General features: G+C 43.1%; 46 protein-coding genes and 5 pseudogenes (2 of these 51 running past the window's edge). 43 read left to right on the top strand and 8 right to left on the bottom strand.

All coding sequences use genetic code 11. From position 1 onward, the window contains the following. The 13 genes and pseudogenes from aroB to ABHN01_RS13425 all read left to right on the top strand — a co-directional run. On the top strand, window positions 1-269 hold the end of the coding sequence (gene aroB / locus ABHN01_RS13485) for a 3-dehydroquinate synthase (protein ID WP_429875965.1). It extends 835 nt beyond the left edge of the window; only the last 269 of its 1,104 coding nucleotides appear in the window; its start codon lies beyond the left edge, outside the window; the stop codon is at window positions 267-269. Then, complete coding sequence (locus ABHN01_RS13480; protein ID WP_429875964.1) at window positions 262-1,362, top strand: prephenate dehydrogenase; 1,101 nt, start codon at window positions 262-264, stop codon at window positions 1,360-1,362. The genes aroB and ABHN01_RS13480 overlap by 8 nt, the downstream gene beginning before the upstream one ends. Before the next feature lie 17 nt (window positions 1,363-1,379). Beyond that, the gene (aroA, locus tag ABHN01_RS13475) at window positions 1,380-2,678 is read left to right on the top strand and encodes a 3-phosphoshikimate 1-carboxyvinyltransferase (RefSeq protein WP_429875963.1); all 1,299 of its coding nucleotides are present in this window, start codon (window positions 1,380-1,382) and stop codon (window positions 2,676-2,678) included. Window positions 2,679-2,863: 185 nt separating this feature from the next. After that, a complete protein-coding gene (locus tag ABHN01_RS13470; protein ID WP_429875962.1) occupies window positions 2,864-4,483 on the top strand; it encodes an ABC-F family ATP-binding cassette domain-containing protein in 1,620 nt (539 codons plus the stop codon). A 215-nt stretch (window positions 4,484-4,698) separates the two neighbouring features. Then, window positions 4,699-5,418: a 5-oxoprolinase subunit PxpB gene (pxpB, locus tag ABHN01_RS13465; protein WP_429875961.1), complete on the top strand. Its 720-nt coding sequence runs from the start codon at window positions 4,699-4,701 to the stop codon at window positions 5,416-5,418. Continuing rightward, window positions 5,402-6,367 carry a biotin-dependent carboxyltransferase family protein gene (locus ABHN01_RS13460; protein WP_429875960.1) on the top strand — a complete coding sequence of 322 codons (966 nt, stop codon included), beginning with the start codon at window positions 5,402-5,404 and terminating at the stop codon, window positions 6,365-6,367. The genes pxpB and ABHN01_RS13460 overlap by 17 nt, the downstream gene beginning before the upstream one ends. 7 nt (window positions 6,368-6,374) lie before the next feature. Next, entirely contained in the window at window positions 6,375-7,133 is a 759-nt protein-coding gene (locus ABHN01_RS13455; protein ID WP_429875959.1) for a LamB/YcsF family protein, read from the top strand. 153 nt (window positions 7,134-7,286) lie between these two features. Continuing rightward, window positions 7,287-7,850: a thioredoxin family protein gene (locus ABHN01_RS13450; protein ID WP_429875958.1), complete on the top strand. Its 564-nt coding sequence runs from the start codon at window positions 7,287-7,289 to the stop codon at window positions 7,848-7,850. A 135-nt stretch (window positions 7,851-7,985) separates the two neighbouring features. After that, window positions 7,986-8,920, top strand: a pseudogene (gene rarD, locus ABHN01_RS13445) (EamA family transporter RarD). Between the two features lie 302 nt (window positions 8,921-9,222). Beyond that, window positions 9,223-12,102: a 2-oxoglutarate dehydrogenase E1 component gene (locus tag ABHN01_RS13440; protein WP_429875957.1), complete on the top strand. Its 2,880-nt coding sequence runs from the start codon at window positions 9,223-9,225 to the stop codon at window positions 12,100-12,102. Continuing rightward, the gene (odhB, locus tag ABHN01_RS13435) at window positions 12,095-13,381 is read left to right on the top strand and encodes a 2-oxoglutarate dehydrogenase complex dihydrolipoyllysine-residue succinyltransferase (RefSeq protein WP_429875956.1); all 1,287 of its coding nucleotides are present in this window, start codon (window positions 12,095-12,097) and stop codon (window positions 13,379-13,381) included. The genes ABHN01_RS13440 and odhB overlap by 8 nt, the downstream gene beginning before the upstream one ends. Window positions 13,382-13,513: 132 nt before the next feature. After that, on the top strand, window positions 13,514-13,759 hold the full coding sequence (locus tag ABHN01_RS13430) for a DUF2584 domain-containing protein (RefSeq protein WP_290399332.1): 246 nt from the start codon (window positions 13,514-13,516) through the stop codon (window positions 13,757-13,759). A 109-nt stretch (window positions 13,760-13,868) separates the two neighbouring features. Next, the gene (locus tag ABHN01_RS13425; RefSeq protein WP_429875955.1) at window positions 13,869-15,335 is read left to right on the top strand and encodes a UDP-N-acetylmuramoyl-L-alanyl-D-glutamate--2,6-diaminopimelate ligase; all 1,467 of its coding nucleotides are present in this window, start codon (window positions 13,869-13,871) and stop codon (window positions 15,333-15,335) included. Between the two features lie 47 nt (window positions 15,336-15,382). Here the strand turns inward: ABHN01_RS13425 and ABHN01_RS13420 are convergent, their stop codons facing one another. Continuing rightward, the gene (locus tag ABHN01_RS13420) at window positions 15,383-16,453 is read right to left on the bottom strand and encodes a DctP family TRAP transporter solute-binding subunit (protein WP_429875954.1); all 1,071 of its coding nucleotides are present in this window, start codon (window positions 16,451-16,453) and stop codon (window positions 15,383-15,385) included. 100 nt (window positions 16,454-16,553) lie between these two features. On the opposite strand from ABHN01_RS13420, the gene ABHN01_RS13415 reads away from it, so the two are divergent. The 5 genes from ABHN01_RS13415 to ABHN01_RS13395 all read left to right on the top strand — a co-directional run bounded on the left by ABHN01_RS13415 (window position 16,554) and on the right by ABHN01_RS13395 (window position 21,380). Next, window positions 16,554-18,152 carry an ATP-binding protein gene (locus ABHN01_RS13415; protein WP_429875953.1) on the top strand — a complete coding sequence of 533 codons (1,599 nt, stop codon included), beginning with the start codon at window positions 16,554-16,556 and terminating at the stop codon, window positions 18,150-18,152. Then, window positions 18,149-18,847, top strand: coding sequence for a response regulator (locus tag ABHN01_RS13410; protein ID WP_429875952.1), 699 nt, complete (start codon window positions 18,149-18,151; stop codon window positions 18,845-18,847). The genes ABHN01_RS13415 and ABHN01_RS13410 overlap by 4 nt, the downstream gene beginning before the upstream one ends. Window positions 18,848-18,990: 143 nt before the next feature. Continuing rightward, on the top strand, window positions 18,991-20,262 hold the full coding sequence (dctP, locus tag ABHN01_RS13405) for a C4-dicarboxylate transporter DctP (RefSeq protein WP_290399327.1): 1,272 nt from the start codon (window positions 18,991-18,993) through the stop codon (window positions 20,260-20,262). A gap of 345 nt (window positions 20,263-20,607) precedes the next feature. Next, window positions 20,608-20,817, top strand: a complete 210-nt coding sequence (locus ABHN01_RS13400) for a DUF6501 family protein (RefSeq protein WP_429875951.1) — start codon at window positions 20,608-20,610, stop codon at window positions 20,815-20,817. Window positions 20,818-20,837: 20 nt separating this feature from the next. Further along, window positions 20,838-21,380 (top strand): D-glycero-alpha-D-manno-heptose-1,7-bisphosphate 7-phosphatase, encoded by a 543-nt coding sequence (locus ABHN01_RS13395; protein ID WP_429876027.1) that lies wholly within the window; start codon window positions 20,838-20,840, stop codon window positions 21,378-21,380. Window positions 21,381-21,406: 26 nt separating this feature from the next. Here the strand turns inward: ABHN01_RS13395 and recQ are convergent, their stop codons facing one another. After that, complete coding sequence (gene recQ, locus ABHN01_RS13390; protein WP_429875950.1) at window positions 21,407-23,527, bottom strand: DNA helicase RecQ; 2,121 nt, start codon at window positions 23,525-23,527, stop codon at window positions 21,407-21,409. 278 nt (window positions 23,528-23,805) lie between these two features. Here recQ and ABHN01_RS13385 point away from each other — a divergent pair, with 278 nt between their 5' ends. Together ABHN01_RS13385 and ABHN01_RS13380 are read left to right on the top strand one after the other, a co-directional pair. Then, a complete protein-coding gene (locus ABHN01_RS13385; protein ID WP_429875949.1) occupies window positions 23,806-24,456 on the top strand; it encodes a C40 family peptidase in 651 nt (216 codons plus the stop codon). A 153-nt stretch (window positions 24,457-24,609) separates the two neighbouring features. Continuing rightward, window positions 24,610-26,133, top strand: a complete 1,524-nt coding sequence (locus tag ABHN01_RS13380; RefSeq protein WP_429875948.1) for an FAD-dependent oxidoreductase — start codon at window positions 24,610-24,612, stop codon at window positions 26,131-26,133. A gap of 28 nt (window positions 26,134-26,161) precedes the next feature. Here the strand turns inward: ABHN01_RS13380 and ABHN01_RS13375 are convergent, their stop codons facing one another. Both ABHN01_RS13375 and cbpA read right to left on the bottom strand, forming a co-directional pair. After that, window positions 26,162-26,887 (bottom strand): gamma-glutamyl-gamma-aminobutyrate hydrolase family protein, encoded by a 726-nt coding sequence (locus tag ABHN01_RS13375; protein WP_429875947.1) that lies wholly within the window; start codon window positions 26,885-26,887, stop codon window positions 26,162-26,164. Window positions 26,888-27,013: 126 nt separating this feature from the next. Next, window positions 27,014-27,667 (bottom strand): cyclic di-AMP binding protein CbpA, encoded by a 654-nt coding sequence (gene cbpA / locus ABHN01_RS13370; RefSeq protein ID WP_429875946.1) that lies wholly within the window; start codon window positions 27,665-27,667, stop codon window positions 27,014-27,016. Between the two features lie 254 nt (window positions 27,668-27,921). Here cbpA and ABHN01_RS13365 point away from each other — a divergent pair, with 254 nt between their 5' ends. The 15 genes and pseudogenes from ABHN01_RS13365 (at window position 27,922) to ABHN01_RS13295 (ending at window position 43,427) form a co-directional block, all read left to right on the top strand. Continuing rightward, entirely contained in the window at window positions 27,922-29,430 is a 1,509-nt protein-coding gene (locus ABHN01_RS13365) for a M1 family metallopeptidase (RefSeq protein WP_429875945.1), read from the top strand. 235 nt (window positions 29,431-29,665) lie between these two features. Further along, window positions 29,666-30,292 (top strand): annotated as a pseudogene (locus ABHN01_RS13360) (GerAB/ArcD/ProY family transporter). A gap of 79 nt (window positions 30,293-30,371) precedes the next feature. Next, a complete protein-coding gene (locus tag ABHN01_RS13355; protein ID WP_429875944.1) occupies window positions 30,372-31,352 on the top strand; it encodes a sugar-binding protein in 981 nt (326 codons plus the stop codon). Next, entirely contained in the window at window positions 31,349-32,782 is a 1,434-nt protein-coding gene (locus ABHN01_RS13350) for a sensor histidine kinase (protein ID WP_429875943.1), read from the top strand. The genes ABHN01_RS13355 and ABHN01_RS13350 overlap by 4 nt, the downstream gene beginning before the upstream one ends. Continuing rightward, window positions 32,760-34,178, top strand: a complete 1,419-nt coding sequence (locus ABHN01_RS13345) for a response regulator (protein ID WP_429875942.1) — start codon at window positions 32,760-32,762, stop codon at window positions 34,176-34,178. Before ABHN01_RS13350 ends, ABHN01_RS13345 begins: the two co-directional genes overlap by 23 nt. 94 nt (window positions 34,179-34,272) lie before the next feature. After that, window positions 34,273-35,568, top strand: coding sequence for an ABC transporter substrate-binding protein (locus tag ABHN01_RS13340; protein ID WP_429875941.1), 1,296 nt, complete (start codon window positions 34,273-34,275; stop codon window positions 35,566-35,568). Window positions 35,569-35,734: 166 nt separating this feature from the next. After that, on the top strand, window positions 35,735-36,619 hold the full coding sequence (locus ABHN01_RS13335) for a carbohydrate ABC transporter permease (RefSeq protein ID WP_429876026.1): 885 nt from the start codon (window positions 35,735-35,737) through the stop codon (window positions 36,617-36,619). After that, on the top strand, window positions 36,619-37,440 hold the full coding sequence (locus ABHN01_RS13330; protein ID WP_429875940.1) for a carbohydrate ABC transporter permease: 822 nt from the start codon (window positions 36,619-36,621) through the stop codon (window positions 37,438-37,440). Before ABHN01_RS13335 ends, ABHN01_RS13330 begins: the two co-directional genes overlap by 1 nt. A gap of 115 nt (window positions 37,441-37,555) precedes the next feature. After that, a complete protein-coding gene (locus ABHN01_RS13325; RefSeq protein WP_429875939.1) occupies window positions 37,556-38,032 on the top strand; it encodes a hotdog fold thioesterase in 477 nt (158 codons plus the stop codon). A 62-nt stretch (window positions 38,033-38,094) separates the two neighbouring features. Then, on the top strand, window positions 38,095-39,372 hold the full coding sequence (gene egtB / locus ABHN01_RS13320; RefSeq protein WP_429875938.1) for an ergothioneine biosynthesis protein EgtB: 1,278 nt from the start codon (window positions 38,095-38,097) through the stop codon (window positions 39,370-39,372). 168 nt (window positions 39,373-39,540) lie between these two features. Further along, complete coding sequence (locus ABHN01_RS13315) at window positions 39,541-40,455, top strand: NAD(P)/FAD-dependent oxidoreductase (protein ID WP_429875937.1); 915 nt, start codon at window positions 39,541-39,543, stop codon at window positions 40,453-40,455. A gap of 18 nt (window positions 40,456-40,473) precedes the next feature. Then, window positions 40,474-41,655, top strand: coding sequence for a MalY/PatB family protein (locus ABHN01_RS13310; RefSeq protein ID WP_429875936.1), 1,182 nt, complete (start codon window positions 40,474-40,476; stop codon window positions 41,653-41,655). 133 nt (window positions 41,656-41,788) lie between these two features. Next, on the top strand, window positions 41,789-42,289 hold the full coding sequence (locus ABHN01_RS13305) for a hypothetical protein (protein ID WP_429875935.1): 501 nt from the start codon (window positions 41,789-41,791) through the stop codon (window positions 42,287-42,289). Window positions 42,290-42,395: 106 nt separating this feature from the next. Next, window positions 42,396-42,755 (top strand): general stress protein, encoded by a 360-nt coding sequence (locus ABHN01_RS13300; protein WP_429875934.1) that lies wholly within the window; start codon window positions 42,396-42,398, stop codon window positions 42,753-42,755. A 306-nt stretch (window positions 42,756-43,061) separates the two neighbouring features. Further along, window positions 43,062-43,427, top strand: a complete 366-nt coding sequence (locus ABHN01_RS13295; protein ID WP_429875933.1) for an STAS domain-containing protein — start codon at window positions 43,062-43,064, stop codon at window positions 43,425-43,427. A gap of 432 nt (window positions 43,428-43,859) precedes the next feature. Here the strand turns inward: ABHN01_RS13295 and ABHN01_RS13290 are convergent, their stop codons facing one another. After that, the gene (locus ABHN01_RS13290; protein WP_429875932.1) at window positions 43,860-44,762 is read right to left on the bottom strand and encodes a LysR family transcriptional regulator; all 903 of its coding nucleotides are present in this window, start codon (window positions 44,760-44,762) and stop codon (window positions 43,860-43,862) included. 118 nt (window positions 44,763-44,880) lie between these two features. Here ABHN01_RS13290 and gltB point away from each other — a divergent pair, with 118 nt between their 5' ends. Further along, on the top strand, window positions 44,881-49,446 hold the full coding sequence (gene gltB / locus ABHN01_RS13285; RefSeq protein ID WP_429875931.1) for a glutamate synthase large subunit: 4,566 nt from the start codon (window positions 44,881-44,883) through the stop codon (window positions 49,444-49,446). A gap of 16 nt (window positions 49,447-49,462) precedes the next feature. Next, window positions 49,463-50,944 (top strand): glutamate synthase small subunit, encoded by a 1,482-nt coding sequence (gene gltD / locus ABHN01_RS13280; RefSeq protein WP_429875930.1) that lies wholly within the window; start codon window positions 49,463-49,465, stop codon window positions 50,942-50,944. Window positions 50,945-51,172: 228 nt separating this feature from the next. Here gltD and yhfH read toward each other — a convergent pair whose 3' ends face one another. Continuing rightward, entirely contained in the window at window positions 51,173-51,229 is a 57-nt protein-coding gene (yhfH, locus tag ABHN01_RS13275; RefSeq protein ID WP_429876025.1) for a protein YhfH, read from the bottom strand. Window positions 51,230-51,420: 191 nt separating this feature from the next. Between yhfH and ABHN01_RS13270 the strand changes: the two genes are divergently transcribed. Together ABHN01_RS13270 and ABHN01_RS13265 are read left to right on the top strand one after the other, a co-directional pair. Further along, window positions 51,421-52,356: a manganese-dependent inorganic pyrophosphatase gene (locus tag ABHN01_RS13270; RefSeq protein WP_429875929.1), complete on the top strand. Its 936-nt coding sequence runs from the start codon at window positions 51,421-51,423 to the stop codon at window positions 52,354-52,356. A 128-nt stretch (window positions 52,357-52,484) separates the two neighbouring features. Continuing rightward, window positions 52,485-53,180: a DUF2278 family protein gene (locus tag ABHN01_RS13265; protein WP_429875928.1), complete on the top strand. Its 696-nt coding sequence runs from the start codon at window positions 52,485-52,487 to the stop codon at window positions 53,178-53,180. A gap of 31 nt (window positions 53,181-53,211) precedes the next feature. Here ABHN01_RS13265 and ABHN01_RS13260 read toward each other — a convergent pair whose 3' ends face one another. Then, entirely contained in the window at window positions 53,212-53,904 is a 693-nt protein-coding gene (locus ABHN01_RS13260; RefSeq protein WP_429875927.1) for a CAP domain-containing protein, read from the bottom strand. Between the two features lie 279 nt (window positions 53,905-54,183). Here ABHN01_RS13260 and ABHN01_RS13255 point away from each other — a divergent pair. Further along, window positions 54,184-54,760 (top strand): annotated as a pseudogene (locus ABHN01_RS13255) (NADH-dependent flavin oxidoreductase); the annotation flags it as partial. A 36-nt stretch (window positions 54,761-54,796) separates the two neighbouring features. Here the strand turns inward: ABHN01_RS13255 and ABHN01_RS13250 are convergent. Continuing rightward, a pseudogene (locus ABHN01_RS13250) lies at window positions 54,797-55,800 on the bottom strand (zinc-binding dehydrogenase). A 127-nt stretch (window positions 55,801-55,927) separates the two neighbouring features. Here ABHN01_RS13250 and ABHN01_RS13245 point away from each other — a divergent pair. From ABHN01_RS13245 to glsA, 3 genes and pseudogenes are all read left to right on the top strand, one after another. Further along, window positions 55,928-56,144, top strand: a pseudogene (locus tag ABHN01_RS13245) (GNAT family N-acetyltransferase); the annotation flags it as partial. Between the two features lie 153 nt (window positions 56,145-56,297). Next, window positions 56,298-57,152: a VOC family protein gene (locus tag ABHN01_RS13240; RefSeq protein WP_429875926.1), complete on the top strand. Its 855-nt coding sequence runs from the start codon at window positions 56,298-56,300 to the stop codon at window positions 57,150-57,152. Window positions 57,153-57,247: 95 nt separating this feature from the next. Beyond that, window positions 57,248-57,671: the start of a glutaminase A gene (gene glsA, locus ABHN01_RS13235; RefSeq protein ID WP_429875925.1), read on the top strand. The gene runs 506 nt beyond the window's last position; only the first 424 of its 930 coding nucleotides appear in the window; the start codon lies at window positions 57,248-57,250; its stop codon lies off the right edge, out of view.

Here is a 57,671-nt window from a genome sequence, read left to right as displayed (position 1 = left end):
TCAGCGAATCCATCTCCGGCAAAAACCTTCATTATATTGCGATCAATAAATGGTTTCGCAAGTTTTGCTATCCTGTAATACCTCCTCAGCTTGAAGCAGAAGCGCTGCTTGAAACGATGAAAAGAGATAAAAAGTCGACAATGGGCCATGTGAAAATGGTGCTGCTCCAGGAGATCGGGCAAGCCTGTGTTCAAGAAGTGAATGACACCCTCCTATTGGACTCTCTAGAAGAATTTATCATGGCGGACAAGGAGCAAAACAGTGAATAAACGGGTACTGCTGATTGGATTGGGCCTTATTGGCGGATCTATCGCAATGGCTATTAAAAAAGAACATTCTTGCACGATCATCGGACATGATATTTCAGACGATCATGCCAATCTAGCAAAGCGGCTGCGCATCATTGACTCAATCTGTACTGATCTCCAAACGGAAGCTGAGATGGCGGATCTGATCGTATTGGCAACTCCGGTGGAGGAAACGGAAAGACTTTTGGATTGGTTTGCGTCCCTTACCCAGCCTCCAGCTGCCCTCATCACAGATGTAGGCAGCACAAAATCAAAAATTATGGAGAAAGCTTCTTATTTAAGAGAAAAAGGCATTACATTTATCGGAGGGCATCCGATGGCCGGTTCCCACAAGTCAGGACCCGGCAGTGCCAAAGCCCATTTGTTTGAAAATGCGTTCTATATGATAACACCTGGACCAGGAACCCCGGACCAAAGAATAGAAGAATTAAAAAATTGGCTGAAGGGGACACATGCAAAATTTATCGTTATGGAGGCTGAAAAACATGATCTCCTGACAGGGGTCGTCAGCCATTTTCCACACGTAGTGGCAGCGAGCCTCGTTCGCCAAGTACAGCACTATTCCAAAAACTACAATCAAGTCAACGATCTTGCTGCCGGAGGATTTAAAGATATTACAAGGATCGCATCAAGCAGTCCCGTCATGTGGAAGGATATTATCAAGCACAATCAGGAAAATATTTTAACCTTTATCGATGAATGGATCATGGAAATGGAAAGTGTAAAGGATCTTGTTAAAAGCGGAAGCGACCAAGGTCTCCTTGAGTACTTTTCCGGTGCGAAGCAATACCGGGATGCTCTGCCGATTAAAGCAAAAGGCGCCATCACATCCTTTTACGACCTGTACGTCGACATCATAGATGATGTTGGGGTGATTTCACGTGTTACCTCTATACTTGCTGAGAAACGAATCAGTATTACAAATATCCGGGTAATTGAGGCCAGAGAGGATATTTACGGCGTACTGAGAGTGAGTTTCCAATCGGAAGAAGATCGCCAGAACGCAAAAGAGAGTCTTGAAGACCTTCAATTCACCACATATATTGCCATTTAGCAAAGGGGGCAAATTTCATGTCAAAACGATTAAAGCCAGTTTCCGGTCTTCACGGGACCATTCAAATTCCCGGAGATAAATCCATCTCCCATAGGGCCGTTATGTTTGGTTCCATCGCTGACGGACGTACAACGGTAACGGGTTTTTTACCTGGAGATGACTGTTTAAGCACAATAGACTGTTTCAGAAAAATGGGAGTCAGCATCGAACAGAAAAAAGATATAGTTATAATAGAAGGAAAAGGTTTAAAGGGCCTGAAGGAACCGATGGATATACTGGATGTCGGAAACTCAGGTACAACAATCCGATTGATGCTCGGCATCCTTGCAAACACTCCGTTTCACTCCTGCATGACTGGGGATTCATCCATTGCCAAACGCCCAATGAAGAGGGTAACGAACCCGTTGCGGGAGATGGGGGCTGCCATTGAAGGCAGAGATCAAGGAAATTATGTTCCTTTAAGCATACGCGGAGGACAATGCAAAGGGATCGATTATCAATCCCCCGTCGCGAGTGCACAGGTAAAGTCAGCCATTTTGCTTGCAGGACTATCTGCAGAAGGCACAACTTCCGTTACAGAGCCTTTCAAATCCCGTGATCATACAGAACGCATGCTTGGAGCGTTTGGATGCAAAGTAGATGTGGACGGAAATACAGCAAGCATAAACGGCGGTCAAGGATTAACAGGGACCCACATTGAAGTACCTGGAGATATTTCCTCTGCTGCCTTCTTCCTTGTAGCCGGCTCCATCATTCCCAACAGCGAGATCACTTTGAAAAAAGTAGGAATGAATCCTACCCGGACGGGTATCATCGACATATTAAAAGAGATGGGCGCTGACATCACCGTTTCTCATATTGAAGGAGAAGATGCGGAGCCATACGCTGATCTTACAGTCAAGACCTCCAGACTGAATGGGATTGAGATCAGCGGCTCGATCATTCCACGATTGATCGATGAGATCCCCATTATAGCGCTGGCTGCCACGCAAGCCACAGGGACAACGGTGATTAAAGACGCGGCAGAACTAAAAGTGAAAGAAACAAACAGAATTGATACGGTCGTGCATGAACTGCAAAAGATGGGTGTGGAAATTGAAGCAACCTCTGATGGTATGATCATAAAAGGGACGTCATCTCTCAAAGGAGCAGAGGTTGACAGCCACGGAGATCATCGGATCGGAATGATGCTGGCCGTTGCGGCCTGCCTGGGTGAAGGAGAGACCACACTATTGAACAGTGATGCTGTTTCCGTTTCATACCCTGGATTTTTTGGAGAGCTAGAAAAACTTCAAAACGAAAACATCGGTGTTTAATTTGTACACACAATAAAGTAGAAAAAATTTAACATGCAGCATAAACTGCGGAGAGGCCGAACCGGCTCTCCGCTTTTTTAATAAAGAAGAACGGCTTCTCCATAATCTTGTATGCACGTTTGCACTGTTGATATGGTATGATACAATCATTGAGATTATGGAACTAGCGAAGGAGAAATAAAACTATGATTACAGTAACAAATGTTGGTCTGCGCTACGGCGATCGTAAGCTCTTTGAAGATGTGAACATAAAGTTCACTCCGGGTAACTGCTACGGCTTGATCGGCGCTAACGGGGCTGGGAAATCCACGTTTCTTAAAATTTTGTCCGGCGAAATCGAACCGCAAACCGGAGATGTTCATATAACCCCTGGCGAGCGTCTGGCCGTCTTAAAACAGAATCACTTTGAATATGAAGAAAATGAAGTATTGGAAACAGTGATTATGGGTCATGCCCGTCTATACCAGATCATGCAGGAAAAAGACGCGATCTATATGAAGCCCGATTTCACAGATGAAGACGGCATTAAAGCTGCGGAGCTTGAAGGTGAATTTGCGGAGCTGAACGGGTGGGAGGCAGAGTCCGAGGCCGCTATCCTCTTGAAAGGATTAGGAATCGGTGAGGAACTTCATTATAAAAAGATGGCTGACCTGTCAGGATCGGAAAAAGTAAAGGTTTTGCTTGCTCAGGCCCTATTTGGCAAGCCGGATATCCTCCTGCTGGATGAGCCGACGAACCACTTGGATTTGCGCGCGATCCAATGGCTTGAAGAGTTTTTAATTAATTTTGAAAACACGGTTATCGTTGTATCTCATGACCGTCATTTCTTAAATAAAGTCTGTACTCACATGGCTGACTTGGATTTTGGAAAGATCCAGCTCTATGTCGGAAACTATGATTTCTGGTATGAGTCCAGCCAGCTTGCATTGAAAATGGCACAGGAACAAAACAAGAAGAAAGAAGAAAAAATTAAGGAACTTCAAAACTTCGTAGCCCGATTCAGTGCGAACGCCTCCAAATCAAAACAGGCAACATCAAGGAAAAAGCTCCTTGAAAAGATTTCTCTCGATGATATCCGGCCTTCCACACGCCGCTATCCTTTCGTTAACTTTTCTATAGACCGTGAAATCGGCAACGACCTTCTTATGGTGAAGGACCTCAGTAAAACGATTGACGGTGAAAAAGTGTTAAACAACGTGAGCTTTACCATGAATAAAGGAGACAAGATTGCGTTTGTCGGAAAAGATGAAAACGCAGTAACGGTTCTCTTTAAAATCTTGATGGGTGAGATGGAAGCGGACAGCGGCAGCTTTAAATGGGGAGTTACGACTTCTCAGGCCTATTTCCCTAAAGATAATACTTCCTACTTTGAAAATAACGATCTGAACCTTGTTGACTGGCTGCGCCAATACTCACCGGTCGACCAATCAGAGAGCTTTTTGCGCGGCTTCTTAGGGCGCATGCTGTTTTCAGGTGAAGAAGTGCTTAAAAAATCTAAAGTGCTTTCCGGAGGAGAAAAGGTCCGCTGCATGCTCTCAAAAATGATGCTTAGCGGGAGCAATGTGCTGCTGCTTGATGACCCGACAAACCACTTGGATCTAGAATCAATTACGGCGCTAAACAATGGACTGATCAGCTATAAGGGCTCTATCCTGTTTACATCTCATGACCATCAGTTTGTTCAAACCATCGCCAACCGAATTGTTGAGATCACACCGAACGGTCTTCTTGATAAACAAATGACGTATGATGAATTCCTTGAAAACGAAGATCTTCAAAAACAAAGAGAAAAAATGTATCAATAAAAAAACGGCCGGGCAGGCCGTTTTTTTTATTGTCTCTATAAAGTGAGACTAAAACATGCCAGTTGATTGAAAGGGACATGTTCCGTTCCTTTCTCTCAGTGAATTTTAGTCTGCTGGTAAAAATAGTCCATATCCCTCTGTGGCCATCAATTTCCTTGTTTTTTCAATTGATTCTTTGTATAGTGTGAATAATATTAATGAGAAAGGAAGCTGCAATGTTCCAAGAGATTAAATACTATCGCTTCGGGGAAGCAGGGATTTTACTGGAATTTGGAGATGGGATTTCTGTCGAAATGAATCAGCAAATCCATAATATCTCCAGATGGCTTAATGAAAACCCCTTTGATGGGTTCATCGAAACGGTTCCCGCATACAACACACTTACAGTCCTTTATGATCCTATGAAATTTGCACACCCAGAAAAATCAGCTTTTGAACTCGCCAAAAATCGGGTCAAAATGCGAATGGAATCCATGCCTAAAGAAGAAGCTTCCTCTCGACATGTCATTAAAATACCTGTATGTTACGGCAGTGACTTTGGCCCTGATCTGGAAAACGTAGCAAAATTGAATAGTCTGTCCCCGGAAGAAGTAATAAAAATACATACCGAGAACACCTACTATGTTTATATGCTCGGCTTCGCTCCCGGGTTTCCGTTCTTAGGTGGAATGTCCTCTCGCATTTCCGCACCGAGGCTTTCTTCCCCGCGTCTATCCATTCCAAAGGGAAGTGTCGGAATAGCAGGCAAACAGACGGGGATCTATCCGATTGAAACGCCAGGCGGTTGGCAATTGATCGGCCGTACACCATTAGAACTGTTCAGGCCGTCCCTGAATCCCCCGACCCTGATAGAAGCTGGAGATCAAGTTAAGTTTTACGAAATCACATTAGAAGAATACCATTCTTGGGAGGCTGACCATGGCCATAATGATTAACAAACCGGGGATGCTGACCAGCCTTCAGGATCTCGGCCGCTATACCTATCAGCAGTATGGGGTGATTGTAAGTGGGGCAATGGATCCTTTTGCTCATTCTGCAGCCAATCTTTTAGTTGGAAATTCAGAAGGAGAAGCTACACTTGAAGTCACACTCACCGGTCCTAAACTAACGTTTGGGATCGATACGTTTATTGCCATCTGCGGTGCCGATCTCACACCGTCACTCAATGAAAAGCCGATTGAAAACTGGAGAACGATCTCTGTAAGAAAAGGAGATGTGCTGGAATTTGGCAATTGCAAGTGGGGATGCAGAGCATACATCGCTGTAGCCGGGGGTTATGATACGGGCCGTGTGATGGGAAGCAAAAGCACGTATTTGCGAGCTGGAATGGGCGGTTATCAAGGAAGAGCTTTGAAAGAAGGGGATACACTCCCGGTGAATTCAGACGGGAACGGCTTTCATCCAACGTCTTTCAATTGGTTTATCAGCCATGAACCGAGAGCCATGTATCTTAATATGAATACCATCCGTGCAGTTAAAGGCAGGCATTTTGACCTCTTTACGAAGGAAAGCCAAACGGCTTTCTTCAATGAAAAATTCAAAATATCTACTCAATCGGACAGAATGGGCTACCGGGCAGAGGGAACTGAACTGAAGCTGCAACAACAAAAAGAGATCCTGTCCGAACCTGTTCTGTTTGGAACCGTTCAAGTTCCGTCAGAGGGTAAACCGATCATCCTGATGGCAGACCGCCAAACGACAGGCGGATATCCGAAAATAGCACAGGTGGCTTATGTTGACTTGCCTAAGCTGGCACAAGCAAAACCCGGAGACTCGATTGTATTTCAAGAAATCACGGAAGAGGAAGCACAAATCAGCTACATCATACAAAAGATAGAGCTGGACTACCTGAAAGCCGGGATCAGACTGAAGAACAGGGAGTGATTAAACGATGAAGTATTCCGTAGACCTCAATTGTGATATGGGAGAAAGTTTTGGCAGATATAAAATTGGCTATGATGAACAGATGATGCATTATATTTCATCCGCCAATATCGCCTGTGGTTTTCACGCAGGAGATCCCTCAATAATGAAACATACGGTCAAACTTGCACTGGAAAGACAGGTCGCCATTGGTGCTCACCCAGGCCTGCCGGATCTGGCCGGGTTCGGACGCCGGATGATGAATATAACCCCTGAAGAAGCATATGATTACGTGCTTTATCAGGTCGGCGCCTTATCAGCTTTTGTACGCGCAGAAGGAGGAAGACTGCGTCATGTCAAGCCTCATGGAGCTTTATACAATATGGCGGCCATTAATAAAGACCTTTCGCGGGGCATATCTAAAGCCATATATAAACTAGACCCAGAAATCATATTGTATGGCTTGGCAGGGAGCCGGTTGATAGAAGCAGGCAGAACATCAGGCCTACAAACATGCAGTGAAGTTTTTGCAGACAGGACGTATCAGCCAGACGGCACACTGACGCCGAGAAGCCAACCCGACAGCTTGCTGACGGATGATCACCAAGCCGTCGGCCAAGTGATAAAAATGGTGAAGCACAACAAGGTCGGCACCCCAGCTGGAGAAATCGAAATTAAAGCAGAGACCATTTGTATCCACGGTGACGGGGAGCATGCTCTGTCTTTTGCACAAAAGATTAACGACGCATTCAAGAAAGAGGGTATTCAACGTCTGCAGCACGGGTAAGCGAGCCTGTCTACATAAAGAAATTAAAACGTACACTCTCACTTTTAGACCTTTATTCGTTAAGTGTGGATGCCGGTTTTTTTAACTTGCTAAGAGTCAAAGCTTTCAAAACCAGGCGCTTCGTTTTACAATAGATTGAAAGAGGTGAGCAGGATGGGAAATTTAAACGAATGGTTTCAAAAGGGGTTAACGAAAGACGAATACTTTGAAAGCATGCAAGTCAACAAGGAAGAGCTGCTGGCCATCTACAACAGCTTTACACTTTCTGATGAGGACAGGGATTTTTATCAGCAGTTTCCTCTTCTTGAACTAAAAGCAGCGGTTCTGACGGCTGACTGGTGCGGTGATGCACTTCTTTGTGTTCCGATCATACAGAGAATCGCAGAATATGCCGGGATCGAGCTGCGCTTTTTAGTCCGTGATGAAAATCTTGAACTTATGGACCAATACCTAACGAACGGTACAGCCCGCGCTATTCCAAAATTCATTTTCATGGATCAGGAAGGAAATGAGAAAGCGGTTTGGGGACCTCGATCACCAGAGTTGCAGACTCTGATCATGAGTGAACGAAGCACTTTGCCAGCAAAGGAAGACCCTTCGTTTGATGAAAAACAAAAAGAGATGTACAAAAATTTCAAAGCTCGGATGACAACTGACCAAGCATTATGGGAATCAGTCAATAAAAGCGTAAAAGAGGAACTTAAGAATCTTTTATAAGAATGGCTTAGGGAGCAGCTCAACAAAGAAGAGCTGCTCTCCTTTGTTGTGCAGGCAAACTGTTTTGTCATAAATTGGGTCCCCCTTATAATGGACTTAAGAACGGAAACACTGAGAGAATTGAGGTACACAATGATGGGAAAACAAAATGAACAGTCTATCGAAATCTGGTACGCAGCACTATCGTATTTGATGTGGGGATTTCTTCCACTATACTGGAAACCTCTTCATTCCGTGGAATCGGGTGATGTCCTAGCTCATCGGATCCTTTGGTCTTTCGTATTTATGATCGCCGTGATCCTTTTGATGAACAAGACTTCAGATTTCTTCAGCAATCTTAGAAATCTTTTTTTTCAAAAGAAAAACTTTCTCGCTGTTTTGGCCTCATCCCTCTTGATCAGCGCCAACTGGCTCATTTATATTTGGGCAGTAAATAATAATCATGTGGTTGAAGCCAGTCTGGGCTACTACATTAATCCGCTGGTCAGCGTGTTGTTGGGCATTATCGTTCTGAAAGAAAAATTAAATTCTTGGCAGATCGCATCATTTGGGGTAGCTCTCATCGGGGTCGGTCTGTTAACCTTCCAATATGGAAAATTCCCATGGATTGCGGTATCCCTTGCTTTGAGCTTCGGTTTGTATGGGCTGACAAAAAAAATGGGCAGCTATGATTCAATTCTTGGACTGACCTATGAAACGATGTTTGTAGCCCCTCTGGCCCTTATCTATGTTGTTTTTGCCCATCAGAAGGGTACACAGAAGCCTTTGCCGCGCAAAACACCACAGTGACCCTGCTGCTGGTCGGAGCGGGGGTAGTCACCGCCATTCCTTTATTATGCTTCGCACAGGGCGCAAAGCGGATTTCTTTATCTATGATTGGATTTCTGCAATACATCGCACCAACGATCATGCTCATCTTAGGGGTTTTCCTCTATCATGAAGATTTTTCAAACACCCGTCTTTTTTCTTTTATTTTAATTTGGATGGCTCTGGTAATCTTCTCAATTTCTAAAACAAGGTGGATGGCTCGGTTACAGCCTAAAAATAAGCACAAAACATACGGTACTTAAGTATTTTTCGCCGGAAATCGCCGTTTATCGCCAATTTTCTTGAAAGTTAACTTTTGACCTATGCCCATACTGTGCTAAAATAACCATGAAAACGTTTAATTAAGAAGTTCCGATCTGCTTTCGCTTTATTGCAAAAGAATGAAATGACCGTGATTTGCAAAAAAATCGTTTTATTGTTGAGCATTCAGGGGATGTATTTCAATGATGATAAATTTGCTTTTGCTATAAAAACAGGAACTTTGAGAACTTCCTATTTAAGTTGTTAAAATTTGCTATTAAATCGCAGCAGGGGGTATCAACCAATGAGCACAAACCGTCCAAGCCAGGATTCACCATGGCAGGGATTTTACGGACCGAACCTTGGTTATGTCATTGAATTGTTCGAACAGTATTCAGCTGATCCCAATTCAGTAGACGAGGAACTAAGAAAACAGTTTGAAGAGTGGGGTCCGCCACCATCTTCTGATGAAGCAAATCAAGATGCTCGCAGCAGTCTGTCCCAGCAAACTCCATCCGGAGTTTCAGTCCAAAAAATCGTTGCTGCATCAAACCTAGCCGAAAAAATCCGTACTTACGGCCATTTGGCATCCGAAATTCATCCCCTTGAAAAAGTGTCAAAAGACATTAAGTTACTGAATCCATCCCATTATGGGCTGAGCGAGGCGGACTTGAAAACGATTCCAGCCTCTTTGATTTGGGCTGAGGCGCCAAGAGATGTCCAAAATGGATGGGAAGCGATTAACCGCCTAAAAGAAATTTATACCAAATCTATGGCCTATGAGTTCAGCCATGTCCACGTTGAAGAAGAACACAACTGGCTGAATAACATGGTAGAGTCAGGATACATCTATCCTGAAATGACAAACGAGGAAAAGATCGCATTATTGCAGCGCCTGACGGAAGTTGAAGGCTTTGAAAAATTCCTGCACCGTACATTTGTCGGACAGAAACGTTTCTCCATCGAAGGTCTTGATATCCTTGTTCCAATGCTCGATGAGATGATTCACCAGAGCGTTAAAGGGGGAACAAGCAATGTCATGATCGGCATGGCACACCGTGGTCGCCTGAATGTACTTGCTCATACTTTAGGAAAACCTTACGAGAAAATTTTCGCTGAATTTCATCATTCGCCAAACAAGGAGCTGATTCCTTCTGAAGGTTCAAGAGGGATTAGTTTTGGCTGGACGGGTGATGTGAAATATCACCTTGGAGCAGACCGTTCTATCGAAGAAAACACAGCTAGAGCGACATTAACACTTGCTAATAACCCGTCTCACCTTGAGTTTGTTAATCCCGTAGTCGTGGGATATACACGTGCTGCACAAGAGGTTCGTACAGAGCCTGGATATCCGCAGCAGGATGTAAATAAATCCTTCGCGATTTCAATCCATGGTGATGCGGCTTTCCCAGGCGAGGGAATTGTTGCTGAGACTCTTAACCTCAGCCGTTTGAAAGGATATCAGACTGGCGGATCCGTTCACATTATCGCAAATAACATGATCGGATTTACGACTGAAAGCTCTGATTCACGATCCACCAGATATTCCAGTGACCTTGCGAAAGGTTTTGAAATTCCGATCGTACACGTAAACGCAGATGATCCGATTGCGTGTATCGCTGCCATTACACTGGCTTATCAATACCGTATGCGTTTCCAAAAGGACTTCTTGATCGACTTGGTCGGATATCGCCGTTTTGGCCACAACGAAATGGACGATCCTGCAGTGACACAGCCTGCAACTTATGAAAAAGTAAACAGCCATCCTACGGTACGGGCATTGTTTGCCAAACAGCTGGAAGCTGAAGGTGTCATTAAAGAAGGACAGGCGGACGAAATGGACAAGGACGTTCAGCAGAGGCTGCAGAAAGAATATGAAAAAGTTAAAGGCGTGACTAAAGACGGGGAAGTAAAGGATGTAGAAGTTCCTGACTACGTTAAAGGGTTCCCTGCTGTAGATACATCTGTTTCATTGGATGAGCTGAAAGAAATCAACCAGGCTCTTCTACAAAGACCTGAAGGCTTTACGGTTTATCCTAAACTGGAAAGAATCCTCGCAAGAAGAGCCAATGCTCTTGATGAGGGCAGCAAAGTTGACTGGGCACTTGCTGAAACGCTTGCGTTTGCCACCATCCTTGGTGATGGTACGCCGATCCGCATTACCGGACAGGACGTTGAGCGCGGGACATTCGCTCAAAGACACCTTGTCCTGCATGACAGCCAAAATGGCAAGCTGTTTTCACCGCTCCATCAGATTCCGCAGGCAAAAGCAGCCTTCGGCATCCATAACAGTCCGCTCTCTGAAGCATCTGTTCTAGGTTTCGAATATGGATACAATGTTTTTGCACCAGAGACACTTGTTCTTTGGGAAGCACAATATGGCGACTTCGCAAATGCTGCACAAGTAATCTTTGATCAATTTATTTCTGCTGGTCGGGCAAAATGGGGTCAAAAATCTGGTCTGGTCATGCTTCTTCCACACGGTTATGAAGGACAAGGTCCCGAGCATTCAAGCGGGCGAATTGAAAGATTCCTTCAGCTTGCTGCGGAGAATAACTGGACAGTGGCTAACCTTACCAGCGCCGCACAGTACTTCCATATATTAAGACGCCAGGCAGCAATCCTGGACAAGGAAGAAGTTCGGCCACTCGTCATCATGACGCCGAAGAGCCTCTTAAGGAATCCAAGAACATCTTCAGCAGGAAACCTGCTTGGAGAAGGGGAATTCAAACCGGTTCTTGAGCAGGATGGGTTAGGAAAAAATGCGGAACAGATCAAACGCGTCGTTCTTTGCACAGGGAAAGTTGCTATTGATTTAGCGGCTGAAGCTGAAGGAAAAACGGAGGAGTTGAAACATCTTCATATCCTTCGCGTCGAACAGCTGTATCCTTTCCCTAAAAACGAGATTAAAGAGATTCTTGACCGCTACCCTCATTTAGAGGAAGTGGCATGGGTTCAAGAAGAGCCGAAAAACATGGGATCATGGGCCTTTATCGAATCCAAGCTGCGCGCTGTCTCTCCAGAAAGTGCCAGCGTAAAATATATTGGACGTCCAGACCGGTCCAGTCCATCAGGCGGAGACCCTGACATTCATAAAAAAGAACAAGAACGTATTGTATCTGTCGCTCTGCGAGCAGACCAGACCAAAACGATAACTTCCGAGGGAGGCAATGAACGTGATTGAAATTAAAGTACCTGAACTAGCAGAATCCATCTCAGAGGGCACAATTGCACAATGGCTTAAAAATGTAGGTGACAACGTAAAAAAAGGCGATAACATTGTCGAACTGGAAACGGATAAAGTAAACATTGAAATCAGCGCGGACTACGATGGGATTATTCAAGAAGTTCTCCGTAAAGAAGGCGATACAGTAGAAGTCGGTGATATTATCGCTGTACTTAAAGAGAATGGTGAGGGTGCAGGGGATGTTGCAAGCGAAGCTCCAGCTCCTTCTGTAAGTCATCAACAGGCTGCTCAGCCAGCTGCTGAAGCTCCGGCAGCCGCACCAAACAAACCTGCTGCAGAATCAGAGCAAAGAAAAGAAACTGACCGTCCTTTAGCTTCACCTGCAGCACGCAAACTTGCCCGTGAGCTTGGAATCGATCTTTCTAAAGTAGAAGCGCGCGATCCCCTTGGCCGAGTTCGTCCAGAGGATGTAAAAGCAGCTTCTGAAAAACCAGCTAGCCAGCCTGAACAGAAAGCTGCTAGAGCACCTGAGAAAAAACAAGAGAGCACCCCAAAAACAGCGGACGTACCAGGAAAGCCAGTGGAACGCATGAAACTTTCCCGCCGCCGCCAGACGATTGCTAAACGCCTTGTTGAAGTCCAGCAGACTGCAGCAATGCTTACAACGTTCAACGAAGTGGATATGACAGCGATCAACGATATCCGTAAACGCCGAAAAGATGCGTTTTTACAGCAGAATGACGTAAAGCTTGGATATATGTCTTTCTTTACGAAAGCAGTTGTAGGAGCGCTCAAACAATTCCCGCTGCTTAATGCTGAAATTCAGGGAGACGAAGTCCTTCTTAAAAAGTTCTATGATATTGGAATTGCAGTAGGAGCTGAAGAAGGTTTAGTTGTTCCTGTCGTAAGAGACGCTGACAAGCTTAGCTTTGCTGGTATTGAAAAAGAAATCCTGTCCCTTGGCAAAAAAGCTAGAGAAAATAAATTGACGCTTTCAGAGCTTCAAGGCGGTACGTTCACGATCACAAATGGCGGAATCTTTGGCTCCCTTATGTCTACACCGATTTTAAACGCGCCTCAAGTAGGGATCCTTGGAATGCATGGCATTAAAATGCGCCCAATAGCCATCGATGCAGAAAGAATGGAAAATCGTCCGATGATGTACATCGCCCTTTCTTATGACCACCGTATCGTTGACGGACGTGAAGCCGTGAGCTTCCTTGCTAAAGTGAAAGAAATGCTTGAAGACCCAGAATCACTTTTATTACAAGGGTAATTACTTTAAAACCAGGGAATGAATTTCCCTGGTTTTTTTATGATTAAATCCATTCTGGGATGTAGGCAAATTGATCGTTTCCCTTTAAAATAAAGGGAGGATCACGATAAAGAAAAGAAAGGGCTGAGAAAAATGGGAATGCCGTTGGAATTGAATACAATCATTGTTACAAAAAACAAAGAAACCCGTTTGGAGTCGTCCAACTTTTATAAATTAAGAAAAGATGGCTACCGGCTGTATCCTCTTGATATCCCGCTTGAAATTCGGAAGACGAGGGAAACAAAACCTGTGGCCATTGCCAAAATCTGCGAACTGACATGGAAAGAGGGAGCAACAGAAATTACATACGAATTAATCGACCTCAACACTGTGAATTAATACCAAAAAATACTATCGAATGATGTCGAATCGAAGTACGATAAATGGCTTCGTCCTACGAAATGATATGTGTACAGCTCAATTTGATGAAAAAGGGGCACACGCTGTCATGATAATGGATGAACTTTTAAACGGGATTACAGTTAAAAAACCTGAAAACCATGATCCTTTGCTGCCGATTACAGGGATTCAGTTCAATTCCCGGAAAATTGTGCCAGGGGATTTATTCGTAGCCATTGATGGATTTAGTGCAGACGGACATCGGTTTATCGATCAAGCGATTGCAAACGGAGCAATAGCGGTCCTCGGTCAGCAGCCAATAGCGGGATTAGAGGTACCATATTACCAAACTTCAGATTCAAGGAAAGCGCTGGCAAGAATGGCAAGCAACTTTTATGGCCATCCGTGTAAAAAACATATTATGATTGGGGTTACGGGCACAAACGGAAAGACAACCACCGCGTACTTATTGAAACATATCATTGAGCAGTCAGGTAGAACGTGCTCAATGATCGGCACGGTAAATAACATTATAAATAATCAGGTGATCAAGTCGAAAAACACGACTCCGGACCCGCTCGAAATACAGTCACTACTCGCAGAAAGCTTAGACGAGGTAGTCATTATGGAAGTTTCTTCTCACGGAATTGAGCAGCAGCGGATTGAGGGCATATACTTTGATTATGCCATTTTTACGAATTTAGGCAATGATCACCTGGATTATCACGAAAGCATTGAAGCGTATTTTAATGTGAAGTCCAGGCTTTTTAAACGGATGAAAAAACATGGAACTTCAATTATTGCCTCCCACAATGAATGGGGGCGGAAGCTGCAATACAAATTAGCTGATTCCGCTCAAGAGGTGCTCACATTCGGAAATCGAACCGATGACGAAATGCAACTGATCAACGTTTGTACAGAGTATTTTCCTGTCATCAAAGTGAGGCATGGTAAATCAACACAAAAGATCCAGGTGCCTCTGCCTGGCATGCATAACGTATGGAACACGCTTGGGGCACTCTTGACCGTTGAAAAAATGGGGATATCAATAAACGAAGCTGCCCGTCACCTATCTACATTTAAAGGGGTTCCCGGCCGTTTTGAAACGTTCAGCCATCCAGAAGGAGCAACATTTATAGTGGATTATGCCCATACAGAGGATGCCATCGAATATTGCTATCAAACGGCAAAACGTGAGAACGCTGAAAGAATAGTTCATATTTTAGGATTCAGAGGAAAAAGGGATTCTGCCAAAAGAAAAGATATCGTCTCCCTTTGTTCAGATGTTTGCTCTCAACTCATACTAACCTTGGATGACCTAAATGGAGTCCCGAAGGACAGAATGGTAGATGAATTAAAAAAATTGAACAACGAATTTGCGGACGGAAGCGCCGAGATTATACCCGACCGCACCAAAGCGATTCAGCATGCATGGGATAAGGCAAAGGATGGCGACTGGGTGTTCATTACAGGAAAAGGGCAGGAAACATACAAACAATCCTTTAAATTGCCTACGTCAACCGATATACAAACCATCCAATTTTTAAAAACGGCAAAACATCCGGTTTCCAGCTAAAACGCCTCTAGACTTAGAGGCGTTTTACTTTTATACAACCGTGTCTGCTAGCGAAACGATTGTCTCTCATATTTTCGTTGAAGATGTCTTATATCGGAGATCAATTTTCTGCCCGCAATCGGTTCATATTGTTTATACATAGGATTGAGCTTCTCAATCCATTTCTGTTTTTCATATGGTGTCAGCTCATGTATCTGTATATTTGATTCTTTTTTTATGAGACGCAGCTGTTCTTTGTTCATGGTTCGATAATGGTCCTGGTTCCACTGGACCGTTTCATTAATGGAATTCTGTATGAGCACCCTGACTTTCAAAGGCAGGCTATGCCAATAATCCTCATTCATCAATATGGCGTATCCTAAAAACCCATGGTTGCTGATCGTCATGTAATCTTGAACACGGTAATATTTTTTTGAATAGATGTTAGAGATCGTATTCTCTTCTCCAGTTACATTTCCTGATTCCAGGTTTCGGTAGGTTTCATTAAAATCGATTGGTTTGCTTTGCCCGCCGAGAAGTTCAAACTGTTTTTTCAGCACCACGCTGGACATGATACGAAACTTTTCGTCTTTAAAATCATTCGGTTTGATTATTGCATGGTCCTTATTGGTGATTTGCTTTAAACCGTTCACCCAAAAACCAAGGCCTTTAATGTTTTGTTGCTCTAGAGATGCAAGCAATGATTTTCCGATGTCTCCGTTCAATCCCTCATTGATCGCTGATTCTGTAGGAAACGCGAACGGCAGGTCAAGAACTTGCCACTTTGATGAAACTCCCCCCAGCTTTGATGTAGCAGGAGCAATCATTTGTACCTTACCACTCTTTAAGGCATCCAGCTCTTCTTTATCGGAATACAGACTGCCGTTAGGAAACACCTCTACCTTTACTCTGTGATCGGATTTTTGCTCCACCAGATCGGCAAATTTTTGTGCCGCAAGTCCTTTAGGTGTTTTCTCAGCCACCACATGGCTGAATTTAATTACGATCTGTTTTTGGATGCCTGATTGATCATCATCAAAAGCCATCTGTTGTTCTTTATGATTAAGATGAAAGCCTATATAAAACGAAAGCAATAAACCAGTGATGAGAAAAACGGATATTCCTAAGATTTGTTTCATGTTCAGCCTCTTTTGTACTCTTTTTCCATTAAGTCTAGCATAACTTAAAAACCATGTTACAATATTACACAGAATTTAATGGAAGGAATGGCTTGGCCAGATGAAATTTATAAGATTGCCCATCCGCTGGAAAATCATCATTTTATCGTTCGGAATCGTTCTCTTCTCCCTTTTAATTGGAGGCATCATCATTACTGGCAAAATTGTGGATATGAGGGAAGAGGAACTCGGCAACCGTGCCATGATTACTGCCCGGACGGTGGCTGAGCTTCCTGAAGTACAGATGCAGATCCAAAAGAAGGATGGGGCTGATGTCATCAATCCGATTGTGGAAAAAATAAGAGTCATTAATAATGCAGATTACATCGTTGTATTGAACATGGATCATTACAGATACTCTCATCCAGTGTATGGGCTCATTGGAACGAAATCAGCCGGAAAAGACGAAGGACCGGCCTTTGCAGACCATACCTACATATCCAAAGCAAAAGGAGATCTTGGGATCGCTGTCCGTGCTTTTATGCCTGTTAAGAATGCACAACTGGAACAAGTTGGTGTCGTTATTGTCGGAAACATACTTCCGGGGTACCTCGAAATTCTTCAAAGTTTAAAAGCACAGGCCGCCCTTATTATGTTCTTAACGTTACTCTTTGGCCTTCTTGGTTCGTGGATGCTGGCCAGGCATATTAAACATCAGATGTTCCAGCTGGAACCGCATGAGATCGTGCGGATGTATGAGGAGAGTACAGCTGCTTTCCATGCAATGCATGAAGGGGTGATCGCTGTCGATGTGAAAGAGAACATCACCATCTTCAACGAAAAGGCAAAATCAATTTTTCAGGTGGAAGGCAGCCTTACAGGTAAACCGATACGATCGGTGATCCCGGACACGAGGCTTCCTGAAATCATTCAGTTTGGAAAGCCGGTTTACAATCAAGAGATTAATGTAAGCGGTAAGATCATTATGAGCAATCGAATTCCGATAAAAGATAATCATAACGTGATAGGAGCAGTTGCGATCTTTCAGGACCGGACAGAGGTTGCTAAAATGGCGGAAGAACTAACGGGGGTAAAAGCGTTCGTAGAAGCTCTCCGCATTCAAAATCACGAGCATTTGAACAAGCTGCATACAATAGCCGGCCTTATTCAGCTGGACAAGGGCGAGCGGGCCCTTCAGTATGTTTTTGATATTTCGGAGCAACAGAAAAGTCTCACGCGTTTCGTGACAAAAAATATAAAAAATGACAGTATTGCCGGACTGCTCATAAGCAAAGTGAGCAGGGGAAAAGAATTGAAAATCAATGTAGTGATCGACAGCCTGAGCCGTTTGGAGGAGCTTCCTTATCCGCTGAATGAACATGACATCGTAATGATCCTCGGGAATCTAATAGAAAATTCCATACATGCCTTAAACGAATCAGATTCACCGGACAAACATATCGATATCAGTATTGAACAGGACAGTGAAATCTGTGCTCTGTTGGTCGAAGACAATGGTCCAGGAATCCCTGAACATATCCAACCATACATTTTTGACAAGGGTGTCACTACGAAAGGGGAAAAAGGACTGGGACTTGGTTTATATTTAGTTAAAGAGATTGTGGATAAGGGCAAAGGGGACATAAAACTATCTTCCTATCCCAATGGAGGGACGAGCTTTTACATCACGTTCCCAATGAACGGAAGGAGACATTCATGAACCGAAAAACCATTTCAGTTGTTTTAATCGAAGACGATCCGATGGTGCAGGAAGTGAATAAAACATTTATTGAAAAAGTGAGCGGCTTTGAGGTGAACGGAACCGCAGGCAATGGAGTGGAAGGGGTTAAAACCATTCAGGAACTCCAACCAGATCTAGTCATCCTCGATATTTTCATGCCCCAGCAGGATGGACTTGAAACACTGTATCAGATAAGAAAAAACAAGATAAAAGTTGATGTGATCATCATATCTGCAGCCAATGATAGGGACACAATACAGACTATGCTCCAACAGGGCGCCATGGACTATATCATCAAACCGTTTAAATTTGATAGAATCAAGCAGGCACTGGAACGGTATAAAGATTATTACACGCAATTTTCCCCAGACGGTGAAATGTCACAAAAGGAAGTGGATACGCTATTATCCGGAATACATACACCTCATTTTGAACAGGATCGAAAGGAAATCCCGAAAGGATTAAATCAAATCACACTGAAACAGATTATGGCTTATCTCCAGGCGCAATCCTGCGGCAAATCTTCAGAGGAAGTAGCGGAAGGGGTCGGGATCGCCCGTGTGACAGCAAGAAGGTATTTAGAGTATCTTGAAAAAAGGGGAGAAATCAAATTGGATATGCAGTATGGAGGAGTAGGACGGCCAGTTAACCGGTATCTTATGAAAAACGACTAAAGATAACTGGCAAATGGAAAGACCAAAAAGACCAAAAAGGACAATATAACCTAAATATTCACTAAATATTCAGAAAGCGTTATCATCAATGCTAAGGATGATAACGCTTTCAGTTTGTTATTCACTATAAAAGGAGGAAGAACATGAAACCCCTGTTTAAGAACCTGACCTTTCAAGTCATCATTGCTATTATTCTGGGTATCACTGTGGGGCTGCTATGGCCCGAAGCCGGAAAGAACATGAAACCGCTGGGTGATACGTTTATTAATGCCGTTAAGATGGTCATCTCACCTATTATTTTTCTTACCATTGTTCTCGGAATTGCTAAAATGGGGGATATGAAAAAAGTAGGCAAGGTTGGAGGAAAAGCTTTTATCTATTTTGAAATCGTCACGACATTTGCTCTGATCATCGGTTTGATCATTGTCAATATCATTAAACCTGGGGCAGGGCTGGACTTTGACAAGCTTCAAAAAGGGGATGTTTCTCAATATACCTCTGGCGGTGGAGATGGAGGAATCAACTGGGTAGACTTCGTTACTCATATTGTTCCCGAGAATATGGTTGACGCATTCGCTAAGGGAGATATCCTGCAGGTCCTGTTTTTCTCTATCCTGTTTGGAGTGGGATTAACGGCTCTGGGAGTAAAAGGGAAACCAGTGATCGAATTTTTCGATAAGCTTCTGAACATCTTTTTTAATGTCGTAGGGTATATCATGAAAGCAGCGCCATTAGGAGCTTTTGGAGCAATGGCGTTCACCATTGGAAACTTTGGGCTTTCATCCTTGCTGCCTTTAGGGAAGCTGATGATTTCCGTCTATGTGACCATGTTTCTTTTCGTCATCATTGTGTTGAACATCATCTGTAAAATGTACGGTTTCAGTTTATGGAAATATTTGAAGTTTATCAAAGATGAAATTCTTATTGTTCTTGGAACGAGCTCCTCCGAATCTGTTCTTCCGAGGATGATGAATAAGATGGAGCGGTTCGGCTGTTCAAAGTCTGTAGTCGGACTTGTAATACCTACCGGCTATTCTTTTAATCTAGATGGTACTTCCATCTACCTTTCCATGGCCGTCGTATTTCTCGCACAAGTTTTTAATATCGATTTAAGCCTTACACAGCAGCTAACCATCATTGCCATCCTGATGTTAACGTCAAAAGGTGCAGCAGCTGTCACAGGCGGCGGATTTATAGTACTGGCCTCAACGCTTTCTGCCATGCAGGTCATCCCTGTTGAGGGACTGGCTTTGCTGCTTGGGGTCGACCGCTTCATGAGTGAGGCACGAGCGATCGTCAATTTGATCGGCAACGGAATCGCAACGATCGTAGTTTCTAAGAGTGAGAATGAATTTGACGAGAAAAAAAGCGAGGAAGCCTATATTGAACTAAAATCACAGGGAAGAACGGCATAATAAAAGCGCCAGGTTGGCGCTTTTTTATATGGGGCCATCTCTGCTGAGCCATCCTGTTTAAATGAAGAAATAAAGGGTACAGTAATTTATGGATTAAGGAGGGATATTCATGAACAAACAAAAAGAAGGCAACAATGAATCCTTGGAACAAAAAGAATAGGAAAAACGACACGAAGATATTGATCCTCAGCGAGATCCTGAAAAGTCGAACAGAAGAACTGAAGATGCTAACCCGGATGACTTTGAGTAAGAAAACTCTGATCATCAGGGTTTTCTTTTGTCTCTTTTAAAAAATGAAAGATTCCTTTAAAATAAAAAAGATAAACAAAAATAGGAGGCTAAATCATGATCCACCGATCCTGGCAAGACAAAAAAGCGATCAAAACAGTTACTTGTATCCATACAAATGCAGCAAAGTATATGGTAGACCGAGTGCTCACCGAAGGAAAAACGTACGAAGTAAAGAACGAAACAGAAGAATTCTATTTTGTGGTAGATAATTCAGGCAGAGTTGGAGGATTTTATAAAGAGTACTTCCAGGATTCTGGTAATTAAACCGATGGGAAATAGAGGGGATTGACAGAATGACTTTCATTGACCGGGACGGTGTCATCAACGAAGTTATGACATCAAGAGTCGAGCATGTAAATCATCCCAGCAGCTTTTATTTCCTGGACGGTGCTCTCGAAGGATTAAGGGAGCTTACCGAAATGGGCTTTTCTTTATTCGTTGTAACCAATCAAGGAGGAGTCGGTCTGGGATTTCTTCAGGAAAAGATGCTCAAGAAAATTCACGAAAAGATGGTGCTGGAAGCAGAAAAGGCGGGCGGGGTGATAAAGGATATCGCCTATTGCTGCCATAAGCCGCATGAAGGGTGCTCCTGCAGAAAACCAAACCCAGGAATGATATTGGATCTTGCGGAACGGTATAATATCGATCTGACGAACAGCTTTATGATCGGAGACCGCGAAACGGATGTTGAAGCAGGAAGAAAAGCCGGTGTCACTACCGTTAAAATCGGTGGTGAACAAGGGGAAGCCCACTTCCTGGCAGCTGATCTGCGGGAGGCTGCAGTACATATCTGCGCATATGAAAAAATCAAAGGACACTCTGACTAGAGTGTCCTTTGATTATACCTTTCCATTTACTTATGAACGAGCTGTCTCTTGTTTTTTTGAAGGACCGCTTTAATTGTAAAGTAGGAAATCTCTTCACCTGCTTCTTCCTTCAGTGGCTTTAATTTTTCACTTCCAAGAAGTTCAATTGCATTTAGGACGATCGCTTCCTGCCCTTCTGGAATTATTCTATCCCAGTTTAGCGGCATGCCCTCTTCTGCACAACGCAGGAGATGGTTTTCAACCGTTTGTACCGACAAATTCCGTTGTTTGGCAATCTCAGAAATATTCTGGTTTTCGTTGAACAGCTGGTAAGATTCCAGATGGCTGTCCTTCTGAGGAGAATCAGCGTTCCCTTGCTTTTTCATTGAATGAGCGGCTGCAGAGTTGAACTCCTTTAAAGTGTCGAGGAAAATTTGTCCGTAACGGTCAAATTTTACTTTTCCGACTCCTTTGATCTCCAGCATTTCTTCTTCGTTCCCCGGCATTTTTTCGCTCATTTCTTTCAATGCACTATCCGCAAAGACGACATAGGGCGGTACACTTTCCCTGTCTGCGAGTTCCTTGCGCAAGTCCCTCAGACGTTCAAACAGTTCATTATTTTCAGTAAAGCTGGTAATCGTTTTTCGTTTCTCTTTTCGATATACCTTCTCTTCTCCTTTTAAGACGAATAGAGCTTTTGGGGCCAGCATGAGGACAGGATACTGGCTGTCAGATAACTGAAGGTGCCCCTCTGCCGTCAAATAATCAATCAGCTGCATGATCTCCTTCTGCGGCCGGTCTTTCATTAGACCGTACGTTGATAGAGAGGTGAGTCCCAGTTCATGAATCCGCTTTGTTTTAGAACCATTCAGTACTTGTGCTACCGCTGTTTTTCCAAATCGCTGATTCATGCGCTTTACACAGGAAAATACCATCTGGGCTTGCATGGTAATGTCTGTTTGTTCACGCTCATCGGTACAATTTCCGCAGTTTCCGCAATCTGCTGATGACTCATCGCCAAAATACTCTACAATAAAACGCTGCAGACATTGTTCGGTGTGGCAATAGTCCGTCATATACTGAAGCTTCTTATACTCATTTCCTTTTCTAGTCTCATCCATATTTCCTTGTTCGATTAAAAATTTCTGAAGCTGGACATCCCGTGCGGAGAAGAAAAGGATACATTCGCTCGGTTCACCGTCCCGGCCGGCACGTCCTGCTTCCTGGTAATATGCTTCTAAGTTGCGAGGAAGATTATAATGAATGACATAACGGACATTCGTTTTATTGATTCCCATGCCGAAAGCATTGGTCGCAACCATGATCGCTGTATCATCAAAGATAAATTGATTTTGAGATTCCCGTCTTTCTTCCTCAGACAGGCCTGCATGATATTTTGACACCGCGAATCCATTTTTTGTTAAATAACTATGCAGCTGATCAACCTCATTTCTAGTGGAAGCATAGATAATACCAGAATTCGATCTGTTTTTCTTTACATATTGCAGCAGGTATTCTCGTTTAACCTCATCTTTGATCACGGAAAAGGTTAAATTATCTCTTGCAAAACCCGTAACAAACGTGTTTTCCGGATGAATATCAAGCAGCCTGCAGATATCTTTGGTTACCTCCTTGGTAGCTGTGGCTGTCAGCGCAACGATGATGGGGCGAGGATACAGGGAAGCAAGCATATCTTTGATGCGCAAATAACTTGGACGGAAGTCGTGGCCCCATTGAGAGATACAATGAGCCTCGTCGATGGCGATCATGGAAATATTCATTTTAGCAAGAAGACGCCGAAAAGCTGGAGATTCTAAACGTTCGGGCGCAACATAGATGAGTTGATAGGCTCCGTTTGCGGCTTGCTGTATTCTGTCCTGGATCACATCATCAGAAAGTGAACTATTAATATATGTAGAAGGAATACCAGCATTTTCAAGAGAATCCACCTGATCCTTCATTAATGAAATTAGAGGGGAGATGACCAGGGTCACACCATTGAGAAGCATTGCAGGGACCTGATAACAGATGGATTTACCCCCACCGGTCGGCATAATTCCCAACGTGTTTTGATGCTGAAAGATGCTTTTGATCACTTGTTCTTGTCCTGGTCTAAAAGAGGAATAGCCAAAGTGTCTTTCTAAAATTTGTTGAGCTAGATTAAACATACGATCTCCTTTCTGAACAAAAGACAAGAGTAGAAACATTCCAAATAAAACGGAACAAAGCTTAATTATACATCAATCCTGAAAAACCTGCTGTAAATAAAAAATAACGGTCCTATCCACAAATGGTTAATCTATCAAACGCAGTTTTTTGTTAGAAAAAGAAGAATAAAATAGTATTTTGTAATATTAATGTAATCTCCCTAAAATACTTTTGTTATAAATATTTTATATGATTAATTTATTGGTATCGCAAGAAAATTTTAGGGGGAAAGAGCAACTTGAAAAGATTACTTATGGGGTTGGGGATCGCAGGCATTTTAACTGCTAATCCTGTAGTGGGACAGGCAGCACTGGGAGATCATACGTTAAAATACGGAATGACGCATACAGAAGTAAAAGATCTGCAGGCAAAGTTAAAAACGAAAGGTTATTTTACATACAGTACGACTACAACCTATTTTGGTACTTATACTTTGAATGCTGTGAAAAGCTTTCAAAAAGCAAAAGGGTTGACTGCTGACGGAGTTGCAGGGCCATCCACTTTTAAGGCGCTTGGAATCTATCCGTCCTACAGCAAATCTCAACTTGTTTCCACCGCCAAATCTTACCTGGGCGCCCCATATGTGTGGGGAGGTTCAACACCATCAGGCTTTGACTGCAGCGGATATGTCGATTACGTGTTTAAAAAATCGGCGGGAATCACACTGCCAAGAACAGTGGCAGATATATATAAGGAAGGTACAAAGGTGACTGCATTAAGCGCTGGAGATTTGGTATTCTTTCAAACGTATCAGTCGGGAGCTTCACATGTCGGTATCTACATTGGAAACAACCAGTTTATTTCAGCTACTTCCTCACAAGGAGTCAGCATAGCTTCCATGAGCAATACATATTGGGCACCAAAGTATCTAGGGGCTAAAAGAATTTAATAACGGAAAAACCAGAACATCGTACTCGTTGTTCTGGTTTTTTTATTTAAATTGATCCTTATTTGGGTATAAAAGTAATGGATGGAACACAATATCACATGAAAAATGAACAAGAGGGAAATATAGGAAGAAACGAGGAGGGATCCCTATTTTATGAAAAAAAGTAAACTGCCCGATTTTTCAGAGTCTTATTGGAGAGACTCCTGCCAGATACCCGAATATGAAGCTTTAACATCTGATTTGGAAGCAGAGGCTGTGGTAATAGGCGGTGGGATTACGGGAATTACAACTGCTTATCTCCTAGCTAAAGAAGGGGTTAAAGCCGTATTGATCGATGGCGGCAAACTTCTAAATGGAACGACCGGCCATACGACCGCAAAGATAACATGCCAGCACGGCGTCATCTATGACGAGTTGATCCAGCATTTTGGAATTGAACAAACAAAGCTCTATTATGAAGCGAATCATGATGGTCTGAAATTTATAAGATCCATGATTGAAGACCATCAGATCGACTGTGACTTTTCGGAAGAAGATGCGATCATTTATGCAGAGTCCGAATCCTATCTCAACCAAGTACAAAAAGAATATGAAGCTTATCAAAAACTAAACATTAAAAGCGAATATTCAGATCGGATCGCATTGGATTTAGCTGTAAACGGAGCGGTTTCGATGAAAAACCAGGCGCAATTTCATCCGGTTAAGTATTTAACGGCCCTCGTACAGGAAATTACAAAGAATGGGGGCGAAATCTTTGAGGGAACAACAGCAGTTGATATCGAGGCGAATAATCAGCTGCGGGTAGTTACAAGGGAAGGACATAAAATTTCCTGCAAATACGCCGTTGTAGCCTCCCACTTTCCTTTTTATGACGGTGCGGGATTTTATTTTGCAAGGATGCATTCTGAAAGGTCGTATGCCATAGGAGTGAAGGCTGTACATCCATATCCAGGGGGCATGTATTTGAGTGCGGACAGTCCTACTCGTTCTCTAAGATATACAGATGATAATGGTGAAAAGTTGATTATTGTAGGAGGAGAAAGCCATCAGACTGGACAGGACTTTTGTACAAGCAAACATTACGATGCTCTGCATGATTTCAGTGAAAGGGTAATTGGAATATCTGAGATTCCGTACCGATGGTCAGCACAGGATTTAATCACTTTGGACAAAATCCCTTATGTTGGGAAAATAAGTGAAAATCGTGAGAACATCCTTGTCGCGACTGGTTATAGAAAATGGGGGATGACAAACGGAACCGCTGCGGCCCTTATTTTAAGAGACATTATTTTAGAAAAAAAGAATCTTTATGCTGATGTTTTTACACCTTCAAGATTTAAGGCTGATCCAAGCCTGAAAACCCTAGTAAGGGAAAATGCGGATGTGGCGAAGCATCTTATTGAAGGTAAACTCGAAATGCCGGATAAAACACCAGCAGATTTGGGCCCGGATGAAGGGGCTGCAGTGACCTTTAATGGTAAAAGGGCAGGCGCCTATAAGGATCCTGAAGGAAAGCTCTATGTTCTTGATACGACCTGCACTCACATGGGTTGTGAAGTTGAGTGGAACAATGCCGAACGCTCATGGGATTGTCCATGCCATGGATCACGTTTTTCTTATAAAGGAGAAGTTGTTGAAGGTCCAGCAAAAGATCCGCTGGAGAAACTGGATCAATAGATCTAAAAGAAAAAGTGGCCTCCTTATATTATTGGAAGCCACTTTTTGCTGCATTAATAAAAGCTTGAAATAGGTTCAGCATCTCAGGAGAAGCGGTAAGCTCTTCAGGATGCCATTCAACACCGAGAATAAAATGGTCCCTGTTCCTGCCTTCAATGGCTTCCACGATTCCATCCGGGGCAAAAGCACAGGGAAGAAGAGGCGGAGCTGCAGATTTAATGGATTGATGGTGGAAGCTGTTCACTTGAACAGTCGTTGTTCCTGTCAGTTCGTACAGGAATGAATTGCTCTTGATTACAACTTCATGTGTGGGAACATTTCGTGGCGCCTGCTGTTTATGTTTAATTGCCTGTTGCGCCTCAGCGGGAATGTGCTGAATCAGTGTCCCTCCAAAGGCAACATTGAGGATGTTCATTCCGCGGCATATGCCTAACAGAGGTTTTTTGTTCTGTTCAGCGATCCTTACAGCATGGATTTCGAATGCGTCCTGCATCCTGTTTACGGTGCCAAGTTCTGGCTTGGGATGCTGCTGATAGTAGAAGGGATCAACGTCATCTCCTCCAGGCAATACAATCCCATCACACTGCTTGATCATTTGTTCAGTCAACGTTTTGTCTACAGATGGCAGCAAGACGGGAAGACCACCCGCTTGAATAATGGCTTCACTGTATTTTTGGTGTAAAATACTGCTGTGTGTTCCATTATGATCGGCACTTGAGACTGGAATCACGATGATCGGGAAGGCTTTGTTCATAGTAAAATCCTTTCAGCTTTATCTTTGTATTTGCAGTATGCCCCTTTGGTGATTACGTTATCAAAATAAGACCCATAACAATAATAAAGACGCATGGATTGATATTATGCGTCTTTTTCGGCTTGCTTATAGATTAGCATTCTCAAACTCTCTTAAATCTTCTATTTCTGCCACTTTAAATCCGCTGTTTTCAATCTTGTGAACGAGCTGCTCCACTTGATCTTTTGACACAGAGCGGTTAAATGTAATGATGATCCGGCGCACGAACTGTTTGCCTGCATCCTGAGTGAATACTCCTTCAATGTTATAATCATCATTTATGGAAGAAAACAGCTTTTTCAAGGATCCTTTTCCTTCTGTTGTCGAAACAGTGAGCGAATATCCGCCTTTTTTGATGCCGTAGGAATCTTCAAGAATATCCATCACTTTTGAATGGGTAACAATTCCTTGAAAATAGCCGTTGTCATCAATAACAGCAATGAAAGGAAGGCGCCGGATCGAAAACAAGACTTTAAAATAGGGAGTGTCCTCAAAAACGAAGCTGTCCTTATCCTGTATCAGTTTGCTTACTGGATCAGATGTAGAGCCTGCGTCATCAATGATGTAATCGGACGTTGTTTCTTTATAGATCAGCCCACGAAACTTTTCTGCTTTTTCATCAAGAACGGGAATACATCGATAACCGGACTGAGTGAGCTGTCTTCTGCTCTCGCTGATGGATGTGTTCTCTGTGACGTACGTTACTTTCGTTTTTGGTATGTAGTTGGATTTAATCTTCATTTTGTCCCCCTATAGATAGAATGCGATTCATTCCTTCTAGTTTCGTCACGCTTTCCATTATTCCCTTTTCGTAATCCTTTGATGTCCCGAAATATTTTCAAAAAATTATGATATTTTACAATTGCATCCAATCGACCCATGAGAATATTCCCTTTATTTTTCCATCTGTGTCGAATGATTGAGCCTTTTGTTGCAAGGAGACGGACTTTTGTATCCAGAAATAGGTAAGGGAGTAAACAAAAGGAGGATATATCATGAGAAAACCAGCAAAAAAAGCCGTTACGATCACAACAGCTGCCTTGCTTGCAGCAGGTTTATTTACGGGGTCTGCTGCAGCCGCTGCTCAAGGTAAACAAACCATCACTCCGCCGCATGTAATGAAAGGCGGCTACCATCCAATGCAAATATCGAGTCAGACAGCAAAAACTCCTTTTCAGGACCGTGCAAAACAAGGCAGCAGCTTAAATGTGATGGGACCTTCCAAACCCAGTTACAAGATGAACGTGTTCTATGACACAGCTAAGCATCAAATTTCAGGGAAGCTATCTGTAAAGTTTAAGAACAATTTGAAGAAAAACTTAGATGAGCTCTATTTCAATCTTTGGGGGAACGCCGACATGTTTGCAGAAAATGGAGGCAGCATGGACGTCAGCAATGTGAAAGTAGATGGCAAACGTTCAGTTTACAACGTTGATGGAACCGCGCTGCATATTCCCTCTGTAAAAATTAAAAAAGATAAGTCAGCCACTGTCAGCATGAATTTTACGGTGAACGTTCCTGAGCAGCAGGACCGCTTCGGCTGGTTCAAAAATACGGTATCGCTCGGAAACTGGTTCCCAATTCTTGCTGTCTATGACAATGAAGGCTGGAATGTAGACCCGTACTTCCATGCCGGTGAATCCTTCTATTCTTTAACAGGAGACTATGATGTTACAGTAACCACTGACAAAAACCAAGTCATCGCAGCCACAGGTACTGAGGCAGGGAAACCGCAGACGATAGGAAACTTGGCCGTACACCGTTATAAAGCCCATAATGTCAGAGATTTTGCAATGGAGATGGACCCCACCTACAAAGTTAAAAAAGGGCTGGTCAACAACGTTAAAATCAATGTTTACTATACAGCGGAACAAGCCGCTTATGCCCCCTCCATGCTGAAGTCCGGCCTGAAAAGCATCGATTTGTTCAGCGATCATTTTGGCACCTATCCATGGCCTGAACTTGATATCGTTGGAATGGAAGGCTGGTTCGGCGGAATGGAATATCCTCAGCTCGTCATGATCAGTATAGCAGGACAACGTTCTCAAGAATGGGTAAGATCGGTGACCGCGCACGAGATCGGGCATCAATGGTTCTATGGGATTATTGGAGATAACGAATATGATGAGCCTTGGCTGGATGAATCCTTTGCAACCTATTCGGCAGCTTTACATGACAATGAGTTAAATCAGCTCACCACACCGGCCGTATCAAATAGTAAATATCATCTTTCCTCTCCAGTCTCAACATTTACAGCGGACGGAGATTCAGGGATTAGCGCTTACTATCAAATGATTTATGGCTACGGTTCCCGCACTCTTAATGATCTCCGTCTAAAAGTAGGGGACAAAGCATTCTACTCAGCGATGAAAGCCTACTTTAAAGAGAAAAAGTTTGGTGTGACGACGACGAAAGATTTCGTCACCATCATGGAAAGAGAAACCGGGAAAGACCTTGGAGAGTTTTTTAAAGATCACCGCGTGTATCTTTCCGATCAAGAATAGAGTACGATCACTGCAGATCACCGGCTCAATTATGAGCCGGTTTTTTCATGGTTGATATTTTCATGTACCGTAATTAAATGGATGTGATTGAAAAAAAGAGCTGAGGACTCAGCTCTTTTTCATGACATTAGAATATGATTTTCCATATTTACATTACGGTGAACATCCAGGTAACTCCATAACGATCCTTTAAGGAGCCGTGAAGTTTGGAGAAGAAGGTTTCTTGAAGGTCCATATGAATGCTTCCGCCTTCTTCGACCCAAAGCATATGTTACCCATTATGGAGCATGGTTCTTTGCCTGTGATTATGGGTGCAGCTGCACCGCAGGTATGGTTTGGGGAGACTTTCCTCATCACTTTGATTCTTCCATTTTTATCTGATCGTGATTAAGGAATGAAATGGAGTATGATTTTGGTGATAGGAATAATGGTTAACTTTGTTATTACCAATTTGACAGCTATATTCTTATTTGGAGGATCTGCAAGTGGCTATGCCTTTCCATTGTTTACCGCTATCCGGTACATCACTGTATCAACCTTCTTTGAGCACCTTGAATCAGTCGCAATCGCCATATGGATTATGGGCATATTTATCAAAGTATCAATGTTTTATTATGCATTGGTTCTAGGAACGTCCCAATGGTTAAACCTTTCCGACTACAGACCAATCGTATTTCCATTTGGTTTTCTTTTGACTGTGCTTGGCTGTCAGTGGGTTGCTCCTAACTTCGAAGAACTCAACCATTTTCTCGTAACCATTTATCCTTTTTATGGGACATTGTTAATGACATTGATTCCAGTTCTGTTACTTAGGAAGAAACAACGTAACAAGGAGCAGGCTCCGAATCAATCTGTACAGTAAAACTTTCCGGAAATCGGTCTATCCAATCTTTTTGCAATCCATTATGATAAATATAAAACGCTTCCAAGAGAGGTTTTATATGGGATTGGAAAAAATAGGCCTATTTATATTTACAGCCGTATTCTGTTTAAACGCCGGCTATATGCTCTTTTTCGGAAGAGAAACGTTTCAGGTAAAGCCCTCCGCTGCACACTCGCAAAAATATGTCTATCATTTTGTCCTCATATCCGAGGAAATAGATAATGAATATTGGCGGCTTGTAGAAAAAGGAGCGAAAGCAGAAGCAGCAAAACGTCATATTCACTTGGACTATCTGGGGCCAAAGCAGGCGAACAATGAAGAACAGCTTACCTTTATCGATAAAGCCATTGCAGGCAAGGTCGATGGTATTATGACCCAGGGTGTCTCCAATGAAAAGTTTAACTACCTCGTTAATAAATCCGTACAAAAAGGAATCCCGCTCCTTACGGTTGACACCGATGCCCCGGAGAGTGAACGCCAGGTGTATGTAGGTTCTGACAATTACAGGGCCGGAAAGCTTGCAGGAGAAGAACTGGTGAGAAATACGCGCGGCAGACAAAAGGTTGGAATTGTAACGGGCCGGCTTGACGCGTCCAATCAGCAGCTGCGGGTAAAAGGATTTGAAGACGTTCTTGCCAAACATAAAAGAATAGAGGTCGTCGGGATTCAAGAATCGAACATCACAAAAAGTGGGGCACTGCAGGCTACCTATGAATTACTCAAGAATGATCCGGATATTACTGCCTTTTTTGGGACGAGCGCTTTGGATGGCATTGGGATCAGCCAGGTCACTTCACAATATCAAAGCAAGAAAAAACCATTCATTATATCCTTTGATACTTTACCCGGGACCATGGCTCTTATCCGTGCCGAACAAATTAATTCAACCGTCGGGCAGTATCCTTATCAAATGGGCGAAATGGCCGTCCGAACTCTTTTGTCGCTGAAAAAAGGAAAGCTGCCTCAACCGCTCCAATATACTAAGACCGATATCATTAAAAAAACGAAACCAGCAATGCTGTGGGAGGACTCAAGGTGAAAACGATCCGCAGCAAGCTATTACTCTATTTTTTTGTGTTTGTCCTTCTTTTTAACGTGGTTTCCATCTCCGTTTTTTTCAGTAGCAGATCCTTCTTGTTGGAGTATGATTCTCGCTTTAAGCAATTACTCCTTCTGAACGAAATCTCACAGACTTCAGATCAGCTCTATGATAAAGCCAACCAGTATGTGGTGGAAAGAAACAAAAAAGTAATCCATGAGTTTCACAAATTACGATATAAATTAAACGAAAAGACAGGATTGCTCCAACAGGATCAGAAAGGGTTTGACCATATTCAGCTGCTAACCTATATCCATATGGTGCAAACCTTAATACAAGAATGCGAGTTATCGATCGGATTTGCTATTCAAGATGACATCGATCAATATTCATTGCATTTAAAGGAAGCGAGGAACACTTCTTCTTATCTTCAAGACACCACCTTGTCACTGATCGATCTTGAACTGACGGATTATCAATCATTTTATGCAGACCTCGAAAAGAGAAGTGAATCTTTCAAGTGGTTTACTTTGTTTCTATTTAATACGACAGTCTTGCTTGCCATCTTTTTTGCCCTTTGGTTCTCCAGAGGAATCAATAATCCTGTACAAATTCTATCGAAAGCCGCTACAGAAGTCTCGGCCGGAAAGCTTGATGGGAAGCCCATACTGATCCAGTCCAACGATGAGCTGAAGCTGCTCGGTGAAACCTTTAATCTGATGCGCAAAAACATCCGTCAGTACATCTCTGAGATGGAAGAAAAGTCCGAGCTTGATTCCCTGCTTAAAGAGCTTGAGCTGAAACATCTTCAGAATCAGGTCAATCCTCATTTCTTATTCAATACGTTGAATACCATCTCAAGGATGGCCTATTTTGAACAGGCAGAGGAAACGTCGAGACTCATTCATTCTGTATCCACGCTGCTCCGATACAGTCTAAACGATATCAATCAATCTGTTCTCTTGCGTGAAGAAGTAAAGGTAGTCATTGAGTATTTTCATATTCAGCAGACAAGGTTTTCCGACAGGATCGCCTTTCACACTGACATTGATGAAGGGTGTACGAACATCTTAGTTCCGAGGCTGATTCTTCAACCCATTGTTGAAAATGCGTTTATCCATGGGGTTGAGAGCATGGAGGAAGGGGGAGAGATCTGCTTGTCCATTTATGATGAAGGAGAAACAATCATAGCAGAAGTAAAAGATAATGGAGCAGGAATGCCAGCCGGTGCATTAAAGAAACAGACAGGAACGATTCATGTGGGCCATTCAACCGGCATTGGTCTGGAAAATGTGATGAGACGAATGGCGCTTTTCTATCAAGCCGATCAACTTGTAAAGATCCATTCCAGCCCCGGGTCTGGTACCTCGGTTAAACTTCTATTTCCCAAGAAGGACGGTGCTTCTATTGAAAGTAATCATAGCAGATGATGAAAGCCTGGAACGGAAAGCATTACGAAGGATAATCGAAGATCACTTTCCCGATATCACGATTGCAGGGGAAGCTTCCAATGGAAGAATAGCTGTTGAATTGGCCAGAAAACACAAACCTGATTTTATGCTGATGGATATTAAAATGCCCGGCTTGAACGGAATCGAAGCCATTCAATCCATCAAAAGACAGCATCCAGCGATGCAATTTATCATGGTAACGGCCTATGAATCTTTTCAATATGCAAAAGAAGCGATGAAGGAGGGGGTAAGAGAGTACCTGCTAAAGCCCAGCACTGCAAAAGAAACGGTCCAAGCGATTCAAAGAGTTTGCCAGTCCATTTCTGAAGAGCGGGATAAACAAAACCGCTATTCTGCTACAACAGAGATTGTTTTAGAAAATATTCTATTAAAGATTCTGCAGTATGAGCATAACGATACGGTTCTTGAACCTTTGGCTGTCTTATTTCCAAATATGAAGAATTCCTTTATTTCTGTCGTGGAATGTGAGGAGAGCCTGCCATCAGAGCAAGTGATTTCTCTGCTTCATAAAAGATCTCCATTTCCGTTTATTTCCCTGCCATATGGAAATCAGCTTGTATTGCTTTTTATGAGCCACGTGAGTAACCCTATCAACAATTCTTTGGAACTGGCAAAGAGAATTCAAGCGGAAGTATTTGAAAAATTATGGATGGGGGTGGGGAAGCCTTATACGGATTTGAAGGAGATTCGGCACTCTTATGAGGAAGCGGCTAAGACTGTTTATTTTCTAAAAAAGCAGAACAACGGGCGCTTTGCTCATATTTCCCAGGTTAACCCTTCAAAAGATACCGGTCTCACTGAAATCGTTGAGGCAATCTGCAATAACGATCCAAATGGAGCGAATAGCATGCTGGGTGGAAAAATATCATCTTCACAATCATTGGATTTATATATTTTACTGAGGGAAAGATTGGCTCAGGAAGAAATCGATGTCAGTGATTTTTCCTACCCTGAAAATAGAAACGGGTGGATGGAGCTGATCTGGAACGCATGCAGAAAATGGAGTGACAACAAAGAGGCAAAGGATCCGGTGAAGCTGGCAAAGAAATTTATCGATGATCACTACCACGAGGCCATATCTTTAGAGCAGGTAGCTGCAATGGCTGGATTGAGCCCGACCTATTTTACAAAATTGTTTAAAGAAGAAACCGACATGACGTTCATAGAATTTCTTACCGAGATCCGCCTTCGAAAAGCGCTGAAACTGCTGAATCAAAATCAATACAGCCTTAAGCAGATCAGTTACATGGTCGGCTATAAAGATCCGAACTATTTCAGCCGTGTATTCAAGAAGCAATACCTTCTTTCCCCTAAGCAATATGTCCGGCAAAAAGCAGATGTGGGAAAATCATAAAAAAGTGAAGATAAAGATAAAAAAGTACAGAAAATTGGCGAACAAGAACCCGCTGATCCTTTTTATACTAATAATGTAAGCGGTATCAACGCAAATGAAGGGGGAGGTTCACTTGAAAAAGAAAGTATGGATTTATGCTGTACTGGCTCTCAGTCTGATCCTGTCAGCCTGCAGCCAATCAAGCTCTGGCCAGCCAGACGAAAAGAAAAATTCAGGCAAGCTGGAGATTTTCAGCTGGTGGACAGGAGCCGGTGAAGAGGACGGATTAAAAGCTCTTATTAAGCTGTTTGAAGAAAAAAATCCTGATATCCCTATCGAGAATGCGGCTGTCGCCGGTGGAGCAGGAACGAACGCTAAAGCCGTACTGGCAAGCCGAATGCAAGGGAATGATCCTCCTGCTACTTTCCAGGTGCATGGCGGTTCTGAACTGAACGACGGATGGGTTGCAGCAGGCAAGATGGAGCCTTTGAATGATCTGTATGACAAAGAAGGATGGAATGACAAGTTTCCTAAACAGCTGATCGACATGGTCAGCAAGGACGGAAAAATCTACTCTGTACCTGTAGACATCCACCGCGGAAACGTTCTATGGTACAACAAGAAAATCTTCGCTGATAACAATCTTCAGGCTCCAAAAACGTTTGATGAGTTTTTCAAGGTGGCTGACCAATTAAAGAAAAAAGGTATCACACCTCTTGCTCTAGGGGATAAAGAGCCGTGGACAGCGACTATGATTTATGAAAACATCCTTCTTGGAACGCTGGGAAATGAGGATTATCAGAAATTATGGAAAGGCGAAATGAAGTTTGACGACCCTAAAGTGAAGAAGGCGGCTGAAACGTTCAAAAAGATGCTTTCTTACATTAATTCTGATCACAGTTCAAGAAACTGGCAGGATGCTTCTCAAATGGTCGCCAAAGGTGATGCAGCGATGAACATTATGGGAGACTGGGCTAAAGGCTATTTTGTGAATGATCTTAAGCTAAAAGTGAACGAAGACTTCGGGTGGGTTCCGACACCTGGAACAGACAATCAGTTTATGATCATCACCGATACGTTCGGGCTGCCTAAAGGTGTCAAGAATGCTAAGGATGTTAAACAGTTCCTGTCTGTTTTGGGGTCAGTTGAAGGCCAGGATGCTTTTAATCCATTAAAAGGTTCTATTCCTGCAAGAACAGACGCAGATGTTTCCAAGTATGATGAATACGGAAACCAGACCATTAAAGAGTTTAAAGCCGCCAAGCTGGCTGCCAGCCTGGCACATGGTTCAGCCGCTCCTGAAGGATTTGTCACAAAAGCGAACCAGGCGGTCAATATTTTTGTCACACAAAAGAACGTCAACCAGCTGATCGATTCGTTCAAGCAAGCGAGCAGCGAACTTAAAAAGTAAGGATGAGAGAAAAGAGGAGGAGGACATCCCTTCCTCTTTTCTTAATATCAACTAAAAATTAAGGAGGAACGGTTGGATGGAACCCAAAATATTGCCTTCTCTTCAATCAGGCTCTTCATTAGCCGTTTCAGCAAAGAAACGGAAAAGAAGAAATGCAGATCAGCTAATGTCTATTGTTTTTATTCTCCCTTCCATTTTAGCGATAGGAGTGTTTGTCTACGGATTCATCGCATGGTCAGGCTATGTTTCATTGACCAACTGGAACTCTCTTGTTCCAGATTTATCGTTTGCAGGCTTTAAGAACTACCTCTTCCTATTTAAAGACTTTCGGTTTCAGGCCGATTTGAGGAATACGCTGTTCTTTACGGTATTTTTTATCCTTGCTGTTCTCGTCATGGGATTGATGCTTGCTGTATTCCTTGATCAAAAGATTCGCGGGGAAGGACTCTTCCGAAATATTTTCTTTTTTCCGATGGCCTTATCTTTTGTCGTCACTGGCGTCATCTGGCAGTGGCTGCTCAATCCGGCCACAGGAGTCAACCTCTTTTTGAAGAAATTAGGTCTCGATTCCCTCTGGTACACTTCGGTAAAAATTATTCCTGGAGTCGAATGGGGGAAAATTCAGTTTGGTGTACCTGTTGCGGTTATCGCAGTCGTCATTGCCGCAGCATGGCAGATGACCGGGTTTTCAGTGGCTATGTATTTAGCAGGTTTGAGAGCCATCCCTGAAGAAATCAGAGAAGCGGCACGGATGGACGGCGCCTCCGAACTCCAGATCTATCGTAAAATCATTTTTCCCATTGTTGCACCGATCACTGTAAGTGTAATCATCATTATGGCGCATATTTCGCTGAAGATCTTTGATCTGATTTACGCCATGACAGGGCCTGGAGCCAATTTTGTGACAGATGTTCCTGGTGTCTATATGTTTGAGACCACTTTCAGGGGCAATTATTATGCAAATGGTGCGGCCATTTCCATCATCATGCTTGTAACCGTCGCCGTCTTTATCGTGCCTTACCTTATTTCAAGCAGAAAGGGTGAATCATAATGGCAGTACGTTCTGTTTACCGGTCGCTGCTTTACGCTTTGCTGATCATCTTAAGTCTTTTCTATCTTATGCCCGTTTATGTCATGCTCATTACGAGCCTGAAGCCGCTTGACCAGATTACGTTGTCCCAAATGTGGGAACTGCCGCATTCACTTGACTTCAGCAGCTATCAGCAGGCGTTTGAAAGACTTTCCCCCAATTTTATGAATAGTATTTCCCTGGTCGTTCCGGCCACTCTTTTGTCCGCACTATTAGGCTCGTTAAATGGCTACGTGCTTTCTAAGTGGAAGTTTAAAGGAGCTGACTGGATCTTCACTGCCATTTTATTCGGGATGTTTATTCCTTATCAGAGCATATTGATACCTCTCATTCAATTTTTGCGTGAGGTGGGTCTTTATAACACCATCCCTGGTCTGATCTTTGTTCATGTCGTATACGGCATCCCGATTACAACACTTATGTTCCGAAATTTTTACGCCAGCATACCGGAGGAGATGATCGAATCCGCTAAGATTGACGGAGCTGGCATTTTTAAAATTTATCAGCACATCATTGCGCCCCTCTCCATTACTGGGTTTGTTGTAGTAGGGATCTGGCAGTTCACCAATATATGGAACGAGTTCCTGTTTGCGGTCACCATTACAACTTCCTCGCAGCAGCCCATCATGGTCGCCCTTCAAAATCTATCAGGGAGCCAGATTGTACAGTGGAATGTGCAGATGGCCGGCGCATTATTGGCAGCGCTGCCAACGCTTCTTGTCTATATTTTTCTTGGAAAGTTTTTTGTCAAAGGCCTCTTGGCAGGTTCAGTAAAAGGATAATATAAAGCAGACAGTCTGATTCTTGCAGAGCAGGCTGTTTTTTGATATGCGTAAAATTTTTATGCGATTCCGACTTTTCTGTATACTAAAGGCAGACACACTAAAGGAGGATATCATGGATCAGAAAATATCGGACGAACGTATTCACCAAACGTTTAGGAAAGAAATTTTTGAGATCTTCGAAAATGAACCATACGCGAAGTTTTTAGGCATCAAGTTAACTGACATTGGAGAAGGAACAGCAGCTGCTGAGGTACAGGTTCAGCCTCACATGCTAAATTCCCACGGCACGGCTCATGGAGCTGTCATTTTTGCATTGGCTGATTTCGTGTTCGCTGCTGCCTGTAATTCATATGGCAAAACATCAGTCGGACTTTCTACCACGGTAAATTTTATGGCGGCAGGAAAAGCCGGCAGTAAATTAAAAGCCGTTGCGTTGGAAGAAAAGAAAAATAACAGAACGTCCTGGTATAACATCAAGGTGGAAAGTGAAGGTGAGCTCATCGCTGCAATGGAAGCACTAGCCTACAGGAAAAGCAGATATTTTGTCCCTGTGGAAAAAATGGACAAGCCTATACCCGAGTCCTTTTAAAAACGTTATTTTTCTTTACAGGAAGGGAATGTACCATCGAAAGGTCATGAGGAGGTATAGGAATGAAAATGGATACCACAAAAACGAACAACATGCTTGAGAGCTATCGAACGGTTCGAGCTTTCAGTGAACAGCTGGTACAGCCGCTCAATCTGGAGGATTTTATCATTCAATCGATGGAAGATGCGAGTCCCCCTAAATGGCATCTGGCTCATACCACCTGGTTTTATGAAAAATTTATTTTAAAGGAATTCGGTGATGATTATAAGGGGTTTAATGATCAGTTTGATTATTTATTTAATTCTTACTATGAAACAATTGGCCCGTTTCATCCAAGAATTCAACGAGGGCTGATCACCCGCCCCTCCGTTGAAGAGGTCCTTGAATATCGCCGGCATGTAGATTTACATATGGCCGATCTTCTTGCATCCAGCGTATTCGAAGATAAGAAAGAAGAGCTGGTCAGCGTTCTGGAAATAGGTTTACATCATGAGCAGCAGCATCAGGAACTCCTGTTGACAGATATTAAGCATAATTTTTCTCAAAACCCATTTCTGCCGTCTTATCGAGAACCGTTGACGAAAAATATACCTGCACCTCGAACTACTTCTTTTGTTCCTGTAGAAGGCGGGCTCATAGAGATTGGACACAGTGGTGAAGTGTTTTGCTTTGACAATGAGACACCACTTCATAAAGTGTGGCTGGAGCCTTATAAACTCTGTTCACATCTTGTGACCAACAAAGAATATTTGGAGTTCATGAATGATGGAGGCTACAAAAAACCGCAATACTGGCTGTCGGATGGATGGAATACAGTATGTAAATACCAATGGGAGTCCCCGTTATATTGGTTTAAACGGGATGAGGAATGGCATGTTTACACACTTGGAGGGGAGAAGATGCTTGACCTGCAGGAACCTGTATGCCATGTCAGCTATTTTGAAGCTGATGCTTATGCCAGGTGGGCAGGGAAACGCCTTCCTACCGAACAGGAATGGGAACATGCCCTAGCGGGCCAAGAAACAAACGGCAACTTTGCGGACAATGGAAATTATCATCCGGTACCTTTCGGATTAAAGGAAACAGGTCCTTTTTATCAAGCATTCGGGGATGTGTGGGAGTGGACAAAAAGCCCGTACGTTTCTTATCCGGGGAACAAACCGTATGATGGAGCCCTTGGAGAATACAACGCTAAATTTATGTGTAACCAAATGGTGTTAAGAGGGGGATCCTGTGCTACATCTTCCTCTCATTTTCGGCTATCCTACCGAAATTTCTTTCAGCCGGAGAAAAGGTGGCAGTTCAGCGGTATCCGTCTGGCTGAAGATGTTAAGAAGTAATTTTTCAAGATGTCCTCCTCCAAACATTGATGTTGACTCCTATGCTTTGCCTTAAATCAGGTTAAACTAATGATCATGTGAAGAGAAATCGCTAATCAAGTTTCAACATGGTTTGTGCAGTGAAAAAAATGGAACAACAAAATCTTTTGGAAAAGATCGGGGGATACTATGGCAGACATATATGACTGCATTATTATTGGAGGCGGGATCGCAGGTTTACAAGCTGGGATTCAGCTCGGCCGGTATAAACACAAAACGCTCGTTCTTGATTCCAACAACGGAAGATCCAATTTGTGCAAAAGTTATCGGAACATTTTGGGTTGGCCAGAAGGAGTCAGCGGAGAAACGTTAAGGCGGAACGGAAGAGTGCAGGCTGAACGAGTAGGTGTTGCATTCAAGGTGCAAAAGGCTTTGTCGATGGATAAGAATGCCGGTGTTTTGGTGATTACAACCGATCAAGAGGAACGACTGAAAGCAAAAACTGTACTGATTGCGACCGGTGTTATGGACAGGCTACCCGCAGATATCGCAAATTTAAAAAATTGTCTTGGGGAAACGATGTTTATCTGTCCGGATTGTGACGGTTATGAGGTTGAAGATAAAAAGGTGATTGTGATTGGTTCAGGTCAGGCAGGAGCCGGAATGGCGATCACCCTGAATTACTGGACAAAAGACATCATATTTATAAATCATGAACAGAAAGAGTTGGACAAATCAACACTGCAGGAACTTAAGGAATTGGGAATTAATCATATACCCAAACGCATCAGGGAAATTATAGTGGAGGACGAATCCATATTCAAAGGCGTACGGTTGCAAGGTGGAGAAACAATAGTGGGCGAACGTGGTTTTGTCGCCTTCGGAGGGAACAGAGTACATTCTGAACTCGCAGAAAGGCTCGGGGTACAGTTGGAGAAGAAACATATCGTTGTTAATGCAAGAACGAAAGAAACCAATATTGAAAATGTGTGGGCTGCCGGTGATGTTGTCGCCCATTCCGAACAGGTCACCATCGCCATGGGAGATGGTGTCCAGGCTGCGATTTGGATTCATAAAAGACTTCGTTCTTTAGCGCAACAATAAAGGGGGAACTCAGTAGGGATGAAAGCATTTGATGAAAAAATTGACCGGATGAACACTCACTCTGTGAAGTGGGATCACGCGGCAGAGATATTTGGTAAAGAAGATCTTTTGCCCATGTGGGTCGCGGACATGGACTTTAAAGCGCCTCAGCCGGTCATTGATGCCATGAAAAAAAGAATCGATCACGGGATTTTTGGCTATTCCATGGCTACACAAGAGACAAAGCAAATTGTCATGGATTGGTTGAGGAGAAGGCATAACTGGGATATCCAAAGCGATTGGATCGTTTTTACACCAGGAGTCGTTCCTGCTCTTTCCGCAGCGATCCACACCTATACTGAGGTAAATGATGGAGTACTGATTCAAAGTCCGGTATATTATCCCTTTGGTGACATGGTGAAAAAGAACAATAGAAAATTATTCAACAATTCTTTGCGGTATAATGGAAGCACATATGAAATGGATTTTGAAGATCTTGAGCGTAAATTTCAAAAGAATTCCATTAAACTGATGCTGCTATGCAACCCGCATAATCCTGTGGGCAGGGTCTGGACAAAAGAGGAGCTGGAAAAATTAGAGAAGCTTTGTATTCAATACGATGTATTGGTGTTCTCTGATGATATACACTTTGATCTCATTTATAAGAAGTATAAACATACGATTTTTTCTGCTTTATCACCAGAGATTCAGGACAAAACGATTACCGGCATTGCGCCGAGCAAAACGTTTAACCTTGCAGGACTCCAATTTTCGACCATCATTATTCCAAATAAAAAGCTAAGAACTCGATTTAATGAATACTTAGCAACGATCGGATTTTTTTCCCCGGGCTCATTAGGGATCATCGCCGCGGAAGCCGCCTATCAGCATGGTGAGGAATGGCTGGAAGGGTTAATGGAATATTTAGAGAGCAACCTTGACTATTTGAAAAATTTCGTAAAAGTGAAGCTCCCGGAAATCAAGATCATTGAGCCTGAAGGAACATATTTAGTTTGGCTTGATTTCACTCATTTGAAAATGGATCATAAAAAGCTGGAAAGCTTTATGCAAAATGAAGCAAGGCTGGCATTCGATGAAGGTTATATCTTTGGTAAAGAAGGAGAGGGCTTTGAACGGATCAATATCGCCTGTCCGCTGGAGACATTAAAAGAAGGCTTGACTAGGCTGGAGCAAGCGATCAAAAAACAAAATGTGATGTGATGATTCCCTGAACTTGGTTCAGGGTTTTTTTATATTGGCAAAATTTACAGCGTCATTTGGGTTGAAAAACATTGTAATTCTTAGTAAAATGGCAAACTGTGTGAAGAGGATCGGCCGAGGAGAAAGGAGGGTCATGATGCAGAACGTAATGGAAAGAAAATCTCTTTCAGCTGATAAAGGACGAAACAGCTTAGAATTTCAAGTGCTTCGAATGCAAAACGATTTAAAACAGATCGCCAAAAAGTGGGATATCCTTGGTGTCGAACAGACAAAAGATGAACATTTGACCATTGTTTACAAATTAGAAAACAAGCACCAATGTAAAATCATGCTGAATGACTGCTCCACTTCATTTCAAGGGATTTGGGATTTTTCCATCGATGCTATATATGAAGACAGTGACAGTATTTTTATCGGAGACATACGGGGCCCAGCCAATAGGGGCTACGGTTCAATATGTATTCAATATTTACAAGAATTAGCAAAGGACCAGAACATCCCCTATATTAGAGGTGACATCGCACCTAGAGACTGGGATCATGTAAACCGGTTGGTTCATTTTTACGAAAAGCACCATTTTTCTGTTCATTTGGATGAAGAAAGCAAATCCGGAAAGATCGTCTGGAATGGCTAAAAGCCCTACCATAGGACCATTTTTCTTTATATCCCTTTGTCATACGTTTATAAAGCTTGTGCCCGGGTAAGTAAAGACCCAAAAGCTTTTATAAGGAGGCGTCTTAATGGGTAAGGATGTCCTTGGTGTATATCACTATGATGAAGAAGCGGTAAATGCCGTAGAGCAATTAAAGTCGGATGGTTATGATATCGATGAGATCTCTTTTGTCATCAATCATGAAGGTTTCAAACGTAAGCTTGAAACCAAAACCGGAGCTGCTGTTGATATTGTTAATCAAGAAGAAACGTTTTTGAAAAAAATAAAAAATTTATTTTCCAATGACTCGTATACCAATAATTTTGAGAACAAATTGGCAGGCTTAGGTTTGCCAGAGAACAAAGCCATGACTTATGCACCAGAACTGGAAGCAGGCAAGATTTTAATCCTTGTGGGCACAAATTATCAATACGAAGATAAAAGGTAATGACTCATCGTAAAAACGAATCCAGTTCCGTCCAACAGGGGCTGGTTTTTATTATAATTGTTAAATATTTTAAAATGCGTTATATGTACAAATATAAATTTATTAATACAACATTTTACACGTTGATTAGCGAGGATGAATTTTGATTCCTCGCTCTTTTGCTATACAAGGTGTGAAGAATAGGTTTCCTTTGTGAGGATCTAGGAGGTGCAAGATGATGAACGAACGTGCATGAAATGTGGACCTAGAATATGAACCTCAAAAAAATACAATGGTGCTCCATTAAAACTATAGGAGGTTTTTCAAATGAGTATCCCCATTCTAAAGATCAACGAGTCTTTGCTCGTATTCATTCAGGAAGTATTGGACGACCAGTCCGCATTACAGCTACAGGAAGATCTTTTAAACAAAATTCAATCCGTTAATGCGACAGGGATTGTGGTCGATATGTCATTAGTGGAGCTCGTCGATTCGTTTATAGCTAAAATTCTAGTTGATATCGTTAATATGTCTGATTTGATGGGAGCCAAGGTCATTTTAACGGGAGTACAGCCACCTGTAGCCATTACGCTGAACGAGACGGGAATCTCCTTGAAAAACATCTCGACCGCTCTCGATGTGGAACAAGGTATAGAATCATTAAAAGCACCGACCGGAAGTTTGGAAAATTAACATGAAAGCATGCGGACTCAATCCGGTCCAGCATGCTTATTTTGTTGCGAGTATAAAGATAAACCTATAAATTATCGACAATCTTTTGTTTTATTTCCTCCTTAGTGTGAAATTTATTATTTTTTGTTAAGAATTTTGAATTCTTTTTTGTTTTTTGTAGATTTAGATAGAATAAAAGAGAAAATTTAACAGTTGGAATACGTTTGCGAATGTCAAGCGGTGGTAATATATAGATACACTAAACAATAATGGTCCTTTAATAGATGCAATGCATTTCAATTTACTGGAAAGAGGAGGTAAAGGCATGAAGTACAAAGTAAAAGATTGGCTCAGACTGACTCCCCGTGAGAGATACTTGCTTTTGTACGCTGTTGCCCTGCTTCAAAAAGAACAGAGAGCAAGTTAAAAAAAGCTGCATACAAGGCAGCTTTTTCATTGATATTGTTCTAACTTTGAAAAGAAATGAATGACAAAATCGTAAAACACGTTTTCTGCAGGTGCCAGCTCCCGCTTCTTAGGGGTAATCAGACCTACTGTGCGCTGGACGATCGGAAAGTCTATCGGTTTTCTTACGGTATACCGGGGAGTGGTTTCATAGAATGAGCTATCGGGTAATAAAGTTACACCCATCCCTGCCGTAACCAATCCTTTGATGGCATCTAAATCTTCTCCTTCCGAGGAGACTAGCGGCGAAAAGCCAGCTTCTTTACAGGCATTGATCACTACTTCCTGCAGTACATAACCTTCAGGGAACAGGACAAATCGATCATTTCTTAAATCGCTTAACACCAAACTCCCTTTCTCTGCCTGTGGATGATTGGCGGGTAACAGCGCCGATATTCTTTCCGTGAAGAGGATATGGCCTTCTACTTCTGATTGATTGACTGGAACAGGCCCTAAAAATGCGAGATCGATATCGCCGGTCTTCACAGCTTCGATTAAAAAATGATAAGATCCTTGCCTGAGGTGAAAGGCGATGTTAGGATGTTCTTCTTTAAACGCTGACACGATGGTCGGAAGAAGATGGCTGGCGAGGCTCGTCGGAAAACCGATTTTGATGGTACCGCGTTCCGGGTCCAAATATTCATCTATTTGTTTTTTGGCAAAATCTATTGCTTTTAATGCGGATGATGCATGGGTCAAAAATAGTTTTCCGACAGGAGTCAGCTTTACGTTTCTTCCTTCTCTTTCAAACAATTCCACATTTAGCTCTGCCTCCAGGTTGGCGATCTGCCTGCTGACTGCAGATTGTGCGACATGCAGATGCTGCGCCGCCTCGGACACGTGTTCCCGCTCTGCAACCTCGATAAAATATTGCAATTGACGTATCTCCACGGTGAATCCCTCCAATAATTATCTCAAAAATAGATTAATCTTATCTAAATTATATATTGTTTGGATGAATTATAAAACCTACACTATAAAAAAGACATTTGAAACGGGGGAGCGAACAATGACATTCAATCAATTACCAAAACCACAGGGCCTCTACCGTCCCGAATTTGAACATGATGCATGCGGTATTGGCTTATACGCCCATATAAAAGGATTAGCTACCCATGATATTGTAAAAAAAGGTCTACGCATGCTTTGCCAATTGGATCACCGGGGAGGACAGGGAAGCGACCCGCTTACCGGGGATGGTGCTGGACTAATGGTGCAGCTTCCTCACGAGTTCTTTAAAAAAGCATGCCCTCAATTCGATCTGCCTGCCAAAGGAAGATACGGGGTCGGCATGATGTTTCTTCCTAAAGACGAAAACGAACAGCAATCCGTGAAAAATAAACTAAATCATTTCATTGAACAGGAAGGCCAAGGCCTCATTGGATGGAGAAGTGTACCTGTAATTGACGGAAAAATCGGAACACTCGCGCAAGAAAGCTGCCCTTCCATCCATCAAGTATTCATTAAAGCTTCTGATTCTATTGAGAATGAACTGGCGTTTGAGCGCAAATTGTATATCATCCGGAAACTAGCGGAGAAGTGGGGAAAAGAAAATCAGATCGACTTTTATTTCTCCAGTCTTTCTTCATCTACCATCGTATATAAAGGGCTATTGACGCCTGAGCAAGTCGATGCTTTTTATGTTGACCTGAATGATGTTTCTTTTGTTTCGGCATTTGCTTTAGTGCATTCCCGTTTTAGCACAAATACATTTCCGAGCTGGGAAAGGGCTCATCCAAACCGATACCTCATCCATAATGGCGAGATTAATACGCTGAGAGGAAATATTAATTGGATGAAAGCGCGTGAACAGCAATTTGCTTCAGAGGCATTCGGAGACGACTTGGATAAACTTCTTCCTATTCTGGATACTGAGGGCAGTGATTCGGCTGTTCTCGATAACGCACTTGAATTTTTTGTACTGGCAGGAAGGGAGCTGGCACATGCAGCGATGATGCTGATTCCGGAACCCTGGTCAGAGAATCCCCATATGACAGAAGAGAAAAGAGCATTTTATGAATATCATAGCTGTCTCATGGAGCCATGGGATGGCCCAACAGCCATTTCCTTCACCAACGGCCGTCAAATCGGCGCCATCCTTGACCGAAATGGCTTGCGGCCCGCACGGTATTATGTAACGAAGGATGACTATATTATTTTCTCATCAGAGGTTGGGGTCATTGATGTGGAGCCTGAGAACATTCTTTACAAGGATCGTTTAAGCCCCGGGAAAATGCTCCTGATCGATTTAGAAAAGGGGAGAATCATTTCCGATAAAAAAATTAAAACTGAGCTTTCACATGCCAAGCCATATCGCTCATGGCTTGATGAAAACCTGATCCATCTGGACAACGGGTCTTATCATGAGAGTGCTGAAAAAGTCGATCAGCTGGTACTACGGCAAAAGGCGTACGGCTATACGCATGAGGATATTCATAAATATTTGCTTCCTATGATCACCGAAGGAAAAGATCCGGTGGGGTCGATGGGAAATGATACACCTTTAGCTGTGCTGTCAGACCGTCCTCAATCACTGTTTAACTATTTTAAGCAGCTGTTCGCGCAGGTAACGAATCCTCCGATCGATTCAATCCGCGAGCAGGTCGTCACCTCAACGATCAGTTATTTAGGCGCAGAGGGGAATCTGCTTGAAGCAAATGCTGAAAACTGCCGGCGCATTCAGCTGGATACACCAATTTTATCAACCGGGAGATTCAACCAATTACAGCAAAATGTTTGGCCTGAGTTTTCTAGCAAGACCTTGCATACTCTTTTTTCTGAAGATTTGGAACGCAGTTTAAATGAACTGTTTAGCGAAGCAGAAAGAGCGATTGAAGAAGGGCACACGCTGCTCATCCTTTCAGACCGTGAAATGAATGGTAAAAACATTCCGATGCCAGTTCTTTTATCAACGAGTGCACTCCATCATCACCTCGTTCGCAAAGGTCTTCGGACCAAAGTAAGCCTAATCGCCGATTCAGGGGAAACAAGAGAAGTACATCATTTTGCAGCGCTCATCAGTTATGGAGCAGACGCGGTTCATCCGTATCTTGCATTTGCCACATACCAGCAGGCAATACTGGATGGTCATCTGTCTGTCTCTTATGATCAAGCGGTTAATGGCTATATTAAAGGAGTAACAGACGGTGTTGTTAAGGTCATGTCTAAGATGGGTATCTCGACGATCCAGAGCTATCGTGGAGCTCAAATCTTTGAAGCCGTCGGAATTGGCCAAGGTGTCATTGACCGTTACTTTACAGGAACGGCATCACAGCTTGATGGCATCGATCTTCAAACCATTGCACTTGAAGCTCGGCAGCGGCATTCTGACGCGTTTAAGGAGACGCTTGATGAAACACTTCAATCCGGCAGTGATTTTCAATGGCGCAAGACGGGGGAACATCATGCGTTCAACCCAAAAACGATTCATACTTTGCAATGGGCATGCCGAAAAAATGATTACAGCCTTTTCAAACAGTATTCACAAGCTGCAAATGAAGAACGACTTAACTTTTTAAGAAATTTATTCTCTTTCCCATCTGGGGAGCAAGCAGTGCCAATTGAAGAAGTCGAGTCTGTTGAAAACATTGTCCGCCGGTTTAAAACGGGCGCGATGTCGTTCGGCTCACTTAGCCAAGAAGCACACGAGGCATTGGCTATCGCTATGAACCGTCTAGGAGGCAAAAGCAACAGCGGGGAAGGCGGAGAGGATCCAAAACGCTACAAACTGGATAAGAACGGTGATTCACGGCGAAGTGCGATCAAACAGATCGCCTCAGGAAGATTTGGTGTGAAAAGCCATTACCTTGTTAACGCCGATGAACTGCAGATCAAAATGGCTCAGGGAGCGAAACCGGGTGAAGGCGGACAGCTGCCCGGGAACAAAGTATACCCATGGGTCGCAGATGTTCGAGGATCAACGCCAGGGGTTGGTTTGATTTCGCCGCCTCCGCATCATGATATCTATTCGATTGAAGACTTGGCACAGCTGATTCACGATCTGAAGAATGCCAACCATCATGCGCGAATTTCCGTTAAGCTCGTTGCGAAAGCAGGGGTAGGAACGATTGCAGCCGGTGTCGCTAAAGGTGCTGCCGATGTCATAGTGATCAGCGGCTATGATGGAGGAACTGGAGCTTCACCAAAAACAAGCATCAAGCATACTGGGCTTCCATGGGAGCTTGGTTTGGCAGAAGCCCATCAGACGTTAATGCTGAATGGTTTGCGTGACCGGGTGGTACTTGAAACTGACGGCAAACTGATGACAGGGAAGGATGTGGTTCTGGCTGCTTTATTGGGAGCCGAAGAATACGGTTTTGCCACAGCTCCTCTTGTCGTTCTCGGTTGTGTTATGATGCGTGCCTGCCACCTGGATACATGTCCTGTCGGTGTAGCGACTCAAAATCCGGAGCTTCGAAAAAAATTCATGGGTGATCCTGATCATGTTGTCAATTACATGCGCTTTGTAGCTCAGGAAGTTCGTGAGATCATGGCTGAACTTGGTTTCAGGACGATGGATGAAATGATTGGACACAGTGAAATCCTTAAAGTTTCAGAACGGACGAAGAACCATTGGAAAGCGAAACAATTGAACTTAGCCAATCTGACCCATACAGTCGAGGGTTCTGTCAGAACGTTCCAGACCCCGCAAAATCATAAGATCGGTGAATCCTTGGATATGAGAGAAATAGTTCCGGCCATTTCTCAGGCATTGGAGAATCAGGAGCAAGTAAATCTCTCCTTTACCTTAAATAATACAAACCGTGTAGCAGGTACCATTTCAGGAAGTGAAATCTCCAAGATATATGGAGAGAAGGGGCTTCCTGAAGATACCATTAATCTGCAGTTTACCGGTTCAGCGGGCCAATCCTTCGGTGCCTTTATTCCAAGAGGAATGTCTCTCTACCTAACAGGAGATGCAAATGATTATGTAGGAAAAGGACTTTCAGGAGGTAAAATTACAGTTTCGGCGCCAAAGGAATCTGATTTTCTATCGGACACGAATGTCATCGCCGGTAATGTTGCCTTTTATGGCGCAACTAGCGGTGAAGCCTATATTAACGGAGCAGCCGGAGAGCGGTTTGCTGTCCGCAACAGCGGGGCAGATATTGTTGTTGAGGGCATCGGTGATCATGGGTGCGAATATATGACAGGAGGCCGAGTCGTAATTCTGGGGGAAACCGGAAAGAACTTCGCTGCTGGCATGTCGGGAGGAACTGCCTACGTTCTAGCCGGTGAGATAGAACACTTCCTTTCCCTTTGCAACAAGGACAGTGTTGAACTTGAAAGTTTGCAGGATGATCATGAGGAAAAAGAACTCCAAAAGATGATTTTGAATCATTATCATTATACACTCAGCTCAAAAGCGGCTTTAATCCTTAGCAACTGGTCGGAATACAGGCTTCAATTTGTAAAAGTAATCCCTAAAGATTATAAAGAGATGATCGATCGGATCGACGAGCAAAAAGAGGCAGGTTTAAAGCATGATGAGGCCGTCATGACTGCGTTTTTAGAAAAAACATCTGTAAAAAAAAGTACCCCGCGCAAAAAGAAGACTCAGTTAATTCATAATTAGGAAGGGGAGAGGACCAATGGGAAAAACAACAGGATTTATGGAATACTCGAGAGAAGAAGCTAAAGAACGGAATCCTCTCACACGGTTAAAAGATTGGAAAGAACACACGGAACCCATGAGTGAGGAGACTCTTCACCGCCAAAGTGCAAGGTGCATGGATTGCGCAACACCGTTTTGCCATATTGGGATGGAGATCGGAGGGATGACCTCCGGTTGTCCCATTCATAACCTTATTCCGGAATGGAACGACCTGGTTTTCCGGGGCAGATGGAGAGAAGCTCTTGACCGGCTGCTAAAAACAAACAATTTCCCCGAATTTACCGGAAGAGTCTGTCCTGCGCCTTGCGAGGGATCATGTACAGTGGAGATTTCGTCACCTGCCGTTACCATTAAGAACATCGAGCAGGCCATCATAGATAAAGGATTTGAGAACGGCTGGATCACACCACGGATCCCCGGCAAACGAACCGGCAAAAAGATTGCTGTTGTAGGCTCTGGCCCAGCAGGCTTGGCAGCCGCAGATCAGCTGAACCAAGCCGGGCATTCTGTCACAATTTATGAAAGAGCAGAACGCGCTGGAGGATTGCTGACGTATGGCATTCCAAATATGAAGCTTGAAAAAGAGATCGTAGAACGCCGAATTCAATTACTCTCTCAAGAAGGAATTGACTTTGTGCTGAATACGGAGATTGGAAAAGACATCACTTCCGAAGAACTTAAAGATCAGTATGATGCTGTTATCCTTTGTGTCGGTGCTCAAAAACAACGGGATCTGGATCTCGAAGGCCGCGAAGCGATTGGTGTCCACTTCGCTATGGACTATCTTACAAAATCAACACAGCGTCTCCTGAATCAGCATCCGTCCGATGAAGAATTTATTGATGCAAGAGACAAGGATGTAATCGTAATTGGAGGAGGCGACACAGGTGCAGACTGTGTTGCAACAGCTCTCAGGCAAGAATGCAGAAGCATCGTACAGTTCGGAAAGTATCCTAAACTACCCGAAGCCAGAACACCTGATAACATGTGGCCGGAACTCCCTAACGTTTTTACAATGGATTATGCATATGAAGAAGCACAGGCAAAATTCGGTGAAGATCCACGGCAATATACGGTTCAAACGAAAAAAATCGTGGCAGATGAGGAAGGGAATTTAAAAGAGCTTCATACGGTTCAAATGCAATATTCAGTGAATGCACAAGGAAAACCCGAACTGAAAGAAATTCCCGGCACTGAAAAAGTATGGCCAGCTCAGCTCGTGTTTATCGCGATTGGTTTCGAAGGACCTGAACAGCCGCTACTTCAGCAATTCGGCGTCAACACCGAAAACCAAAAAATTGCAGCCAAACATGGAGATTATAGAACCAATATTGATGGCGTGTTTGCCGCTGGCGATGCCAGAAGAGGGCAGAGCTTAATTGTTTGGGCGATCCAGGAAGGCAGAGAGGCCGCCCGTGAAGTCGATAAGTATTTAATGGGAAGCACAGTGTTGGTATAATTCATCCAGGCTAAGAGGCCGTCTCCTCATAAGGGAGACGGTTTTTCTCTAACAAATTTGTTGTCAAGAAACTGTTTTATAACAGATAATACCCTGTTCACCTAATCACGGCAAACAGGGTATTAGTTGTTGCTTAAATTATTCATTGACGATCACCTATGCTTCATGTTGTCCCATACATCTTTCACATTCATAAACATATGATTCATGCTGTTCCTCAATCGTTTTTCAGCATTCCCGGCATTGCTTCTTTGGTAAATTACGATAAAATTCCAACGTCAACATTCAGCATTACCTCCTGTTTTTGAATTAAATTTATTGTATTATAACAGATGAAAATAATCAACAACTGTTATAGAATTATTTTAAAACACTACTAAACTCCTATACAAGTTCTGTTTTACCCATACGCGAGTAAATGCTAAAATAAAAAGCGAAAAAGGAAAGACTTATTTTGTTGATAAAGGAGAAGGATTATGGAAAAAGTTTTGATTTTTGGACACAAAAACCCGGATACCGATACCATTTGCTCAGCAATCGTCTATGCTGATCTCAAAACGAAGCTGGGATTGAATGCAGAACCTGTGCGTTTAGGAGAAATAAACGGTGAAACACAGTATGCGCTTGAGCATTTTAAAGCGGACAAGCCTCGGCTGGTAGAAACCGTAGCAAATGAAACAAGCCAAGTTATTCTTGTCGACCACAATGAGCGTCAGCAAAGTGCATCTGATATCGATAAAGTCCGCGTGCTTGAAGTCATTGACCATCACCGGATCGCAAACTTTGAAACTAGTGATCCATTGTACTACCGCGCTGAACCTGTAGGCTGTACAGCGACCATCTTAAATAAAATGTACAAAGAGCATGGAATCCCTGTGGAAAAAGACATCGCCGGGCTTATGCTGTCGGCCATTATTTCTGATTCCCTTCTATTTAAATCTCCAACCTGCACAGAGCAAGATATTGCTGCAGCAAAGGAGCTTGCGGAGATCGCTGGCGTAGATGCTGAAAGCTATGGTTTGGAAATGCTAAAGGCTGGTGCAGATTTAAGCGACAAATCAGTAAGCCAGCTTATCACCCTGGATGCCAAGGAATTTCAGATGGGTGACAGCAAAGTCGAAATCGCACAAGTAAATACGGTTGATACAGCTGAAGTATTCGAACGCAAAGCTGAAATTGAAGATGAGATCAGCCAAGTTGTCCGAGAAAAAGGATTGGATCTGTTCTTATTTGTTGTAACTGACATTTTAACGAACGACTCAACTGGACTTGCTATCGGAAGCAAAGCTGGAGCTGTCGAAGAAGCTTATAAGGTTAACCTGCAAGATAATACTGCGGTACTTAAAGGTGTAGTATCCAGAAAGAAACAGATCGTTCCCGTTTTAACGGATGCATTCAGCCGTATCCAATAAAAAGGAAAGAGCCAGCCGTACACATACGTGTAAGGCTGGCTTTTGTTTCATCAATAAAGGGATTGCACGGAGATTGGCGAAGGATTAAAAGGTCTAAATTTACAGCCCAAGAGGCGGGAGGTTTCTCAATGGCAGTTAAAAATTACGGCTTGCTGAAGGGAAAGGTCATAGAGTCCCGAATGGAGAGGGATTTGGATACTCCTCATTATCAGATTCATGTGGTGGACGAAAACAGCGTGCATTATCGGATTGCAGTTAATGTCATGTCCAGCTCAGAAGACTCCGAAGTTTTATACCTGGTTAATGAAAACTTTGCTTCATCCCTTACCGAAAAATTAGCCCAGCTTCCTGAAAGCTATTTAGCTTTGGGGGATGAAAACAGGGAACTAGCTATCGATTACATCAGGGACGGACTCTTTGAACCCTCTTTAATGACACCGCTGCCAAGCGACGCAACAGGACCAGACAACGATTTAAATGATATGCTTGATAAATACGTTCAGAGAGCGATTTCTGAAAAAGCAGTAATCTATGTTTATGGATCCAAATTTGGCCCGGAATCACAGCCTGATAAAGTGTTTGGTTTTCAGCCGACCAATGGGATGCACAATATCCACATGAACCAGGGCAATGAAGACAAGCCAAATGAGAGAGATTGGGCAGATGATAATGGAACATGGCACGACGGTTCATTATTCCTGCAATTCGAGGATCAGTGGACGGCGATCTTTCTTGCCTTCTTATCCCAGTCCTGGTGCACAGATGAACGAGGCTATCCCACCAAAATGTGCAGGCATGATGATAAAATCCAAACGTCTTCGTAATAAAAGAACAGCCGATGGGCTGTTCTTTTATTTATTTTTTTATAAACTCCTGTGTCCAAAAATCCTCATTATCCGTGTAACCGATACCTATATGTGTATAATCTGGATTCAGGATGTTCTTCCGGTGTCCTTCGCTGTTCATCCAGTCATTGACCACTTGTTCAGGGGACTGCTGGCCGACAGCAATATTCTCTCCGGCAGAACTGTACGAAATATCCATTTTCTCCATTTGGTCGAATGGGGACCCATGTGTCGGACTGTTATGGGAGAAGTAATCATTTTTCTCCATATCGTTCGCTTTAACTTGCGCCATGTTGGTTAATGAAGGGTCCCACTCTAAATCGGAAAGCCCATGTTTTCTTCGTTCCTGATTCGTCAGATCTACAACTTTCTGGATCATCTCCTGGCTGTATCCCTGATTTCCAGAAGGAGGGGCCGCCGGAGGCACCGTTCCATTAAGGTTCGGGTTGTTGTCCATCCTCATATCCGGATTGTTGTAGGAAATGTTTTGTCTTTGGGCTTTTTCGTTCTTGTGCCCCGCTTTCGATTGGTAGGGGATGTTTTCTTTTGTCAGGTATCCATTTCCTGTCTTCATTAAATTTTTATTTGCCATTCTTTTATGCGGTTGATCTTGGCCAAGCTCATTCTTCTTCATATTATTGCATCCGCTGCTGAAAACAAGAATAAATAAGACGGCCATCATTATTGGAAATATTTTTTTCACTGAGACTTCTCCTTTTCATCTTTAGTTGCTTTTCTTAAAACGTTTTTAGTATTTCACGAAATAGGAAAGGCATACAAAGTCATGTAATTCTAGCTGCGGGCACTTTTAATGCATAAATTACTTTTTAAAAGTATGATGGATGTGTAAAAGGAAGCAAAAAAGAGCAGGAACATGAACGACAAATACAAAAATTATTATAGGCTTATACGTTTGCAAATGGATTATAAAAAACCGCATCGTTATGGCTTTGCTGTCCCTCCGGAACAAAAGACACCCACTGGTGAACAGCCTGTGCCTCGTGAAGTATCTTCAGCCGGGATCGAAGACATCATCCCGGACTTTGGAGAATCCGCAAGAAGAGCGATTGAAGCAGGGTTCGTGGGAATTGAAATCCATGGAGCAAACGGATATTTAATTCAGCAGTTCTTTACACCGCAATCTAACCAAAGGGAGGACCAATGGGGGGAAGTGTGGAAAAAGGCTGGCTTTCCCGATGGCAGTCATCGATTAAGGAAACTTTAGTTTTAGTGGATGAACTCGTTAAAAGGAAGCTCGATTCATGGATTTCTGGTCTGTGCCACGAAGGGGAGTAGACGATATTTGGCCGCGTATCGAGATCATCCAGGAACGAGCCGGTAAACAGGTTCTGTGATTGGAGTCGGATCCATTTATACAGCAGAGGACGCGTTAAAAGCGATAAAATCGGTTTGCCTTTTATCGCGTTGGGAAGAGAATTGATCATTGATCCTGATTGGGTTCAAAAGATCGAAGAAGGAAGGGCCTCTGAGTCATACCTGATCCTCTCTGGCAGGCCACCATCAATACACCAGGTCGGTTTCCAATAGAAGACGATTAACAAAAAGAAGCCCCGGAAAAATCCGGAGCTTCTTTTTTAATGTGATTCGCTGCTGATTCTAAATCCTATCTTTCCGAATTGTTCCGCATTATTCAACCGTTCAAATGCGCCCTTAAATTGATGCAACTCGAACATTTATCAACGATCGGCCTGATTTGATGTTTTTCAATAAACTGGATCATTTCTGTAAATTCTTCGCTGCTCCCCATGGTACTGCCGAAAAAGCTGTACTGTCCGTAGAAAAACTTCCTTAAATCAAACTCTATCCGGTCACCGGCAGATGCACCGAATGTGACGATAGTGCCTCCTGTACGCAGCTGATCCAATGACTTATTAAAAGTTGCCGCACCTACACTTTCGATGACAAGATCCATCTTTTGGTTGTTTAGCTGAGCGCTCCAGTCGTCATTGCTGTTAATTGCCTGTACCGCCCCTAGCTCTTTTGCTCTTTGTCCTTTTTCTGCCGACCGGGAAGTCACATATACTTCCGCGTTAACTGCTTTTGCAAATTGGAGAAGGAAGGTAGCCACACCGCTGCCTATCCCAGGGATAAGCACCTTTTGATGTTCTTTCAGTCTGCCCCGGGTAAAAAGGGCCCTGTATGCCGTTAAGGCTGCTAAAGACATTACCCCTGCTTCTTCCCAGGATAAATAGGCCGGCTTTGGCACGGCGTTTTCAGCGGGAACGGTAACTTTTTCAGCAAACGTTCCGTGAAAGGGAAGACCGAGTATTTCAAAACCTTCCGGTGGTCCGTCGCTTTTTTCTTTCCAGCCAAGGCCCGGGTTAATGATAACCTCATCACCCACGTTCACATTGTCTACCCCTTCTCCAAGAGCTTCGACAATTCCAGCTCCGTCTGATCCGATGATTAAAGGAGGATCGGTTGGCTGGTGTCTTTCCATCACAAACAGATCGCGGTGATTCAATCCTGAAGTTACTAATTTAATTCTAACTTCTCCAGGTTTTGGTGCGACTTCATCGAATTGAGTATAAACAAGTCCAGTAAGTCCTTTTTGCTCTTTATGTACAAGTGCGTTCATGACAGCCTCCCATTCTGCTTAATGTAGTTCAAGTGTACCAGAGCGATTCTTCATTGTCTTATATGACGTTTTTACATCTAAAAAGGGAGTTGAGGATTAAAATCAGCATGGTTTTCATTTAAGCTTTCCATTTCCTGAAGAGCTCTGGTGGAACAGGGAGAAGTTATTAGGGGATTTTTGAGAAGGTGCGCTATGGATTGAACTGGATGGTGATATTGTAGGTGGAACAAGTAACAGGTCATGGATACATTCGGAATCATAATCCGATCGGCACAACATTATATGTTATTGATATTTGTATCCTGCCTTCCTATCGTAAACTCGGATTGGGAAAATTCCTGATGCTGGTGTACCCCGTGAAAGTAGTGATTAATAATCTGGAGGATGAAGAATCTCTTAATAATGCATATTAATGGTGGAAAAATCCATTTATCACTTGATATTTCCTTTTAATTATATAATAATAGTTACTTACAAAACATAAAGGAGCATATAGAATGAACTTTCATACACGTCCTCATACATTTGTAAATCACGTTCAATTGATCGTTGAGGATCTGGATCGATCACTGTCTTTTTACAAAGACATATTAGGATTTTCAGTACTTAAGGAAGAAGAAGGAGCCGTCTTCTTAACATTGGATGGCCAAAAGTCAATATTGTCGGTGGTACAGCCGGAGAATGCAAAACCGAAACAGCCGCGGACGTCGGGATTGTATCACTTTGCACTGCTCGTCCCAAACCGAAAAGAGCTGGCCAAAGTCCTGCGGCATTTCATTAGTATTGGCTATCCGCTTCAGGGGGCATCAGACCATCTTGTTAGTGAAGCCTTATATTTGGCGGATCCCGATGGGAACGGAATTGAAATATATGCCGACCGTGATGCAGAAGAATGGAAATGGGAGAATGGACAAGTAGTGATGACCACAGAGCCGCTTGATTCTAAAGGGTTGCTGGTTGAGAGCGCAGGATCATCATTTGACGGGCTCCCAAAAGAGACCATCATGGGCCACCTGCATTTGCACGTTTCTAATTTACAGGAAGCGGAAATGTTTTATTGTGAAGGTTTAGGTTTCGAAGTTGTTCTCCGCTACAGCAACCATGCATTATTTATCTCAACCGGCGGGTATCACCACCATCTCGGATTAAACATCTGGAACGGCCAAGGGGCTCCTGCTCCTGATGAACATCATGCCGGACTGAAACAGTTTACAGTGGTATATCCCTCATCAGAAGCAAGAGATGAAGCTTGCGCCCGGCTGAGAAATTTAGGATACGGTGTACAGCAGCTTGATGAATCTCTGTTTGTAAAAGATCCTTCTGGTACGTTAATGGAATTAGCAAGAGGTTAATCAAACACGATAAATTCTTTTGAAGAACTATGATCAGTATGATTCGGCATTGGATTGCTCAAACTATCCATATGTTGAACAACCGGAGAACTGCCATGACTTGTCGTTCGAGTGAAGAGCTTAATCAATTAGTATTAGAAGCCAAGGGCTATACGAAGTTCGGAAAAGTAGCTGATTACATACCCGCATTAAAAAAAGCTGATCCTGATGACTTATCTGTCGCTATCTATCATCCGGATGGCACTTGTTTATCCGCGGGAGATGTAAAATTGAAGATAACGCTTCAAAGCATTTCAAAAGTGCTGGCTCTCGCCCTTGCATTATTGGACTGCGGCGAAGAAGAAGTATTCTGCAAAATTGGGTATGAGCCTACTGGAGATCCCTTCAATTCCATTGTAAAGCTGGAGATCAGCAAACCTGCCAAACCGCTTAATCCCATGATCAATGCAGGAGCACTCGTTGTTACACACATGATCAAAGGCGTTTCTGCCGATGACCGGTTTAATCGTCTTCTTCAAT

Origin of the sequence: Fictibacillus sp. NRS-1165 (assembly GCF_050468105.1) — a bacterium.
Taxonomy (GTDB): Bacteria; Bacillota; Bacilli; order Bacillales; family Fictibacillaceae; genus Fictibacillus_C; species Fictibacillus_C terrinigri.
The sequence above is the reverse complement of the archived record's forward strand: the minus strand, read 5'-3'. Positions and strand labels throughout refer to the sequence as shown.

Coding starts and splice junctions, on each gene's coding strand:
- aroA (WP_429875963.1), top strand. CDS start 1,380: ATGTCAAAACGATTAAAGCCAGTTTCCGGTCTTCACGGGACCATTCAA.
- ABHN01_RS13470 (WP_429875962.1), top strand. CDS start 2,864: ATGATTACAGTAACAAATGTTGGTCTGCGCTACGGCGATCGTAAGCTC.
- pxpB (WP_429875961.1), top strand. CDS start 4,699: ATGTTCCAAGAGATTAAATACTATCGCTTCGGGGAAGCAGGGATTTTA.
- ABHN01_RS13460 (WP_429875960.1), top strand. CDS start 5,402: ATGGCCATAATGATTAACAAACCGGGGATGCTGACCAGCCTTCAGGAT.
- ABHN01_RS13455 (WP_429875959.1), top strand. CDS start 6,375: ATGAAGTATTCCGTAGACCTCAATTGTGATATGGGAGAAAGTTTTGGC.
- ABHN01_RS13450 (WP_429875958.1), top strand. CDS start 7,287: ATGGGAAATTTAAACGAATGGTTTCAAAAGGGGTTAACGAAAGACGAA.
- ABHN01_RS13440 (WP_429875957.1), top strand. CDS start 9,223: ATGAGCACAAACCGTCCAAGCCAGGATTCACCATGGCAGGGATTTTAC.
- ABHN01_RS13430 (WP_290399332.1), top strand. CDS start 13,514: ATGGGAATGCCGTTGGAATTGAATACAATCATTGTTACAAAAAACAAA.
- ABHN01_RS13425 (WP_429875955.1), top strand. CDS start 13,869: ATGATAATGGATGAACTTTTAAACGGGATTACAGTTAAAAAACCTGAA.
- ABHN01_RS13420 (WP_429875954.1), bottom strand. CDS start 16,453: ATGAAACAAATCTTAGGAATATCCGTTTTTCTCATCACTGGTTTATTG.
- ABHN01_RS13415 (WP_429875953.1), top strand. CDS start 16,554: ATGAAATTTATAAGATTGCCCATCCGCTGGAAAATCATCATTTTATCG.
- ABHN01_RS13410 (WP_429875952.1), top strand. CDS start 18,149: ATGAACCGAAAAACCATTTCAGTTGTTTTAATCGAAGACGATCCGATG.
- dctP (WP_290399327.1), top strand. CDS start 18,991: ATGAAACCCCTGTTTAAGAACCTGACCTTTCAAGTCATCATTGCTATT.
- ABHN01_RS13400 (WP_429875951.1), top strand. CDS start 20,608: ATGATCCACCGATCCTGGCAAGACAAAAAAGCGATCAAAACAGTTACT.
- recQ (WP_429875950.1), bottom strand. CDS start 23,527: ATGTTTAATCTAGCTCAACAAATTTTAGAAAGACACTTTGGCTATTCC.
- ABHN01_RS13380 (WP_429875948.1), top strand. CDS start 24,610: ATGAAAAAAAGTAAACTGCCCGATTTTTCAGAGTCTTATTGGAGAGAC.
- ABHN01_RS13375 (WP_429875947.1), bottom strand. CDS start 26,887: ATGAACAAAGCCTTCCCGATCATCGTGATTCCAGTCTCAAGTGCCGAT.
- cbpA (WP_429875946.1), bottom strand. CDS start 27,667: ATGAAGATTAAATCCAACTACATACCAAAAACGAAAGTAACGTACGTC.
- ABHN01_RS13365 (WP_429875945.1), top strand. CDS start 27,922: ATGAGAAAACCAGCAAAAAAAGCCGTTACGATCACAACAGCTGCCTTG.
- ABHN01_RS13355 (WP_429875944.1), top strand. CDS start 30,372: ATGGGATTGGAAAAAATAGGCCTATTTATATTTACAGCCGTATTCTGT.
- ABHN01_RS13340 (WP_429875941.1), top strand. CDS start 34,273: ATGAAGGGGGAGGTTCACTTGAAAAAGAAAGTATGGATTTATGCTGTA.
- ABHN01_RS13335 (WP_429876026.1), top strand. CDS start 35,735: ATGTCTATTGTTTTTATTCTCCCTTCCATTTTAGCGATAGGAGTGTTT.
- ABHN01_RS13330 (WP_429875940.1), top strand. CDS start 36,619: ATGGCAGTACGTTCTGTTTACCGGTCGCTGCTTTACGCTTTGCTGATC.
- ABHN01_RS13325 (WP_429875939.1), top strand. CDS start 37,556: ATGGATCAGAAAATATCGGACGAACGTATTCACCAAACGTTTAGGAAA.
- egtB (WP_429875938.1), top strand. CDS start 38,095: ATGAAAATGGATACCACAAAAACGAACAACATGCTTGAGAGCTATCGA.
- ABHN01_RS13315 (WP_429875937.1), top strand. CDS start 39,541: ATGGCAGACATATATGACTGCATTATTATTGGAGGCGGGATCGCAGGT.
- ABHN01_RS13310 (WP_429875936.1), top strand. CDS start 40,474: ATGAAAGCATTTGATGAAAAAATTGACCGGATGAACACTCACTCTGTG.
- ABHN01_RS13305 (WP_429875935.1), top strand. CDS start 41,789: ATGATGCAGAACGTAATGGAAAGAAAATCTCTTTCAGCTGATAAAGGA.
- ABHN01_RS13300 (WP_429875934.1), top strand. CDS start 42,396: ATGGGTAAGGATGTCCTTGGTGTATATCACTATGATGAAGAAGCGGTA.
- ABHN01_RS13295 (WP_429875933.1), top strand. CDS start 43,062: ATGAGTATCCCCATTCTAAAGATCAACGAGTCTTTGCTCGTATTCATT.
- gltB (WP_429875931.1), top strand. CDS start 44,881: ATGACATTCAATCAATTACCAAAACCACAGGGCCTCTACCGTCCCGAA.
- gltD (WP_429875930.1), top strand. CDS start 49,463: ATGGGAAAAACAACAGGATTTATGGAATACTCGAGAGAAGAAGCTAAA.
- ABHN01_RS13270 (WP_429875929.1), top strand. CDS start 51,421: ATGGAAAAAGTTTTGATTTTTGGACACAAAAACCCGGATACCGATACC.
- ABHN01_RS13265 (WP_429875928.1), top strand. CDS start 52,485: ATGGCAGTTAAAAATTACGGCTTGCTGAAGGGAAAGGTCATAGAGTCC.
- ABHN01_RS13240 (WP_429875926.1), top strand. CDS start 56,298: ATGAACTTTCATACACGTCCTCATACATTTGTAAATCACGTTCAATTG.